The organism is Sphingomonas sp., from assembly GCF_041661825.1.
In the GTDB taxonomy this organism is placed as follows: Bacteria; Pseudomonadota; Alphaproteobacteria; order Sphingomonadales; family Sphingomonadaceae; genus Sphingomonas.
Genome location: NZ_JBAZTU010000005.1, coordinates 285,077 through 339,481 on the forward strand (window position 1 = coordinate 285,077; position 54,405 = coordinate 339,481).

Genomic DNA, 54,405 nt, shown 5'->3' on the forward strand with positions numbered 1-54,405 from the left:
CGGCCGATCGGCTGGTGGCTGCTCTACTGGCCCTGCGCCTGGGGCGTGGCGCTGTCGGGCAACCGGCAGGGCGACTGGTGGCTGCTGCTCTGGCTCTTGGTCGGCGCGATCGCGATGCGCGGCGCCGGCTGCGTCTATAACGACATCGCCGATCGCGAGCTCGACGCGAGCGTCGAGCGCACGCGCAACCGTCCGCTCGCCAGCGGACAGGTGTCGGTGCGTGCCGCATGGATCTGGCTGCTGATCCTGGTCGCGATCGGCTTCGCGGTGTGGTGGCACGTCAACATCTACGCCAAGGGGCTGGCGCTGCTCACCCTGCCGATCGTCGCCATCTATCCTTTCATGAAACGGATCACCTGGTGGCCGCAGCTGTGGCTCGGACTGGTGTTCAGCTCGGGCGCGGTGGTCGGCTTCGCGGCGGCCGAGGCGGCGATGTTCGAGATGCGCTGGTGGAACCTCGTCGCGGCGATGGTGCTGCTCTATGCCGGCGCCATTGCCTGGGTGGTCGGCTACGACACCATTTATGCGATCCAGGACAAGGAGGATGACGCGCTGGTCGGCATCCGCTCCTCCGCGCGCCGGCTCGGCAGCCAGGTGCGCCCGGGCGTCGCGATCTTCTACCTGATCGCCCTGGGTTTCTGGTCGGCCGCCTTCTGGCAGGTGCGCCCCGATCCGCTCGCGCTCCTCGCGCTTCTCCCGGTTGCGCTCCATTTCGCCTGGCAGGTCGCGACGCTCGGCACGGACGACGGCGATAATGCGCTGGCCCGCTTCCGCTCGAACCGTTTCGCCGGCTTCCTGATGTTCGCGGCATGTTTTGTCGTCGGCGTGTCCTCAGCGCTTTGACCTTCGCGGCCGTCATCCCTAAGTCGCCGTGATGCTGACGATCGATCAGGCGCGGGACCGCGCCCAAGACATAGTTGCCCGGGCCAAGGCCGCCGGAGCCGACGCCGCCGACGCCGTGTTCGTCGACGATACCGCGCTCGACGTGTCGATCCGCCTCGGCGCGCTCGAGGATGTCGGCCGGTCCGAAAATGCCGAGCTTGGCCTGCGCGTGTTCGTCGGCCGCCGCTCGGCCAGCGTTTCCACCTCGGACCTGTCGTCCGCCGCGATCACCACGCTCGCCGAACGCGCCGTCGCCATGGCGCGCGAGGCGCCCGAGGACGCCTGGGCCGGGCTGGCACCGGAGAATCGCCTGCTCCACGGCGCCCCGCCGCATCTCGATCTCGACGATGGCGGCGTTGTCTCGCCCGAGGCGCTGAAGGAAGCCGCGCTCGCTGCCGAGGACGCCGCGCGTGCGGTTGCCGGCGTGTCGAACAGCGAAGGCGGTGGCGCCAGCTCCTCGCGCGCGGTCTGGGCGCTCGCCACCAGCCACGGCTTTGCCGGCGCCTATGCCGCGACCGGTTACGGCCTCTCCGCCAGCGTGCTCGCCGGATCGGGCGGCGACATGGTCCGCGACTATGCGCACCATTCCGCGCGGCACCGCTCCAGGCTGGAGGACGCCCTGTCGATCGGCACCCGCGCCGGCGAGCGTGCGGTCGCCCGGCTCAACCCGGGCCGTCTCGCCAGCGGCGCGATGCCGGTGGTGTTCGATCCGCGGGTCGGATCGAGCATGCTCGGCCATCTGATCGGGGCGATCTCCGGCCAGGCGATCTCGCGCAAGACCAGCTTCCTGCTCGACGCGCTCGGTACTCAGGTCTTTTCGAGCGGTGTCACCATCTGCGACGATCCGCATCGGCCGCAGGGCCTGCGCTCGCGGCCGTTCGACGGCGAGGGCCTGCCTGTCTCGCCGACCGAGTTCGTCTCACACGGCATGCTCGAAACCTGGCTGCTCGACAGCGCCTCGGCGCGCCAGCTCGGGCTCGAGCCGACCGGCCATGCCACGCGCGGCGCGGGCGGCAGTCCGGGCGTCACCACCAGCAACATGCATATGTGCGCCGGCGCGATGCCGCGCGAGACGCTGATCGCCGACATCAAGCACGGCGTGTTCGTGACCGAGCTGATCGGCATGGGCGTCAACGGCGTGACCGGCGATTACAGCCGCGGCGCGGCGGGTTTCCTGATCGAGGATGGCGAGATCACCACGCCGGTCGCCGAATTCACCATCGCGGGCAATCTGAAGGACATGTTCCTCAACCTCACGCCCGCCAACGACCTCGAATTCCGCTACGGCACCAATGTGCCGACCCTGCGCATCGACGGCATGACGGTGGCGAGTGGCTGATCGCCCCGGTACCGGGGACCTGGCCGACGCGATTGCCGCGATCGCTGCCGAGGCGGGCGCACTGGCGCTGGCCAAGTGGCGCACTGACTTCCGCCAATGGGAAAAGAGTCCCGGCAACCCGGTGTGCGAGGTCGATCTCGAGGTCGACGCGCTGCTCCATCAGCGTCTGTCGGCGCTGCTGCCCGATGCTGGCTGGCTGTCGGAGGAGACGGTCGACAATGCCGATCGCCTGTCGCAGTCGCGCCTGTGGGTGGTCGATCCGATCGACGGCACCCGCGACTATGTCCGCGGGCGGGAGGGCTGGGCGGTCTCGATCGCGCTCGTCGAGGACGGCCAGCCGCTGATCGGCGTGCTCGACGCGCCCGCGCGCGGCGAGGTCTGGCGCGCCGAGGCGGGCAGGGGCGCGACGCTCAATGGCTTGCCGATCCGCACCGGCGACCGGGCGGTCTTCTCCGGCGCGCGTGTGCCGACGGACACGCTGCCCAAGGTCGACAGCGATCTGGTCGCGGTGGCCAAGCCCAATTCGATCGCGCTCCGCATCGCCATGGTCGCGGCGGGCGAGGCCGATCTCGTGGCGACCTTGCGCTGGGGCTATGAATGGGACGTCGCGGCTGCGGTGCTGATCGCAGCCGAGGCTGGCGCGACCGTCAGCGACGCCTTCGGCAAGCCGCTCTTCTTCAACACGCCCAGTGCCCAGGCCTTCGGCGTGCTGGCGACGACGCCGGGCATCCATGCAGCGGCGGTCGAGCGCCTCGCCGATCGCGCCAGGACGCTGGCCACACGATAATCTTGAGTCGATCGAGTCAACCGCGCGCCGAAAGAGTGGGATCCCGCGACTAAACCCCTCCCGTCATGCCGGACTTGTTCCGGCATCTACCGTGCCGCACATCCATCGACCGTTGGTTTGCGGCGCCGTAGACCCCGGAACAAGTCCGGGGTGACGGTGTCGAAATTGGCCACGTCTCCCTGTTCTCAACCAGCGCTTCGGACCAGCTCGACGATGTCGACATCATGGCCCACCCAGCCGCGACTGGCGCCTGCCTCGGCGGCCAGCGCGCGCGTCTTCTTCGCCTCGGCCAGCGACTTGCTATGGCCCCAGAACACCTCTGTCCTGCCGTTGCCCAGGCGCGCGACGATCCGCCAATAATGGGTGAACTCGGTCGCGGTCGGCCCGATCGTCTTGACGTACCCGTCGGGCAGAGTCGCGGTCAGCAGATATTTCTTCTTCGCCACGTGCGCTCAGCCCGCCAGCAGCTCGAACGCCGCGCGCGCCATGGTCTGCCCGTTGACGATCAGCTCGACGTCATGCGTGCCCGGATGATGCCGCCGCGTGCTGAAATCCTTGATGGTCTGCCGGATGGCGAGGGCGACCGTTTCGCCCGGACCAAGGTCGAACGTGCGAAGCTTGAACACCTTGGCGGCACTCTTCCCGCCGGCCCGCGCGTAATGCAGGCGGTAATCGACCACCAGCCGCTGCGCTTCGGCAGCCGTCGATCTTACGTCCGCAGCGATGGTGATCGCGTCGCCGAGCCGCACTGTCCGCGGCACGACCGAAAAGCCCGACACCTCGACCGCCGCACCATGCCCGACGCCGATCAGCGCCAGCGCGCGGGGATCGCCCTGCTTGATCAGCGTCCGCAATGCATGGCGGATAATCCAGACGGTGCGGGCATCGTCCGTCGGCCAGGTCGCCAGCCGGTCGACCAGCCAGTCCGGCCGGTCCTTGGCGATGTCGTTCAGATGGTTGGCGACCGACTTGCGCACATAGGCGCTGGGATCGCGCTTCAATGCCTCCAGGATGGGCGTCGCGAGAGTCGGATCGACCTTCAGCGCCGGCACCCGCCCCGCCCAGGGCAGCCGCGGCCGGCTCCCTTCGCTGGCGAGCCGCCGGACATGCTCGTCTTCATGCCCGCTCCACGCCAGCATCATGGCAAGCGTCCACGCCGCATCCCGCGCCAGGAACGGCCGAATCGCGAATTCGGCGGTGCCGAAGCGGGTCAGGTCGGCCAACGCTTCCATCGAAAGGCCGACATCGCCGAGCCCGTGCCGCGCAACGAACTCGGTCACCGCGACTGCCTGAAAACCATGGGTGAGCCGTGGTGCCATGGCACGGACGATCGTCACCGCCTCCGCATAGTCGGCTGGCAGCGCGACCCGCAGCGCGTCGGCGATATGGCGCACCCGCTCCATGATCGACAGCGCGTCCAGCCCCGTCGATGCCGCATCGAGAAAAGCCGCGCGATCGAAGCGCGGCGACGCGGCTGCGCCGGCATCGGCAATCACGGTCAGCGCCTGCCGTCCAAGAATGTCCTTGAGCAGGGCAGGGCTGGCCATGTCGTCCGTCATTGTCGTGTTCGTCCCTGTCGTGTCGCAGCCGATCTAGCGGCTCGGCAGAGGTGGGCAACCTGCGATAGCGCCGATCGGCGCTATCCGACTCACGACAGGAAGTCGCGTATCTCGGAGGCGATGTCGGCGGCGTGAGTCTCCAGCGCGAAATGGCCGGTGTCGAGGAAGGTTACCCGCGCTTCCGGAATGTCGCGGCGGAACGCCTCGGCGCCCGGCGGCAGGAAGAACGGGTCGTTGCGCCCCCACACCGCCAGGAAGCGCGGCTGATGCGTGCGGAAATACTCCTGGAAAACCGGATAGAGCGCGACATTGGTCTTGTAGTCGCCGAACAGGTCGAGTTGGACTTTCTCGGCACCGGGCCGACCGAGATAATGATCGTCGAGCGTGTAGCCGTCGGGCGAGATCGTCGACGCATCCGATACGCCATGGGCATATTGGAAATAGGTCGTCTCCGGCGTCAGCATCGCCCGCAGCGCCTCGCGATTCTCGACCGAGGCGTCCTCCCAATAGGCGCGGATCGGGTTCCAGCCGTCGCTCAGCCCTTCGACATAGGCATTGCCGTTCTGGGAGATGATCGCGCTGATCCGCTCGGGATGGCGGATCGCCAGCCGGAAGCCGGTCGGCGCGCCATAGTCGAAGACATAGACCGCGAACCGGTCGAAGCCGACGGCCTCGGTGAAACGCTCAATCGTGTCGGCAATCGAATCGAAGCTGTTGACCTTCGGGTCGCCCGACTGGCCGAAGCCGGGCAGGTCGGGCGCGACGATGTGGAAGCGGTCGGCGAGCAGCGGGATGAGATCGCGGAACATATGGCTCGAACTGGGGAAGCCATGCAGCAGCAGGAGCTTGGGGGCGCCTGCCTGCCCGGCCTCGCGATAGAAGACGCTGATCCCATCGATATCGATGGTCCTGTAGGCAATCGCTGACATTGGCTTTCTCCTTGATGTAACTGCTTGAGTGATAGTGGAAGGGTTATGCGGTGCTGCCCGGCGCTTCAGGGCGAACGAAGAGAAGCAGCGCGGCGCAGATCAGCGCGAAGGCGAGCCAGGGCAGCATGAGTGCAACCGGAATCGCGGTCGCGAACATCGCGACGGTGGCGAGCGAGCGCCGACGCGCCCCACGCCGGGCGCCGGCGGGAAAGTCGCTTTCATCAGCCTGGCGGATCACGGCGCGCTCGAAGGCGAGATAGGCCAGGTCGACGATCGTGAAGTTCGCCGCATAGACCGCGACCGGCACGGGCGAGAGCCGGGAATCGGCGATCCACGCCGTGGCGAAGGGTAGCAGCGATACGGCGAACAGATGCGCGAAGTTCAGCCACAGCAGCTCCGGCCCGGCATGCCGGACGAAGCGCAGCAGATGATGATGGTTCATCCAGATGATGGCGATGAACAGATAGCTCAGCCCATAGCTGATCGCGGTCGGCCAGAGCGGCGCCAGGGCCGCAAGGCTGTGCCCCTCCGGCGGCCTCAGCTCGAGCACCATGATGGTGATCACCACGGCAATCACCGCATCCGAAAAAGCCCCCATCCGGTCCGGCGCGACATGCTTGCTGCGCATTTGATCCTCCAGCGATGATGAAACCTCTCAGAGCGTTGTTGAGTGGTTACGTCCATGCGATGTAACTTGTCAATCATGCTTTTGCTGGTTACATATGAGTCGTCACATCACTGACGGACCGCAACGCCATGCCTGCCAACACGAACGCCATCTTCATCGCCGACGCGCCGGGGATCGATTTCCTCAATTCGGTCGCCACGCCGGTCGACCGGCCGGTCGACTGGATCGGTGACGGGCAGGGGCTGGTGGATTGGCTGCGCCAGGCCGGTCTCGTGCCCGGGGAACAACTCGACTCGATCGCCGCCCGCGCCATGCCGGGCGAGCTTGATCGCGTCGCCGATCAGGCGCGGGATCTCCGCGAATGGTTTCGCGGCTTCCTGAAAAGCCACATGGGGCGGCCGCTCGATCCGGCCACCTTGAAGGAGCTCGCCCCGCTCAACCGGCTATTGGAGCGGGACGAGGCCTATAGCCGGATCGTGCTCGATGAGGGTGCCGGCCTGAGGCTCGAAATCGACCGGCGCTGGCGCTCGCCGGAATCCTTGTTGATTCCGATCGGCGAGATTTTGGCCCGCGTCGTGGTCGAGCAGGACTTCGCTCAGGTCAAAGCCTGTGAGGGGCATGGCTGCACCTTGCTGTTTTCCGACCATACGCGCCGGCACACGCGGCGGTGGTGCAGCATGAGCGTCTGCGGCAACCGCGCCAAGGTATCGGCGCATCGCAGCCGCCGGAAGGAAGCTGCTTCCTGAGCCGCTACTGCGCGCTCATCGCGGTCTTGGCAGCGCCGGAGGCGCCGGCGCAACCCGCCCCGTGTCGGGGCAGTCGATCTTGTTGTGCGTGGAGAACCGGAAAACGCGTCCGAAATAGACCTTGTCGCCGGTCAGGTGCAGGTCCACGCCATATCCAATCACGGTGCACCTGTTCGTTCCGACGGGCTGAGCCCGGCAAATCCATCCTATCCCGTCCGAGGACTGAAAGCGCACGCCCTTGGTATAGACGTCGGACACGACGCAATCGCGCACTTCATCGAGAAAGGCGTCGCGCGACAGGCGCCTGATCGGGCCGGGCGCGCCGCCGTCAAGCGTCAGGACCGTGTCGCGATCCTCGCTGATCGCCTTCAGCCGGGCCCAGTCCCTGGCCTTGAAGGCGTCGCCGATTTGCTCGGGCGTCAGTGGCTGCGGTTCTGCTGCGCTGCCCGTGGTTGCGATGCCGGCTGCCGCAAGGGCCACGATCCAGTGCCTCACCGAGGTCGCGTCCGGTCGAATGGCCAGCATCGTGCCGCCTAACTCCCGCTCAGATCGTCGTCGCGGTATTTGATTTCCAGGAACCGTCCCCGCGTCGCCAGCAGGTTGAGATCGCCCTCGGCCAGCTGCGCCGACATCTGGCCGATCTCCTGCTCGATCACCTTCAGCCCCTCGGCGAGCTGGGCATCGGGCGTCTTGCCGTTGCGCTCCACGCCGCGCAGCGGCTGGGGGACCTTGGCATAGTCGCGGATCAGCTCGGGCAATTGCTCGCCGACCAGCTTGCGGATCTCGGCTGCTGCGGGCTCGCGTTCGTCGAGCGCGGCAAGCTGCGGCGCGAGCGTCTCTAGCTGGACGCCGATGCCGTCGACCAGGGTCTGGGCCGGGGCGGGCAGGGCGGGGCGCTGCGTCTCCAGCCATTGCTCGGTCTTGCGCGGCAGCGCCTTCAGCGGCACCTCGACCAGCTTCTCGGCCACCACCGGCGCCTCGAGCGAGACGAAGGCGAGCAGGAAGGTTACCAGGATCAGCGCGGCGAAGACCAGCAACGCCCCGCCCATGCCGATCGGGAAGAACCAGCCGAATATGATCGTCGCGATGATGATCGCAAGGTCGGCGGTGACGATCAGCCCGGCCCGCTTGGCGAGGCCAGTGCCGCGCCGCCGGCGCTTGCGCTGCATCAGCGCCTGTTCGCGCCGCTCGTTGAGGAACTGGGTGGTCCTGGCGATCTGGCGATCGACGTCAGTCATTTATACGGCTTCCAGCTTGAAGGTTTCGCCCCCGCTGCCCGAATTCTGCGCTGCCCCTTCGGCCCGGGCGATATAGCCCTTCGACTTCTCGACTTCGTTGCCCAGCACAGTGACCGTGGTCTTCATCGAATCGAGCGCCTTCAGCTTGAAGGTGTCGATCGCGTCCATCGTGTCATAGATGTTCTGGAAGGCGCGCTGCAGCACTTCGATCGGGATGGTCGCGCTCGCCGCCTGCTCATGGATCGTCGCGGTCTGGCTCTTCAGCAGCTTGCCGGTCGAATCGATGATGTTGGCGGTCGTGGTGTTCAGCGCAGTGATCTGCTCGAGCACCAGCTTCTGGTTGGTCAGCGCCTGCGCCACCGTCACCGCGGTACGCAGCGCGGAAACCGTGGTGGTGGAGGCGCGGTCGACGCCCTTCACCAGCTCGACATTGTTCTTCTTGACGAGATCGAGCGCGAGATAGCCCTGCACCGTCACGGCCATCTGCGTCAGCAGGTCCTGGGTGCGCTGGCGGACATAGAAAAGCGCGCTCTCGCGGATCGCCTTGGCCTTGGCCGGATCGGTGTGATCCAGCTCATTGGCCTTTTCTTCCAGCCGCTCGTCCATCGTGCGCGACAGGATGATCATCTGCTCGAGCCGGCCCATTGCCGCCCAGAGATTGGTGCGCTCGACGTCGATCGCTGCATTGTCCATCAGCAGCTCGTCCTTGCCGCTGCCCAGGCTCTTCAGGATCGAGGCGATGTGCGTCTGAGACGACTTATAGCCGTCGAAATAATTGCGCATCGAATTGCCGAACGGGATGATTCCGAACAGCTTCTTCGGCGCGAGCAGATTGCCCTGCTTGCCCGGATCGAGATCCTCGATCGTGCGGCGCAGCTCGGCCAGGTCGGCGCCGACGCCCGATTCCTGGTTCATCGCCTTGACCGGCCGGTCGAGGAATCGGTTCGATTGCCCGGCCGCCTCGCGGATTTCCTTCTGGCCCATCGCGCTGATCGCATCGACGCGCTTGCCGAATTCCGGGGAGTTCACGTCCTGCGCGACCAGGTCGTCGATAAAGGTCTCGACGCGCGTCTGAAGCTGGGTGCGCTTGGCATCGTCGACCGGCACCAGGCCCACGGCCTTTTCCGGCGCGACCACGGGTACGGGGTCGGGCGGGGTCAGCACCAGGTCGGTGGTCGCGGTGTCAGTCTCGGTCGCCATCACTCTCTCCACGCAGTCGCCGCCCTAGATGACGGCGATTCGAACGCGCTTCAAGTGTATCATTCAACTATAACACTTGTCACGTGTCGCTAGGGTAGCGGAAAATTGTTGCGCAATCGATGGCGCTTGCGTCAGATGGCCAACGTTGGACAAGGGAGGGGATTAGATGCGCCACGCAATTGGCCGCATGGTGCTCGCGCTGTTCGCGCTGCTGGCGCTCGCCACGGCGGCGGTCGCGCAGGAAACGGTCGATCCGAATCGCGTGCCGCCGTCGCACGATCCGGCGCGCACTGCCAACGGCCTGGCGCGGACCCCGCCCATGGGCTGGAACAGCTGGAACAAATTCGGCTGCAACATCAGCGAGAAGACGGTCCGCGCGGTCGTCGATGCGATGGTGTCGGGCGGCATGCGCGATGCCGGCTACCAGTATGTCGTGATCGACGATTGCTGGCACGGCGTGCGCGACAAGGACGGGTTCATCACCGCCGATCCGGTCAAATTTCCCTCGGGCATCAGGGCGCTCGCCGATTATGTCCATGCCAAGGGGCTGAAGTTCGGCATCTATTCCGACGCCGGCATGAAAACCTGTGGCGGCCGGCCGGGCAGCCAGGGCCATGAATATCAGGACGCGCTCACCTATGCACGCTGGGGCGTCGACTATCTGAAATACGACTGGTGCTCGACCGGCACGCGCAATGCGGAAGAAGCCTATGCGCTGATGGCCGACGCACTGAAGGCGAGTGGCCGCGATATCGTGCTCAGCATCTGCGAATGGGGCCAGAACGATCCGTGGCGATGGGGCACGAAGATCGGCAATCTCTGGCGCACCACCGGCGATATCGGGGACCGCTTCTCCGGTGACGACAAGGAGCATTGGTGGACGCACAATCTGCTCGACATCATCGACCGGAACGAGCCGCTCTGGCCCTTTGCCGGGCCGGGCCATTGGAACGATCCCGACATGCTGGAGATCGGCAATGGCGGGATGACCGACACCGAATATCGCAGCCATTTCAGCCTCTGGGCAATGATGGCCGCGCCACTGATGGCCGGCAACGACATCGCCTCGATGAGCCCCGCGACCAGCGTGATCCTGCTCAACAAGGACGTGATCGCGATCGACCAGGACCCGCTCGGCATTCAGGGCAAGCGGGTGCGCGACGATGGCGATCTGGAAGTCTGGGCAAGGCCTCTGGCGGATGGCGGCCGCGCGGTGATCCTGTTCAACCGCGGGGCAACAGCAGCGACGATCAAGGCGGACTGGCGCGAACTCGGCTATCCGCCGGGACTGAAGGCGGAGGTGCGCGACCTATGGGCGCACAAATCGCTGGGGCGCATGGCGGTTAGCTTCTCGGCAACGGTCGAGCCTCACGGCATGGTGATGGTGCGGTTGCTGCCGTGAATCTTGTCACCTGAGGTCGCGTGATATATATCATTGGTATATGACATGCTGGGTGGGCGTGGCTCGATCGGCTCGAGCCACTTGATCAGGACGCGGTCGCGGCCGCACTGGAGCAGCCTCGGCCCGAAGAGGCGGACTCGCTAGACGATGACGTCAGCTTCGACTGATGGGCTATTCGCTGGACAGCAATATCGTCATCGCCCTGATGGCGGGTAATTCGACCGTGCGATCGCGGATCATCGCGCAGGAGCCGGGCTCGATCTTCCTGTCGAGCATCGTCCTTCACGACCTGATGTTCGGCGCGTTCAACAGCCAGCGGGTCGAGACGAATCTGGTAAAGCTGGAACGGCTCGCCTTTCCACTTCTTCCTTTTGATGAGGCGGACGCCCGCGCTGCTGGCGAGGTGCGGGCGGCGCTGAAGCGATTGGGCTCGCCGATCGGCACGCTCGACGTCCTGATCGCAGGACAGGCACTTGCGCGCGATCTGATAATGGTGACGGCGAACTGCCGTGAATTCGAGCGCGTGAAGGGCCTATTGGTCGAGGATTGGACTGCCACCTGATCCGAGACATCAGGATCAGGTATGCGGCACCGTCACATACTGCATCGCGCCGAGATCATTGCCCTCGGTATCGAGAAACCGGATCAGCGCGCCGACCGTCGGGATAATCCCCTTGGCGTAAGTGATCGTCCCGCCATTGGCCTCGACCAGTGCCGCAACCGCATCCACGTCATCGACCGCGAAGGTCGGCTCCACCCCGTTCAGGCCAGTGCCGGTGCGCGGCGTATGGCGCGCATGCATCAGGCCCTGGATACCGGGCGACGCTTCGTCGCCGGTATGGATCAGATAGAAGCCCGGCGGGCCCCAGGGCTCGAACTCCCAGCCGAACACGGCTTCGTAGAAAGCGCGGGCACGGTCCACATCATCGACATGGATGGCGAAGGAGGCGAGGTTGGCTGGCATGCCCGCATCCTGCGCCGCTGGCGGGCGAGCCGCAATAGCGCTATTCTGCCAATGAATGTCGCAAAAACGTCGCACCGCCGCTGACGAACCCTATCTGGTGGTGCGCAGCAGCGCGTCCGATCTCGTGCCCGGCCAGACGATCCGCGAGCATGCGCATGACTGGCACCAGCTGATCCATGCGACCAGCGGCGTGCTGATGATCGCGACCGGCAGCGGTTCCTGGGTGGTCCCGCCGAGCTGGGGCGTGTGGGTGCCGGCCGGTATCCGTCACGCGATCCGCGCCTCCGGGCACTGCGCCTTCCGCACCGTTTATGTCGCGCCGGGCTGCGTGCCCGATCTGCCGATGGTTTGCACGGCAATCACCGTGTCGCCGCTGCTGCGCGAGCTGATCCTGCGCATCGTCGCGATCGGGATGGCCGACCGGCGTGACACGATCGAAGCCGCGCTGGCGATCCTGCTGCTCGACGAGATGCGCCGCTCGCCCGTTCCCCCCTTCAATCTGCCCGAACCGCGCTCCGACGCGACCCGCCGCGCGGCGGAATGGCTCTTCTCGGGCGGGGCAGAGGCGGGCATCCCGGAGATCGCGCGCGCTGTCGGCCTCAGCGTCCGCGCGCTGGAACGCCGCTTCGTCGCCGAGACGGGCATGAGCCTCGGTCGCTGGCGCCGCCAGGGCGCGTTGCTCGCCTCGCTCGAACGCCTCGGTGCGGGTGCCAGCGTCAAGCAGGCCGCGGCCGCCGCCGGCTATGCCACTCCCAGCGCCTTCGTCGCGGCTTTCCGCGCACAATTCGGTACGACGCCCGCACGCTATGTCGCGGCGGAGTAAGGCTAGCGCAGCGTGGTCGTGGTGTGGATCGCGGCCAGCATGCCGGGGATCCAATGGTCGCCGTCGCGCAGCCGGAAGGTGTTGGTATAGGCCCAGGCGCAGCTCTGCACGCCGACCGAGGCATAGGCCGCGGTGATCGTGCCGTAATAGTTGATCCGCTCGCTCACCGGCACGCCGGCCACGTCGTTCGCGCCATATTCGCCGACGAACGGCACCCGGCCGGTCCGGGCGATATAATCGCGCACCGTCTGCAGGTTGCGGTCGATCTCGGCGATGTCCGCCGCGCCGCCGAAGACGCGCCCGAGCGGTGGAGTCGGGGTCACCCAGGTCGCGCCCTGATGCGTGAAGGCGAACGGGTCGTAATAATGGAAGGTCGGCACGACATTCGGATCGGCCGGCATCGGCAAGGTCGCGAGGCTGCCGATGCCGCTCCATCCCTCGCCGCCGATGATCACTGGCCGGGTCGGGTTGGTCGCGCGGATCTCCGCCAGCGCAGGCGCGATGATCGCGGGCAGCTTGGCATTGGTCAGATTGGTGTTGGGCTCGTTGATCAGCTCGAACCAGACGGTCGCGGGCGCAGCGGCGAAGGTCGCGGCGATCTGTTTCCATAGCCCTGCGAAGCGGACCGCATTGGCATCGGGCGCGGCCATCAGCTCGTCGTAATTATGCATGTCGATGATCACGTTGAGCCCGGCGGCCGTCGCCAGGTCGACGACATGGCGGACCCGGGTCATGAACGCCGCATCGATCGTGAAGGGCGCGGCCATGGCGGCATGGCCCGAGAATCGCACCGGCAGGCGGATGCTGGTGAAGCCCGCCGCCTTGATGATGGTGAAATCGTCCTCCGCGATCGCCCGGCCCCAATCGCCCTCGTTCGGCGCCTCCAGATGATTGCCCATATTGACGCATTTGCCGAGCGGCAGCGCGATGCCGGCGGTCGGAATCGCTGCGGCGGCGGGCGTGTAGGAAGCGATCGGCGTCGGGGTCGGTGTGGGAGAAGGCGATGGGGCAGGCGCCGGCGTCGGCGCAGGGACCGGCGCAGCGGCCGCTGTCCCGCTCGCGCCGCCGCCGCACCCGGCCGTGCACAGCGCCAGCGCGCTGGCGATCATCAGGCCTCGTTTCATCGCAACCCCTCCCGACATCGCTCATGATCGGCGATGTTATTGTCGAACGTTGTCAATCTGCACGGCGACGGGGCCTCGCACAATACCAAATAGCCCCGCAGATGCAGATCTCAGCGCTTCGGGGTGCCCTTGTCGGCCATGCGGTCGCGCTGCCACACCGTAAAGCGCGCATTGCGGGTCGATCGCATCGCCCGCCGGATCGCCGCCTTGTCGAACCCGCGCGCATCGCCGATCCGGTCGAACAGCTCGCGCTCGGGCACCGCGCCGGCCGGCAGCACGAACAGGATGCGGTCCTCGGCGTCCGCCAGCAACCAGCAGGGATCGGTGGCGAAGGGGCCGGTATCCCAGGTCTCGACCATGATCTTGGCGACCTTGCCCAGCATCCGCCGCCCGGACAGGTCCTCGATCCGTCGCGGCCGCGCCGAGCCCCTCGCTCTTGCCCGCGCATTACGCAGATGACGGAACAGGTTGTGCAGAGTCATGTTGCCCCCTGCGCGCGATAATAAATGTCGCCAAATCGGACGAAAAGCGGGAATCTGCGGGGGTTTGTCTCGAATCTGCGCGGCCGGGACACGCCTTTGCGGCGATCTACGTGTTTCTTCGCATGACATCCGCCCTTTCCGCGGCGCAGCAATTGCGCTATCGGCGCCCGCAACCTTTTCCCTGCAAAATATCGAGTGACCTAATGAGCCTCCGCAACGTGGCGATCATCGCCCATGTCGATCACGGCAAAACCACCCTGGTCGACCAGCTCTTCCGCCAGTCCGGCACTTTCCGCGACAACCAGCGCGTCGAAGAGCGCGCCATGGATTCGAACGACCTCGAAAAAGAACGCGGAATTACGATTCTCGCCAAGTGCACCTCGATCGAGTGGGACGACCATCACGGCCACAAGACCCGCATCAACATCGTCGACACCCCCGGCCACGCCGATTTCGGCGGCGAGGTGGAGCGCATCCTGTCGATGGTCGACGGCGTGGTCCTGCTGGTCGACGCGGCCGAAGGCGCGATGCCGCAGACCAAGTTCGTCACCGGCAAGGCGCTGGCACTCGGCCTCCGCCCGATCGTCGTCGTCAACAAGATCGACCGTTCCGACGCTCGCGCGCAGGAAGTGCTCGACGAGGTGTTCGACCTGTTCGTCTCGCTCGACGCCAATGACGACCAGCTCGATTTCCCGGTGATCTTCGCCTCGGGCCGCAACGGCTATGCCGGCGACAATCCCGATGTGCGCGAAGGCACGCTGACGCCGCTGTTCGAGACGATCGTCAGGCATGTCCCCGAGCCCTCGGCGGACCCGGACGGCCCGTTCAAGTTCCTCGTCACCCTGCTCGACCGCGACAATTTCCTCGGCCGCATCCTGACCGGCCTGGTCTTCTCCGGCTCGGTCAAGACCAACATGCCGATCCATGCGCTCGATCCCGAGGGCAAGGTGGTCGAAACCGGCCGCGCGTCGAAGATCATGGCGTTCCGCGGGCTCGAGCGCGTGCCGGTCGACGAAGCCAATGCCGGCGACATCATCTCGATCGCGGGCCTGACCGTCGCGACCGTCGCCAACACCATCGCCGATCCGTCGGTCAGCGAGCCGCTCCACGCCCAGCCGATCGATCCGCCGACCCTGTCGATGCGTTTCGCGGTGAACGATTCGCCGATGGCGGGCCGCGAGGGCAGCAAGGTGACGTCGCGCATGATCCGCGACCGCCTGTTCCGCGAAGCCGAATCGAACGTCGCGATCAAGGTGACCGAGGCCGCCGACCGCGACAGCTACGAAGTTGCCGGCCGCGGCGAGCTCCAGCTCGGCGTGCTGATCGAGACGATGCGCCGCGAGGGCTTCGAGCTCGGCATCAGCCGTCCGCGCGTGCTGTTCGGCGAGGATGAGAATGGCGGCAAGACCGAGCCGTACGAAGTCGTCATCATCGATGTGGATGAGGAATATTCCGGCACCGTCGTCGAGAAGATGAACATCCGCAAGGCCGAGATGACCGACATGCGCCCGTCGGGCGGCGGCAAGATCCGCATCACCTTCTCCGCGCCATCGCGCGGCATGATCGGCTATCACGGCGAGTTCCTGTCGGACACGCGCGGCACCGGCATCATGAACCGGCTGTTCGAGAAATACGGCCCGCACAAGGGCAAGATCGAAGGCCGCAAGAACGGCGTGCTGATCTCGAACGGCGCGGGCGAGGCGAATGCCTATGCGCTCGGTCCGCTCGAGGAGCGCGGCATCCTGATGGTCGCCCCGCAGGAAGCGCTCTACGAAGGCATGATCGTCGGCGAGAACGCCAAGACGGACGACCTCGAGGTCAACCCGATGAAGGCGAAGCAGCTGACCAACTTCCGCGCGTCGGGCGGCAAGGACGACGCGATCCGCCTGACCCCGCCCTGGCGCCTGACGCTCGAGCAGGCGATCGCCTATATCGACGACGACGAACTGGTCGAAGTCACGCCCAAGTCGATCCGCCTGCGCAAGCGCTACCTCGATCCGAACGAGCGCAAAAAGGCCTCGCGCGCCAAGCAGGCAGCGTAAGCTTTACCCCTTCGCCATTCCCGTCAGCACAGCCCATTCGGCGTCGCTGACGGGGCTGACCGACAGCCGAGACTGGCGCAGCATTTCCATGCCCGCCAGCTTCGGCTCGGCCTTCATCGCCGCCAGCGTGACGGGCCTGGCCAGCGCTTCGACCGGCTTGACCGCGACCGATACCCAGCGCGGCTCGTCGCCGTCCTGTTGCGCGGTGCGGGTGATCTCCATCACCCCGACCGCGGCCTTTTCCTTGCCCGAATGATAGAAGAACCCGCGATCGCCCACCGCCATCGCCTTGAGGTGAAGCGCCGCGGCGGGGTTGCGCACGCCGGTCCATTCGGTCGCGCCCTCGCGGATCAGGTCATCCCAGCTATAGCTTTCGGGTTCTGATTTCAGCAGCCAGTACGCCATCATCGCCTCCTCTGAGTGAACCCGACTTTACTTTGCCGGATAGGCGTTTCAACTTCTCCCGCGGGAGAGGGGAGACACCGCCATGGACTATATGCTGCTGCCGCTGCGCCGCTATGCCGATTTCCGCGGCCGCTCGCAGCGCAAGGAATATTGGCTGTTCATCCTGTTCCAGTGGCTGCTCCTCGTGCCGATCGGCGCGATCTTCGTCGTGCTGGGCGGTGACGCGCAAAAGCTCCTCGACGAACCCTTCACCCTCCAGGGCGTCGCAGGCGATCCGGTGCAGATCGTCGGCCTGCTGGTGTTCGCCGCCCTGCTGATCCCGTTCCTCGCCGTCCAGGTGCGGCGCCTGCACGATCAGGGCAGGACCGGATGGTGGATCCTGATCGGCCTGGTGCCGTTCGGCCAGTTCCCGCTGTTCGCCCTGATGTGCTTCGACGGCACGCCCGGCGCCAACCGCTATGGCGCCGATCCAAAGCGCCGCGATACCGTCCACCGTCAGGACTGGCGCGACGCGCCGGCAGATGCGGCGCGCGTGGTGCAACGCCCGAAGCTCGGCGATTAACCACGCTGAACGCTCGTTAAACAGCGCATTCCGCACAAGTTCAGACCGACTCGGCCATAGCGGTGCAACAAGCTGGACGGCTTCCGCGTTATACCCTCGATGCGGATTCGGGCTTGCTGAGTAGAGGAGGTTGAAATGAACACTCTTGTGAAGAAGGCCGGCCTCGGTGTGGCGCTCGCCGCCACGGCGCTGACCACGGCGCTCCCCGCCGACGCGCAGCGCTATCGCCGCTACCGGCATGATGACGGCACCGGCACCGCGATCGTCGCCGGTATCGCCGGCCTCGCGATCGGCGCAGCCATCGCGTCGAGCAGCCGCGATCGGGACCGTTATTACCGCCAGCGCGGCTATGATCCCTATTATGACGACGGCTATTACCGGAGCCACGGCTATTATCCGAACGACGGCTATTACGCCTATCGCTACCGGCCGAACTATAATCGCTGCTGGGTCGAGCGCCGCTACGACCGCTATTACGGCCGCAGCGTCCGGGTCCGCGTCTGCAACTGACCGCGGCCAGCCACTGAACGAGACGGCGCGGGTCCTTCCCGCGCCGTTTTCATATCCATGCTCTGGCATCGCGCGCGATTTTGCGTCATGAGCCCGCCCCATGACCGACACACCGCCAGACCGCCTGTCCTCCAACCCGCGCAGCCAGTTCTTCGACGAAGAGAAGCTGTCCCGCGGGATCGGCATCCGCTTCAAGGGCGTGGAACGCCGCGACGTGGAGGAATATTCGATCTCCGAAGGCTGGATCCGCGTCGCCCTCGGCAAGAAGGTCGATCGTCACGGCCAGCCGCTGACCCTGAAGCTCAGCGGCCCGGTCGAGGCCTGGTTCGAGAACCCGCCGGCCGGCGAGGCTGAGCACGGGGACGAACCGGCGGCGTAACCTCCGCCTGGTTCCAGTCGAACGCTGCCTGCGCCGCCGCGGTGAGCGCCGCCATCGCGGTGCGATAGGGGTTCGGCCCATGGCTGATGCGCGAGACGCCGGCGCCCGCGACCTCGCGCGAGCCGGGTGCGCCCGGAAATGCCATGAAATTGATCGGCAGCGCCACCTCGCGGCAGATCCTGCCCAACAGGGTCAGGTCGACCAGACCGGGCACGAAGAAGCCGCTGGCGCCCGCCGCCGCATAGGCACGACCGCGCTCGATCGCCGCATCCACCTTCGCCATATCATGCGTCTCGGGGCCGTTCTGCAGGAAGATATCGGTGCGGGCGTTGATGAAGAAGGGCACCCCCGTGGCGCTCCGCATCGCCGCGATCCGCGCGGCCTGGACCTCGATCGGGTGCAGGCCTTCGCCGCCCACCACCTGATCCTCGAAATTGCACCCGATCGCCCCGGTCGCGGCCAGCCGCTTCGAATTGGCGGCGATGTCCTTGGGCTCGACGGCATAGCCGCCCTCGAAATCGATCGATACCGGCAGGTCCACCGCGCCCGCGATCCGCGTCGCGCCGGCCAGCGCGACCTCCAGCGGCAGCCCTTCGCCATCGCCATAAGCCTGTGCCGCGGCGACCGACCAGCTCCCGGTCGCGATCGCCTTGGCGCCTGCGCTCGCCACTGCCCGCGCGCTGCCGGCGTCCCAGGCATTGTAGAGGATCACCGGATTGCCGGCCACGTGCAACGCCGCGAAAGCCCTGAATTTTCCCTGCATCACCAGCCTCGACCCGATATTGTTTTGCCCTATCTGCGACCGAGCAGCCGCCCGGTCAATCGGCTAAGGCGGCTCGGCACCACGAGCGGACGGATGCGATCATAATGATCGAACACCGCCGCATCGCGCGCGCCCCAGACCTCCAGCCTGCCCCGCTTGTTCGCGGTCGCGTGGTTGAAGCGCAGGCGCGTATGCGGGAAGCCGCACCAGGCGAGCATCTCCCGCACCACGGTCTCGCCCGTCGGATACCAGGCAAGGCCATCGACGCCGGACATCAGCGCGGCCCGGCTTTCCGGATTGAGGATCAACCCGTCCTGCCGCGACGGGAAGGTCGCGGTGTTGATGATGATCAGCTCTTTCGTCAGGTCCGCCGCGATCTTCAGCCCCGCGACCGGATCGGGCAGGTGGTACAGGATGCCGCTGAACAGGGTCACGTCATAGGGCTTCAGGCCCAGGCCCGGCACCTCGGCCAGCCCACACACGCCCGCATCGATGTCATCGCTGGGCACATGCTCGGCCAGGAAATGCGCCTGGCGGATCCAGTGCTCGCGCACGTCGAAGCCGAAGCAGCGCCCGGCCCCCAGTTTCCGCGCCGCGAACAGATAGCCGCCCGCATTGCAGGCGCAGTCGAGAAAGGATCGGCCCTTCAATCCTTCGGGGAACAGATCGGCGACGGTCCGTTCGAAATTGGCAAAGGGATCGATGACGCTCGGCGTGCCGAACGCGGGGTCGGGCTCGGGGCGCCAGGCCGGGTCTCCGGTGCGGATACCCGGCGCAATCTCGATATCATGGTGCCATGGCCCAAGGCGCCGGATTTCGGCCCCAAGCTCGTCGTTCGTCATGCTCAGCCCCCGGGTTGCAGCGCACCCGAGGCGCGACGTCCGGGTTTAATGCACGAAGCGGGCAACCACGTCACGATAGGAACGCGACACCTTCACCTGCGCGCCCGATCCCAGCACCAGGAAGCATTCGCCATTGGTGTGCGGCTTCACCTCTTTCACCAGGTCGAGATTGACGATGGTCGAACGGTGCACGCGCTGGAAACGGCGCGGGTCGAGCCTTTTCTCCAGGTCCTTCATCGTCTCGCGCAGGATCAGCGTGTTGTCGCCGGTATAGATGCACATGTAATCGCCCGCGGCATCGATCCGCTCGATCGTGTCGACATCGACGCGGAAGATCTGCCCGCGGTCCTTGATGTTGATCAGCTTCTCGAACCGGTTGGCCGACACCTGGTCGCCGCCATCGACGAGATTCTCGACTGAATCCGGCGCCACCTCGGCCAGCACTTCCTTCAGCCGGTCGACTTCCTCGATGCCGCGCTTCTCGGCGAGGCGCAGCCGAACCCGGTCGAGCGTATCGGCCAGCCGCGATTCCTCGACCGGCTTCATCAGATAATCGATCGCCTGCGCTTCGAACGCCTTCAACGCATGGTCGGAATACGCGGTGACGAACACGAACAGCGGGGGTTCGACCTCCATCAGGCCCTGCACGACCGAGAAGCCGTCGAAACCGGGCATCTGGATGTCGAGAAAGACGAGATCGGGTTTGTGCGTCTTGATGGCGCGGATCGCTTCGCGCCCGTTCTGGCATTTGTCGATGATCTCGACGTCTTCGTGCGCGGCAAGGCGAAGCTCGAGCCCCTGGATTGCCAGCGGTTCGTCGTCCACCAATATCGTACGAATGGTCATGCTACCTCTCTAACCGGTTCCTCGAGCTGGAACGGAATCTCAATCTCGACCCCGAAGCCGCCCCCGGGGATGGAGCGCGTCTCGAAGCGGTGGTCGGGCCCATAAGCCTGAACGAGCCGCTCCCTTATATTGGCGAGCCCAACCCCGGTTGAAAGGCTTGGACGTGCTTTCATTTCATTCAAGCCCGGTCCGGTGTCGGATACGGCGATCTGCACCCGATCCCCGGCGAGTCGCGCCGTGACCGCGATTTCGGCGCCTTCTTCCTTGGGCGTGACGGCATATTTGATCGCATTCTCGACCAGGGGTTGCAGCAGCAAAGAGGGTAAACGCGCCTTGGCGACCCTCGGATCCACCTCGAAATTCGGGCGCAGCCGGTCCTCGAACCGCATCTTCTCGATCTCGAGATAGAGTTTCAGCGTCTCGACCTCCTGCGCGATCGTCACATGCGCGGTCGGTTCGTTGGCCAGGGTATAGCGCAGGAAGGACGACAGCCGGCTCAGCATCGCGTTCGCCCGCTCGGTCTGCTTGAGCAGCACCAGGGTCGAGATCGAGTTGAGCGTGTTGAACAGGAAATGCGGGTTGAGCTGATAACGCAGCATCGCCAGCTGCGCCGAGCTCGCCTGGTTGCCCAGCGCCTCTAGCTGGTCGATCTGCTCCTCGACGATCAGGTAGAAATTGATCCCGAAATAGAGCGCGGACCAGCCCGCCAGCACGGTGAAGTTGAGGAAGATCGTGCCCAGCACCAGGCTGAAATTCAGCCCCGGGTTCGCCATCTTGATGAACGAGAAGGAGAAGGCGTCGAGCACCGCGTAGAGCAGGGTCGCCGCCGCCAAAGTGAGGATCGTCAGGATCACCGCCGCGATGCGCGGCTGGCCCCGGTAATAATGATAGAGCGTCGAGAGCAACAGCGTGATGCAATAGCCGACGATCGATTCGACCACGACGAGCAGGGTCGCGGTCAGGTCGAGCCCGTTGGAGATGCTGGAGACGCTGCGCAGGATCAGATAGCCGGTCCAGCCCGCTGCCTGGAGCCGCCAGAAGGCACGGCTCTTGTCCTCGAAGAACGGCCGCGAGAAGATCGCGGGCTTGGTGAACAATGGCATGGGCGGGGGTCTTAACCCGACTGGGACCGATGCGCAAAGTGCGGTAGGGTGCGATCAGGGCAGTTGGATAGGGATATCGCGACGCACTCTTCTCCCTCTCCCCTTGTGGGAGAGGGAAGGGGCCCGCTGCCGAAGGCAGTGGGAAGGGTGAGGGGGACACTCGCAAGTGTCCCGACCCTCACTCCCCCTCATCCGGCCCTTCGGGCCACCTTCTCCCACAGGGGGAGAAGGGAGGGAGGTGCGAACGGGATGCGAAGATCCTTCAGCTTCGAAGGAGAGAGAAACATGACCGAGCATCAGGACCGCGCGCAATTCACCGCGATGACCGAGGGCACCCAGCAGGACTGGAACATCATCGGCGGCCATTTCCGCGATTTCGCCAAAGACCTGCCGTCCCGTGTGCTCACTCACCTCAAGCTGCTCGAGGGCGATTTCGGTGGTTTCCCGGTCGACCGGCTCGAACATTCGCTCCAGACCGCGACCCGCGCCCACCGCGACGGCCGGGACGAGGCCTATGTCGTGATGGCGCTGCTCCACGACATTGGCGACACGCTCGGCACCTTCAATCACCCGGAGATCGGGGCGGCGATGCTGCGGCCTTTCGTGTCGGAGGAAGTACACTGGATCGCCAATACCCACGGCGTGTTCCAGGGCTATTATTTCTTCCACTATCTCGGGATGGATCGGGACCTGCGCGAGAATTACCGCGGCCATGCCCATTTCGAGGCCTGCGCCGAATTCTGCGAGAAATACGATCAGTCGGCGTTCGACCCGGCGTACGAGAGCGCACCGCTGAGCTTTTTCGAGCCGATGGTAGGCCGCGTGTTCTCGCGGCCGATCAACTCGGTCTATGCCAAGGCCGCTGCCGAGGCGAAAGCCGCCTGAGCTGAGACAATCCCGGACGGGTCTCGCGTCGCAAGGATCAGATAAGGCCCGTTTCGACGGGTCTTTCCCGGCGGCCTGTCTTTGCCAAATCGGCCCATAAACGACAACTGCCGCCCTCTTGCGAGGACGGCAGCCATCCGATTGTCGATACGTGTCTTAGATTTCGAAGTGAACCGTACCCAGCACCGTCCGCGGGTAACCGACCGAGAAGTTCGGGCCGCCGCCAACGTTGATCTGGGTCGAGATGTTTCCGTAATAGAACTCGTTGAACAGGTTCTTGACGTTCATCTGGAAGTACGCCTTGTCCAGACCGAACTGACGCAGGTTGAACCGGGCGTCCAGGTCCACCAGCGTATAGGCCGGCACGACCACGTCGTTCACGTCGGTCGCGAAGCGCTTGTCGACCCACTTGGCTTCCGCGCCGAAATCGACCGGGCCGACCTTGAACTGGGCGCGACCGCCGACCTGCCACTCGGGCGTCTCGGCAACCATCTTGCCCTTGGTCAGAGCAACCGTCGTCGTGGTCAGCGCGATGTTGTCCTGCAGCTCGGCGTGAATATAGGAAGCCATGCCGGTGAGCGAGACCCAGTCGGTCGCCTTGACGGTGACGCTGGCATCGACACCATAGCTCTTCACCTTGCCGACGTTGCGGTCGATCGAGATGCCCTGCTCCTGATCGAACGAGGTCACGATGCGGTTCTGGTAGGCGATGTACCAGGCCGTCGCCTGCGCCTGCACCTTGTTGTTCGTCATGCGAATGCCGAGGTCGAAGGCGTCGGTCTTCTCGGGCTTCACCCCGATGAACGGCGAGCGATACAGATTGTCCGTGCGCGGTGCCGAGAAGCCCTTGGCATAGCTGGCGAAGATATTGAAATCGCCGCCGAACTTGTAGACCAGGCCGGCGCTCGGCAGAACCGCGCTATAGCTGTATTTGGTCTTGAACGGCGCGTAGAGCGGGACAGGGTTAGTCGGCGTCAGCGGAACCTGAGCGTTCGGGGCGATAATGACAAAGGCCGCATTCGGCGTTCCCGCTGCCGGAATGATCTCGCTGGTGCAGTAAGCAAAACCGCTGCCGCGGGCTTCGGTGTAGCAACGCTGGTCGAGGTCGCGCTTGAAGAACGGCGCACGCACGCCGATCTGCACGGTCAGCGCCTCGTCCATGAACTTGCCGACATACTCGCCCGAGATCTGGTTGAGCAGGGCGATTGACAGGCGATTGCGCTGCTGGATCGCGTAGCCGTCGGCCGTCAGAACGGGACGGGCATCCTTGCGGCCGCCGAACGGGCTCTCGGGGTTGCCCCACGGATCGAGGAAGCCCCACTCGCCGGTCTGGCGATGGTTGCCGCGATCATAGGTATAGGCGACGCGAACGCGATTCTGGTCGTCGATATTGTAGATCAGCGAGCTGGTCGCGGTGATGCGATTGGTGTTGGTGTTGTTCGGCGTGTAGAAACGCACCGTGTCCGCGATGTCACCGTCACCATTATAGTCGACGCCGAGTGCCGTAGTGCTGCCGCCCCGCGCGCGTGCCGAGCTCTCGGCAAGCGTCGTGCTGCCGCCGCCGTTGGCCAGCGTGTACTGATAGGAGGCGTCAGCCGTCAGCAGCAGCTTGTCCGTCAGGGTAAAGCGCGAATTGAACCGCACGTTGCCGGTGTTGGACGGGTTGATGCGAACGCCATAATAGTTCGAGCATGCGGCAGCCGCACCGGCGGAATCGCTCTGGGCGCCGGGACCAGGCACCGGACGAGCGCAGGTCGCGTCGTTCTCGAACGCCATTACGGTGTCTTGCTGCGCCTTGCTCAGGTCGCCGATGTTGATCGGATTGGCGGCAGTGGCGGTGGCGTTTGCCGGGATTTGGGTTGCGCCGAGCAGGTTACGCAGATCGGTGATCGACGGGTTGCGATAGAAGGCGTTGCGGTTCTTGTTGAAGTGACCCGAAATGCGGAAGAAGTCGCCGTTCGAACCGATCGGCTGATACAGGCCGACATTGTACTGCTGCTTCTCGATGCGGCCGGGGCCCTTGAACTTGTCGTTGCGCGCCATGCTGGCCGCCACGAACACCTTCGTGCCGAACGAGGTCAGGGTGCCGGGCTGAACCATGCCGAAGATGCGCATGTAATCATAATCGCCCATCGAACCCGCCAGGGTCGCGCTGAAATCGTCGCTGGGGACGATCGTGCGATAGTTGATCGTGCCGCCGGCCGCGCTGGCGGTCGGGCTGTCGATGTCGGTCGTGCCGAGGTTGACGTTGACCTCGTCGATCAGCTCCGGGTCGAGCTGCTGGTTCGAATAGATCGCATAGTTGCCGGTATCGTTCAGCGGAAAGCCGTCGAAGGTCAGCGAGATGCGGTTGCCGTCGAAGCCGCGGATACGGATGTTGCCGCCCGAGGAGCCGAAGGCGTCGCTCTGGGTGAAGTTCACGCCCGGAATGATGTTCAGCGAATCGAGGACCGTGTTGCCCGGCGACTCCCGCATCAGGATCTCGTTGGTCAGCACGGCGCGCGCCTTGGGTGCGTCGGGGACAACGATCCCGCCGACACCGTTGGCGGTCTGCGCGGTGACGACGATGTCGCCCTCGGTATCGCCGAATTCAGTCGAACCGGTCGACTGCGCAAATGCGGCGCCCGGTATCATCAGCGCAGCAAAAGCTACGCTAAGAAGCAAATTCTTTCGCATGGTATTCCCCTATTGGTCGCGAGTCGCGAGAAGCGGTGCTGGTCACCGTTGCTGGCCCCATGCGACTCGATTATTTCGGATAAATGACATGGGAGAATCTTCAAGTGGGGGCGCAACATTCCGCGATGCTGCGTTGCAAAAAAGCATCACTTTGCCGCAGCGACAATCTCCGCCCATGCTGCTTCGTCGATCACCCTAACCCCATGTTCCGCGGCCTTTTTCAGCTTCGATCCGGCCCCCGGCCCGGCAATCACCAGATCGGTCTTGGCTGATACGGACCCTGACACCCGGGCGCCCAAAGCCTCGGCCTGGGCCTTGGCTTCGTCCCGGCTGAGGGTCTCGAGCGATCCGGTGAAGACCAATGTCATGCCGCTGACCTCGGACGCGCGAATATTGGAGACATAGGCCGCGGGGCTGACCTCGCTCAGCAGATCGGCCCAGGCTTCGCGATTATGCTCCTCGGCGAAGAAGTCGACCAGCGCCTCGGCCACGACCGGGCCGATCCCCTCGACCGAGATGAGCTCGGCGCATGCTTCCTCCTCCGTTGCCGCGCGGGTCGCGACATCGGCGACGGTCTCGACCGTGCCGAACGCCTTGACCAGGTCGCGCGCGGTGACGCTGCCGACATGGCGGATGCCGAGTCCGAACAGGAAACGTGCCGGGTCCGGGCTGCGCTTCGCCTCGATCGCCGCCAGCAGATTGTCGACGGATGTTTCCGCCCAGCGCTCGCGTCCGATCAGTTCGTCGCGCTTGCCCTTGAGGCGGAAGATGTCGGCGGGCGAATGGAGCAGGCCGTCATGGAAGAAGGATTCGATGCTGGTCGCGCCCAGGCCCTCGATATCCAGCGCGCCCCGGCTGGCGAAATGCCGCAGCCGCTCGACGCGCTGCGCCGGGCAGATCAGCCCCCCGGTGCAGCGCACATCGACCTCGCCCTCCTCGCGTACTGCGTCGGACTGGCATTCGGGGCAGACCGTCGGGAAGGGCCAGGCACCGCGGCTCTCGTCGCGCGACAGGTTCTCGACGATCTGCGGGATCACGTCGCCGGCGCGCTGCAGGACCACACGGTCGCCCGGCCAGACGTTCAGCCGCGCGATCTCATGCTCGTTGTGCAGCGTCGCATTGGTGACGACCACGCCGCCCACCGTGACGGGCGTCAGCCGTGCCACGGGCGTCAGCTTGCCGGTGCGGCCGACCTGGATGTCGATCCGCTCGAGCGTCGTCTGCGCGCGCTCGGCGGGGAATTTGTGCGCCAGCGCCCAGCGCGGCGCCTTGGCGACCGCACCCAGCCGTGCCTGCCAGTCGAGCCGGTCGATCTTGTAGACCACGCCGTCGATATCGAACGGCAGGTCGGCGCGCGCCGCCTCGATCGCCCGGTAGTGCGCCAGTGCCTCGGTGATGCCCTCGACCCGCACGAACATGTCGCTGACCGGCAGGCCCCAGGCCGCGATCGTGCGGATCACGTCATATTGCGTGTCGCCCGGCACCGCTGACACCTCACCCCAGCCATGGGCGAGGAAGCGCAGGGGGCGGCTCGCGGTGACGGTCGCATCCTTCTGGCGCAGCGATCCCGCTGCGGCGTTGCGCGGATTGGCGAACTGGCGCGCCTTGCTGGCATCGCCCGCCGCTTCGGCCTCGGCAAGCAGCCGGGCGTTGAGCGCGGAGAAGTCCGCCTTGGCCATATAGACCTCGCCGCGAATCTCGAAAATGTCGGGCGCCTCTCCATGCAGCCGCTCCGGGACGTCGCCAATGGTGCGCACATTGGCGGTCACATCCTCGCCAACCTGCCCATCGCCGCGGGTCAGCGCCTGCACCAGCCTGCCGCGCTCATAGCGTAGCGAACAGGACAGGCCGTCGATCTTGGGTTCCGCGGTGAGCGCGACCGGCGTGTCTTCGCTCAGGCTGAGGAAGCGTCGCGCGCGCGCGACGAATTCCGTCGCGTCCTCATCGGCAAAGCCATTGTCCAGGCTCATCATTGGCCTGGCATGCGCCACCTTGGCGAGGTGGCTGGCGGGCGCCGCGCCGACCTGCGCGTTGGGCGAATCGGTTCGGATCAGGCTCGGGAACGCCGCCTCGACCGCATTGTTGCGCCGGATCAGCGCGTCGTAATCGGCGTCCGAAATCTCCGGCGCGTCGTCGGTATGATAGAGCTTGTTGTGATGGGCGATCTCGCTGGCGAGCCGTTCCAGCTCGGCGGCGGCTTCCTCGTCGCTCTCGGGGAGCGGGGCGGACAGGGTCGTGCTCATGGGCAAGCGCTAGAGCGTTTTCGAGCTGGCTGGAACAGCCAGCGGCTCGGAAAACGCGACAACCAAAAAATCTCGAGCGATTCGACCTTGGTCGAACGCGCTCGGGCGGAGGCGGCATGTCGATTCAACGATCCGCATCGGCGTGGCAGCAACGCGCGGCCGAATCGCCGACCGCGTTCCGGCCCGCTGTTTCTCATTGTCGGTTATGTTGGAAGATTTTCCGCGGTCATTTCGCGCGAAAACCGCGTTTTTTCGGCATGAGCAGCGGAAAGTTTTCCGCTGTTATGCGTAACAGGGAAAACCAGCCCCAAGATATTGAAAAGGCGCACTGATTCCGGCCCCGAAATCCAACTTAACAGGGGAAGAAAAAAGAAACGCCAATAACAGCGGAAAATCCGAGTCGCTGTTGGAAGGGACGACTAGTCGTCCTCCATCATCTCCGCGACCATCTTGGCTTCTTCGTTGACGGAGCGGCGCTCGGCCGTCTTCTCGGCGCGGCTGGCCATCTCGTCCCAGGCTTTGGCTGCACGCAGCCAGCGGGAACGGACATTGTCCAGGGTTGCAGCATTCGCATCGGCTTCCGCCTGACGGGCACGATCGCGATAGAACAGGGCGGTGGTATTCGTACGACTTCTCCGCGGGTCGGGGGGAGCGGAAGGGGCGCCGACCGAAGCCGGCGCCCACCCGTCATTTACGCGCTGGCGAGGTTGACCGCGGACATCTTGCCGCGACGGTCCTGCTCGAGCTCGTACGACACGCGCTGCTCCTTATCGAGCGTGCGCATGCCGGCTGCTTCAACGGCGCTGATGTGCACAAAAGCGTCGTTCCCGCCGCCTTCCGGCGCGATGAAGCCATAGCCCTTGTCGGCGTTGAAGAATTTTACGGTGCCGATCGGCATAAGTATTTCCTTGGGTAGCCCGGTGGTGGCATCGCCTTGCACCGGTTTGGGGCCGAGAAGAGAGAGCGGAGCACCGTCCGGCCCCGGCCGGCGCATCCGAGGACGAGCGCGCTACTCCGTGAACACGGAAGCGGTGCGAATGAAGGTTGGAGAGAGAACCAGGAGAGCGATCCAACGGCTTGGCAAGCGGGAGCGCGAAGGTCTCTCAGTCACGCGATGCTTGTGGGCGGAATCGCGAGATGACAGCGCTATAGCACAGCTTTGCGGAAAAGTCGCATCGTAATGAAGCGGCCATGTTCCGGCCCCTTTGTCATGATGTTCTTCGGCCTCTCGGCTGGAAAGGGTGGCCAATGATCGCGGCGTTATTGGCGATGCTCCAGGCCGCTGCCGGCCCTGTTGCAGACCCGCCCGCTCCGCGCCGCAACCCGACGCGCTGCCCCGAACGGACCGAGGAGGACGGCGATATCGTCGTCTGCGGCCGCCCCGAACCGCAGGAACAGTTCCGCCTCCGCCCGCTCACGCATCGATATGATCCCGTCGGCGGCCCGGGCACTGGCTTCCGCGTCGGAGCCGGGCAGGGCAATATCTATGCGCAAGGGACTCAGAGCCCCGACGGCAAGCCCGACAAGCGTATCATGGTGACGCTGAAATTCCCGTTCTGAGTGAGGGCTATTTCGGCTTGGGCTCGCTGGCGGGGTCAGTGATGCCGATCTTCTTCAATCGTTCGAGCATATCGTCGCCGTGCCGTCCCATGCGATAGGCGGCCATCCAGTAGAGCTTGGCGCTTTTCGTATCGTTCCGCTCGAAGGACAGGTCGCCGAGCACCGTGAGCGCGAGCTCGTTGGGCTTGATCTCGAAGGATTTCTTGGCGTCGGCGAATGACTCGTTGAGCTTGCGCTGGTTGAAACGCGCCCAGGCCCGCCCGCCCAGTGCCATCCAGGTTTCCTTGATGGCCAGCGACTTGTCGAACTCGCGCTCGCCTGCCCAGCTATGGGCGCCCCGCACATAGGCGAAGCCCAGATTGGCATGCCAATCGGCGTTGCCCGGGTCGAGCGCGGCCGCCATCTGATAATCTTCCGTCGCCTGGGTCTCGTCCTCCACGATCAGCCAGGCCACCGCTCTTGTGGTGAGCAGCGCCGCCTTGGCCTTGGCTGAAGGGGCGGCGACATAGGCGGCGGTGCAGGTCGCGATCAGGCCCTTGCGATTGAAGCCGCCGTCATTCTGCGCTGCCAGGCAGACGGTGCTGGCGTTCGGCTCGGCACCGTCGGTCATGCTGGCAAGTCGTCCGAGAGTCTTCTCGGCAACGGCCTTCATATCCTTGTCGCCTGCCGCGTCGGCTATGGTTCGGGCGCGTGCGATGTCGGCGCGCGCCTCGTCGAACCGCCCCAGCCACAGCAGCTCTTCCGCGCGGGCATTGTGGGCCGCGCCGTCGTCGGGGGTGAGCGCCAGGACACGGTCGCGGTCAGCGACCGCGCCGGCGGGGTCGCCCAGCTTCACCCGCGACATCGCCCGCTCGTTGAACAGATGCGCCGTCGCGACGCCCAGCTTCGCCGATTTGTCCAGGTCGGCCAGCCCCTCGGCGTAATTGCCCAGCTCATTGTTCGTGTAGGCGCGTTCCTGCAGGATCTTGGTATTGTCCGGGTCAGCGGCCACCGCGGCGTCGAGATCGGCCAGCGCGGCGATCGAGTCGCTCTTCTCGTTGTGAATATAGCCGCGCTCGAAGAGCAACTGCCCTTTAGCGGCGCCGCTCGAGGCAGCGATCGCGCGGTCGCACGCCTTGGCCGGATCGCTATCGGCGACCGTTACCTCGGCAGGGCTGCACGGGCTGTCGGCCGGTTGGTCCTGCGCCGAAAGGAGCAGGACGAGCGCGAGCCCGATCGTCATGCCGCCTCCAGCAATCGTTCGGCTTGAGCGCGCGCCTCGTCGGTGATCGTCGCGCCGGACAGCATCCGGGCGATCTCCTCGCGCCGGGCGCTGTCGTCGAGGTGCACCACGCCGGTGCGCGTGACGAAGCCGTCATGGCTCTTCGCGATCAGCAGGTGATGGCGCCCGCGCGCCGCGACCTGCGGGCTGTGCGTCACCACTAGCAGCTGGGTGTTGGCCGCGAGCCGGGCGAGCCGCTCGCCGATCGCGCTCGCCACTGCGCCGCCGACGCCGCGGTCGATCTCGTCGAAGATCATCGTCGCCGCGCTACCCTGCTCGGCCAGAGCCACCTTGAGGGCGAGGATGAAGCGCGACAGCTCGCCGCCGCTGGCGATCTTGGCCAGCGCCCCGAACGGCGCGCCGGGGTTGGTCGAGATCTCGAACTCGACCCGGTCCTTGCCCGAGGCACTCCAGAGGTCGTTGCCGAGCGGCGCGACCACGGTGCGAAAGCGCGCGGCATCGAGCTTCAGCGGCGCCAGCTCGCCCTTGACCGCGGCATCGAGGCGCCCGGCCGCCTCGGCGCGGGCGGCGGTGATGGCATCAGCCTCGGCCTCATAGGCGCGCGCCGCGTCAGCGACCGTGCGTTCCAATGCGGCGATCCCCGCACCCCCGCTTTCGATCCGCTCCAGCTTGCCAGCCAGATCCGCAGCGAGCGCGGCGAGGTCGTCGGGCTGCACCCGGTGCTTGCGGGCCAGCGCGCGCAGTTCGAACAGCCGGGTCTCGTCCGCCTCGAGCTGGGCCGGGTCGAAGGCCAGCGCTTCCGCGGCTTCGTCGACCTTCTCCTGCGCCAGCCCGCCCTCGACCAGCGCGCGGTCGATCGCCGCGAGTGCCTCGCCGAGCGCGTCATGGTCCTCGGACACGCGCTCCAGCACCCGCGCCGCCTGGCGCAGCCGGGCGAGCCCGCCCTCCGATCCTTCGAGCAGGTCGGCGATCGCCTGCAGGTCGCCCGCGATTTTCTCGCCGCGCTGCATGCCGGCGCGGCGAGTCGCGAGGATCTCCTCTTCGCCCGGCTCCGGGCCGAACCTGGTCAGTTCGCCGACGGCATGTTCCAGCCACTCCTGGTCGCGTGCGACGGTGTCGAGCTCGGCCCGTGCCACCGCCAGCGCATCCTCTGCCTCGCGCCAGGCGCGGTGCGCGCGGGCGGCGGGGCCGGTATCGATCCGGCCGAACGCATCGAGCAGCGCTCGGTGCCCGCGCGGGTTGAGCAGGCCGCGATCGTCATGCTGGCCATGGATCTCGACCAGATGCACCGCGAGTTCACGGAGCAAACCGGCGGAGGCGGGCTGGTCGTTGACGAACGCCCGGCTGCCGCCGTCGGACTTGACGATGCGGCGGATGATCAGTGGTTCGCCCGGGTCGATGTCGAGCCCGTTCTGCGCCAGCAGCGACGCGATCGGCCCGTCAGCATGCGGCGTGTCGAAACTCGCACTGACCACTGCCTGGTTCGCGCCCTGCCGCACCAGGCCGCTCTCGCCACGCGCGCCAAGCGCCAGCCCCAGCGCATCGAGCAGGATCGACTTGCCCGCACCGGTCTCGCCGGTCAGCACGCCCAGGCCATCGCCGAAATCGAGGTCCAACGCCTCGATCAGCACCACGTCGCGGATGGAGAGGGATGTCAGCATTGCGGCATAAGCGCCGCGTCAGGCGCCCGTCTTGGCCGGCTCGGCGGCGGAGGCTGCCTTCACCGGGTGCTCCTGCATCAGCTTGTAGGCGCGCTGATACCAGTCAGTGCCGGGATAGTTGGCACCGAGCACGGCCGCCGCCTTCTGCGCCTCCTCGGGCACGCCAAGCGCGAGATAGGTCTCGGTCAGCCGCATCAGCGCCTCGGGCACGTGAGTCGTCGTCTGATAATCGTCGACCACGCGGCGGAAGCGCATCGTCGCCGACAGCCACTGGCCGCGGGTCTCGTAGAAGCGGCCGATCTCCATCTCCTTGCCGGCGAGATGGTCGCGCACGAGATCGATCTTCAGTCGCGCATCGGCGGCATAGCGGCTGTTGGGATAGCGCCGGGTCAGCTCGCCGAGCGAATCGAGCGCCTGCTGCGTGATCTTCTGGTCGCGGGTCACGTCGCTGATCTGCTCGTAATAGCCGAGCGCGATCAGGTAATAGGCATAAGGCGCATCGCGGTTGCCCGGATGGACCGAGATGAAGCGCTGCGCCGACTGGATCGAGCTCGTGTAATCGCGGTCGAGATAATAGGCGAAGGCGCTCATCAGCTGCGCGCGGCGGGCCCAGATCGAATAGGGATGCTGGCGCTCCACTTCGTCGAACAGCGCCGCCGCCAGCTTGTACTGCTTGCGGTCGAGCCGGTTCTTGCCGGTCGTATAGAGCGTGCCCACATCGCGGGCGACATAGGGAATGTCGCTTTTGGTGCGGCCGCCGGCACAGCCGGAAACGGTGAACGCCGAGGCGGCAACAAGCGCAAGCGCGATCGAGCGGGACAGGGGGATACGCATCGTAGCGATCCTTAGCCCAAGCCCTCCCGCCCGAACAATGTTTTTCGCGCGTCCCCTCGCGGCGGGATCGGATGGCGGGTGAGGCGCGTTGGCGCTATCACACGCCATTCCCAGGGGACTCACATGACAGCAACCTTGCTTGCCACCAAGCGCGTCGAGAAACCATGGGGGCGGCACAGCCTGTGGCCGGGCTTTCCCGATCCCGCGCCGGGCGGCGATCCGGTCGGCGAAGTGTGGTTCCAGACGCCGCATGCGGCTGAGCCCGAGCTGCTGATCAAATACCTCTTCACCAGCCAGAAGCTGTCGGTCCAGGTCCATCCCGACGACGCAGCGGCGCAGGCGGCGGGCTATCCCCGCGGCAAGGACGAGGCCTGGGTGATTCTCGCCGCCGAGCCCGACGCGACGATCGCGTTGGGCACCAAGGCGCCGATGTCGAAGGACGCGCTTCGCGCCGCCTCGCTCGACGGGTCGATCGAACACCTGCTCGACTGGAAGCCGGTCAAGGCGGGTGACTTCTTCTACTCCGAGGCCGGCACGGTCCACGCCATCGGTGCGGGGATCACGCTGATCGAGGTGCAGCAGAATGTCGATCTGACCTACCGCCTCTACGATTATGGCAGCGACCGCGAGCTGCATCTGGATGCGGGGGTCGCTGTCTCCGATCCGGTTCCGTTTGTGCCATTGCCGACTCCGGCCCCGGCATCGGACGACCGAACGATCCTGGCCGAGGGCCCGAAATTCGTCCTCGAACGCTGGCCTGCCGGTCACCGCGTGGTGACTCTGCCCGAAGGCACGATGGGCTGGTTCGTGCCGATCGCCGGCGAGGGCGTGGCTGACGGCGTGGCGTGGAAGGCGGGCGAATGCCTGACCTTCGAGGGCCGCTGCGAGGTCCAGGCATCGATCGGCAGCGACCTGCTGTTCGCTTATCCAGGGGATAAACGCCTCTGATCATGGCGGGGGCGTGGGAGGATTAACCTTCCCGCGCTACACTCGCCGCCGCCATGCTCCGCGTCCTCACGCTCTCCACCCTGTTCCCCGATGCGACGCGCCCCAATTTCGGGGTGTTCGTCGAGCGGCAGACGCTGGGTCTCGCGGCGCTGCCCGATGTCGACCTGCGGCTGGTCGCGCCGGTCGGCCTGCCGCCCTGGCCGCTACGCGCGCTGTCGCACCATGCGCCGCTGGCGTCCCTGCCCGAGCGCGAGACCTGGAAGGGCCTCGACACCCGCCGCCCGCGCTTCACCACTATTCCGGGCACAGGCGGGCGGCATCATTGCCGCGCGCTGATCCCGCGCCTGGTGACGCTCCTCACCGAGATCCGTCGCGACTTCGCCTTCGATGTGATCGATGCCGAGTTCTTCTTCCCCGACGGTCCTGCCGCCGTGGCGCTTGGCCGTCATTTCGGGGTGCCCGTCTCGATCAAGGCGCGCGGCGCCGATATCCATCATTGGGGGCATGCGCCGGCCACCGCGAACCAGGTGATCGCGGCCGGCCAGGGCGCCGACGGCCTGCTCGCGGTATCCGAGGCGATGAAGGCCGACATGGTCGCGATCGGCATCGCTGCCGATCGCATCCGCGTCCACCACACTGGAGTCGATCTCGACCGCTTCGCTCCGCGCGATCGTGTCGTGGCCAAAGCGGTCTATGACGTCACCGGCCCGTTGGTCGTGTCGCTCGGCGCGCTGATCCCGCGCAAGGGGCATGACATCGCGATCGATGCGGTCGCGGCGCTGCCGGGCGTCGCCTTGCTGATTGCAGGGGAAGGGCCGGAACGAAGCGCGTTGCAGGGGAAGATAGACGCGCTCGGCCTCGGCGACCGGGTGACGCTGCTTGGCGGTGTCCCACATGCCGATCTGCCAGCACTGCTCGCTGCCGCCGATGTGATGGCGCTCGCCTCAGCGTCGGAGGGGCTCGCCAATGCGTGGGTCGAGGCGCTCGCCTGCGGCACGCCGATCGTCATCACGTCGGCGGGCGGGGCCGGCGAAGTCGTCACCGACCCCGCTTATGGCCGAATCGTCGCTCGCGACTCGAGCGCCTTCGCGCAGGCGATCGATGCGGTGCTCGCCGATCCGCCCGAACAAGCGACCGTCCGCCGCGGCGCCGAGCGCTTCACCTGGGAAGTGAACGGCGCCGCGCTGTGCGAGCACCTCGCCGCATTGGTCGATCAGCGCCGCTTGGGCTTGTAGGGCGTGCCCCGCCACGCCGCTGCCTGACGGTCGGCGAGGTCGACCAGATTGCCCATCTCCACCGGCATATCGATCAGGTGCAGGCCCCAATCCTTCAGGATCACGCCGCCGATCGAGACATCCCCGACGATCGTGTCGGTGCGCGGATCGGCCGGGTTGGCGTTCACGGTGACGGCCAGATAGTCGAACCCATCCTTCGACACGCATTCGGCAGAGATCAGGTCGGGCACCTTCACGAAGGCCGTGGTAACCGGCAGGTTGTCGCTGGTCCACGCGCCCATCGGCGCGCTGCCGGTCCCGGCGCCCTTGGTGCCGAGGATCGCGTCCGTCACCACCTTGCCGCCGCCGAGCGCCGCCGGGTTGGTGCAGGCGGCGACCATGCCGGCGTCGGGCACCTTGCCGAAACGGCTGTTCGCCGGTGGCGGCGAATCGGCGCGGAAGGTCGTGTAGCTGATCACGCAGTTGAACTGGTCGTCCTTGCGGCACAAAGGCAGCCGCTTGAAGTCGCCGCCGACATCCTTGCCCGGCGGCACCGCGACATTGGCGCCGATCAGCATCGCCGAGATGATGTTGCGCCGGACGGCCTGGGGCTCGATCGACTTGGCGATCAGCGTCTTCAGCACGAGCGAGCCCTGGCTATGCCCGATCAGCACGACGCCGCGACCCTTGTTGTCGCGCGCCAGATAGTCGTTCCACGCCGCCGTCACATCGTTGACCGGCATGTCGCGGTCCATCGTCACCGGCTGGCCGGTGATGAAGGCGCGCAGCGCGGTCAGCGTGACCTGGCGATAGAGCGGCGCGAACACCCGGCATTCCGAGGCGAAGCGCGCCGCCTGCGATGCAGCGACCGCCAGTTCTTCGGGGCCCGGCGTCATGTCGCTGTTGGGCGTCGCGTCGTTGGAGACGGTCGGGTAGACATAGAAACAGTCGAACTGCGGCGAGGGCGCCGGTTTGAACTTCTCGATCTTCCGCTTGCCGTTGGCCTGGATGACGGTGACGTCCTGGTTGACCGCGCACGCATCGACGCGACCGGGGCGGCAGAGCCATGCCGAGTCCTGAGCGTAGTCCGGCGCCGGTGCGGGGCTGGGCGCCGGGCTTGCCGGCGGCACGGTTTGGGCGGCGGCGGGAACGGTGAATAGCGGTACGGCGAGCAACCCGATTCCGGCAAGCAGCTTCATGCGATCTCTCCCCCAGCTTTTGAGACCGGGGTATGATAACCGCGCACCCGGCGGGGGTCAAAGCGGGTAGAGCGCACCCGCGATCCAGCGGCCTTCGCCGCGCAGCACTGCCCAGGCGCGCGCCGCAGCGCGGCTGTCCATGGCCTCGATGCCGAGCCCGCGCGCTTCGATCGCGCGCACGAAGGATAGCGGCGGGCGCACCAGTGCCGGGCCGGTGCCGAGCAGCAGGAACTCGGGGAATGGATCGAGCGCGAGCAGCGGCGCGATATCGTCGGCGCTCAGCTCCTCCAGCGGCGGCGGGGTCCAGCCGTCGGCTCGCACGGGCGAGATCAGCAGCGCGCGATAGACGCCGTCGTCGACCTTGAACCCGCCGCTCGAAAAGGCCGAGATGATCGGCCCGTCGGTCTGCTGGCCCTTATCCATGCGCATGGTGGGTTACCCCGAAACGCCTCAGGGCATGTCCTTGAAGGCAACCCGCTCGGCCTTCGACCCCGGCGTGTCGTCGGGCTTCGGCTCGGCGCGGAGGCCGAGCGAGATGAGCAGCGACGACGAGACGTAGATCGACGAATAGGTGCCGACGAAGATGCCGAGGATCATCGCCGCGGTGAAGCCGCGCAGCACATGGCCGCCGAAGATCAGCATCGCGAACAGCGCGAGCAGGATGGTGACGGAAGTCATCACCGTGCGCGGCAGCGTCTCGTTGACCGAGAGGTCGACGATGTGCGGCATGTCCATCTTGCGATAGCGGCGCATATTCTCGCGGATCCGGTCGTCGATCACGATCTTGTCGTTGATCGAATAGCCGATGATGGTGAGCACGGCCGCGACGATGTTCAGGTCGAATTCGAACTGAGTGAGCGCGAAGAAGCCCAGGGTCATCAGCACGTCGTGGATGATCGCGACCGCGGTCGAAACGCCGAACTGCCATTCGAACCGGAAGATCGCGAACAGGCTGATGCCGACCACGGCGAGGACGACCGCGAGGATGCCCTTCCAGATCAGCTCGCCCGACACCTTGCCGCTGACGGCATCCTGCTTCGAGAAGCGGGCGTCCGGGAACTCCTTGTTGATCGCGGTCTGCACCGCCGCGACGGTCTTGTCGGTCGCGTCCTTCTCGGTGCTCTTGGGCGGCGGCAGCTTGATCGAGATGGTCTTGCCGTCGGTGCCGACCGACTGAAGCCGCACTTCGCCGAGACCGAGCCGGTCGACGACCTGCCGCAGCTTGTCGGTCGAGGGCGGGGTCTCGAACTTCTCTTCGATCATCAGGCCGCCGACGAAATCGACGCCGAGGTTGAGGCCCCGCGCGAACACCAGGGCGACCGCCGCGATGGTCAGCAGCATGGTCAGCCCGAACGCCCATTTGCGCAGGGAGACGAAGGGAAGGTTGGTGTTGTCGGGGACGAGTTTCAGGAGACGCATAGCCGGTCGCCGATCAAATGTTGAGGTGGCTGGGGCGCGTACGGCGGACCCAGAGCACGACGAGCATGCGGGTGAAGGTGACGGCGGTGAACACCGAGGTGCAGATGCCGATCAGCAGCACGACCGCGAAACCCTTCACCGGGCCGGAGCCCAGCAGCAGCATGATGACGCCTGAAATGGCATGAGTCGCGTTCGCCTCGAAGATCGTCCGGCTCGCTTCCTTGTAGCCAAGCTCGATCGATTGAATCACCGATCGCCCGCGCCTCTGCTCTTCGCGGATTCGTTCGTTGATCAGCACGTTCGCGTCGACCGCGGTACCGATGGTCAGCACGAAGCCGGCGATGCCGGGCAGGGTCAGCGTGCCGTTCAGCACCGCCAGCACGCCCATGATGACCACCACGTTGATGACCACCGCGAAGTTCGCATAGATGCCGAAACGTCCATAGGTCACCAGCATGAAGGCGATGACCAGGATTACCGCGATCACCGACGCCTTGATGCCGGCCTGGATCGAATCCTTGCCGAGGTCGGGGCCGACGGTGCGTTCCTCGATCACCTTCAGGGCGACCGGCAGCTTGCCCGAACGCAGCGCGATGGCGAGCTCGTTCGCGCTCTCTACGGTGAAGCTGCCCGAGATCGACGCGGTGCCGCCAAGGATGGGCTCGCGAATGCCGGGGGCCGACAGCACCTTGTTGTCGAGGATGATCGCGAAGGGGTGGCCGACATTGGCCTGAGTCACGCGCGCGAACTTCTTGCCGCCCTGGCTGTCGAAGGTGATCACCACCTCCGGCTCATTGGTGGTCTGGTCGTTGCTCTGCTGCGCGTTGATCAGCTGGTCGCCGGAGATCATCACCGATCGCTTGACCGCGATGAACGGCACGCCCGACGGGTTGCCGGCATAAGGCAGCACCTGGCTGCCGACGGGCGCGATGCCCTGGGCCAGCTGGTTGGGATCGGTCACGGTTTCGTCGACCAGCTTGAATTCGAGCTTTGCGGTCGTACCGAGCAGCTTCTTCAACGCATCCGGATTCTGCAGGCCGGGCACCTGGACGACGATCCGGCTGCTGCCCTGGCGGACGATGGTCGGCTCCTTGGTGCCGAGCTCGTCGATGCGCTTGCGCACGACCTCGGTCGCGTCGCCCATGGCCTGGTTGATCGCCTGGTCGATGCCGGCCCGGGTCGGGGTCATGACGAAGCGGGTGCCGTCGACCACCTCGATGTTCCAGTCGCGCTGGCCGGTCAGGCCCGCACCCGTGGTCAGGGAATTGAGCTGCTCGCGCGCGGCGTCGACCTGAGTCACGTCGCGCAGCATGAAGTTGACCTTGCCGTCACGCGTCGAGATGTCGCCGATATCGATCTTCGGCGTGGCGCGCCGCATCCGGTTCGCGACCTCGTCGCGCATCTGCTCGACCCGCTGGTTGATCAGGGAGTCGGTATCGGCCTCGAGCAGCAGGTAGCTGCCGCCAGCGAGATCGAGGCCCAGATTGATCCGGGGATGCGGGAACGAGCCCCAGGCATTGGTCTGGTCTTCCGAGAAGAAGCTCGGGATCGCCAGCGCCATCAGCGCGGCGAGCAGCACCAGGATCGAGGTGACCTTCCAGCGCGGGAAATCTAGCATCGGATTAATCGTTCGCCGGCTTGGTGCCGAACGGAGTGACCTCCGCCAGCATCGCCTTGACCACGCGCACCTTGACGGTGGGCGCGATCTCGACCTCGACATGACGTTCCTCGACCTTGGTCACCTTGCCGACCACGCCGCCGGCCGTCACGACCGAATCACCCTTCTTCACTGCCTCCAGCGTGGCGCGGTGCGCCTTCGCCTTTTGCTGCTGCGGGCGCAGCACCAGGAAGTAGAAGACGGGGATGAGCAGCAGGTACGGGATGAGCACCAGGAAGGAACCGCCACTTGAGGCGGCGCCTGTGGCTGCATAGGCTGGGGTTGCGAACATGGCATCCTGAATGGCTTGGCCGAAATGGCTGGGGTTTCGAAAGAGACCTGGGTTATCGAAGAAACAGGGCCCACTCTATAAGCGCCGCGCGCTATCACTTGTCCGGTGACCACGCAACAATCGGTTGGTCGCGACGGCCGGCCCAAGCATAGACAAGCACAGATAGACAAGAACGGGGGGAGCGCCATGACCATCATCGTATTGGGACATATCCGGGTCGGAAGCGGCGAAGGCGCCAGGCTGCGCGACCTGCTGGTGGAGCATATGGCGACGACCAATGCCGAGACCGGCTGCGAGTATTACAACTTCGCCTATGATGCGGGCGACCCCGATCTGATCCGCATTTCCGAACGCTGGACCTCGGCCGAGGCGCTCGGGGCGCATGGCGTCGCCGATCACCAGAAGGCGTTCGGCAAGAGCCTGGCGGCGTTCGAGATCAAGGAGATCAGCGTGAAGGCCTGGGACGGCCAGTTCTGGAAGACGCTCATTGGCGAGTGAGCGGGGGGCGAGTGAGCGGGAAACGAACCGAATCGCGCCTGTCGGGCGTTCCAGTGACAGCCTAGAGACAGGACCATGTTGAAAACCGCGATCGCCCTTCTTCTCCTGCTCACGCCCGTCGCCGCAGGTTCCAGCCCGTCGCGCGACGGGCTGACCCAGACCGTGTTCACCGTGCGCGACAAGGCTTCGGTACTGGCGCAACTCGCCGGCGCGGAGGCGGACGCCAATGCGATCCTGGCCCGCATGCCCGGCGACAGCGACGCGCTGCTCACCCGGGCAATGGCGATCGGTTACCGCGCCAAGCTCACCAAGAGCCGGAGCGACGCCCTGGCCTGTCGCGCGCAGTTCGAGGCGCTGGTCGCCAGGAACCCGCGCGATCCCGAAGCGCAGGCGGCGCTTGGCGGCTGGCATATCGATGCGGTCGAGGCGCTGGGCGGGCTGGCCGCCCGCGCGGTGCTCGGCGCGCGCAAGGCGGCCGGGTACGAGGCGACCGACCGCGCCGTCGCGCTGGGCGGGGATCGCGCCCTGTTCACCGGGCTTGCCGCGTTGCTGCGGCTGTCGCTCGATCCCGAGGATGTGCGTGGCGCATCGCTGGCGGATGTGGCGAGCCGGGGAACGACGCCCACGACGCTCGACCGGATGATGCAGCGCCGGGCGGCGGAAATGGTCACCGTGCTCAAGGGCGGCGACCGGCGGCTGGTCAAGGCGATGGCCAAGCGCCTGTTGCCGCTCGGGCAGATCAAGGAATAGGGCGCTCGCGTCGCCCCGTTTCGTCCAGCGGCAAGGCCGGCGATCTCGCCCTGTTATTGCGCGATAACAGGGCGGGAACGGTGAGGATTTTTTCTCTCCCTGTTATTTCCAACTTTGTTGGAGATATTTTCTATTCGCCTCAATATGTTGCGACGCCTTCTCCCTGTTCCTGAATAACAGGGAGAGAGGCGCGCATAACAGGGAGCAATTCCTCCGAATAACAGGGAGGATCTTCGTCGGAACAGGGACCGGACATCTTCCAACAAGAGTCGCGGTCATGAGACACAGCAGACGGGATGCAGGGAGCACCCCGTCATCGGCACTGTGGCACGACCTTTGGGCGAGTTGAATCGAACGACGGCTGGCCGGGCCGATTTCGGCTCGTGGTTACCGCGTGGCTTCCGCGCTTGCATCCCGCGCTTCACCCGCATATGTGCCCCACCCTCGGTCGGGGCGTAGCGCAGCCTGGTAGCGCATCACACTGGGGGTGTGGGGGTCGCAGGTTCGAATCCTGTCGCCCCGACCAAGATTTTCAGCACTATATCAATGGGTTAAGTGGGCAGCGAAAGCTGCCCGTTTCCCTGCTCGCATGCTGTGTAGGCAGTGTAAGGCGGGCCATTGAATCGTCGCCCTCACAGCAATGCCCCGCAAACTAGCCTGCTGCGCCCACCAGGCTATTAGCCACGCTGGCTGAGTCTCTGTGGGCATAGCGGCTCCACACCCCGGTCTCTTCCCAGCGGCGCAGATCGGCAAGAACATTGTAAAACTCTTCGCTCAGCTTGCTCGCAATCATAACGGTGACAGGTGCAAGAACCCCTAAACTCGGCCTTCTCAAAGCGTGGCGCGATGCCTTACGCTACAACCTACCCCACCGCAGAAAAGAGGGTAGTTGCACCTGTCATCGTTGCGCCACCGTTATGCCATTGGATTTGCGAAACCCTGGCCATTCAGATAACCTGATTTCGCAGACTTTGGACCGCTGACTGCACGCGGGATTCAACAGCGAAGGCCAAGTATGGCGTGCGAGTTTTGCAAAAGGCTGCGCAGCTTATTCCGTATCGATTTTGGGCCAGACTGCGATACCGTCTTTGACTCCCTGTGGCACAAGTCAGGCGACTGGGAGGAGTCTCAGTCAAATCAGAGCGAGATTTGGGCTAGGGAATCGGACGATACTCTAGATCGGATCAGGGTCGCTTCACCACTCGTCGAGTCCGATCCGGGAGCCGCTATTCGGGTATTCCGGGAATTGGCTGAAGCAGGCTCTGTCTGCTCAATGGAGCTACTCGCGTGGCACCACCACACGGGCACCGGCGTCCCTCCCGATTTCGAGCAAGCCCAAGAATATTATCGTCGAGCGATATCCGGTGGCTCGTGGATGGCGACAATCGGATATGCACGGCTTCTGGCATTACATGGTCACTACGATCATTGTGAAAAACTGCTGGAAGACGGCGTAGGATCAGACTTCATCCCGGCCTATTTTTGGCTCGCCTGGTTTCGCCATGAGCGCTCCCCTGGCGGCAAGGCGCGCCGTGCAGTCAAGCCGTTGCTGGAGTACGCAGCGGACAAGGGGCATCCTGGGGCAAAGATCATTCTCGGCCGCTGGCTGACCATTGGGAAGTTCGGAATTCGCGAAATTCCGCGAGGCATCAGATTACTCAAGGGCAATTTTCTCGCCACCCTTAGCGAGTCCAGGGGGTAGTATGGCTATTACGGTGCCAGTTTACGGAATTGACCCCCGCTGGCGCGGCTAAGCTGGATCGCGTCGATCAAGCAGTCCTCTTCCTCACAAGCCATTGGGGCGGCCCGGCGCGATCCGCGCGAGCGCGGCCTGCATCTCCGCCACGCTGGTGACGATCGTGTCGCCAGCGAAGCGCAAGCTCTCGATCGATCGCCGCGCGGCCTCCGCGTCGCCATGGCCGCACGCGTCCTCGATCAGGATGGGGACGATGCCGAGATCGGCGGCGTGCCGGCAAGTGGGCTCGATGCCGATCTCCATCGCGATGCCGCAAATCGCGAGCGCCTGGAGCCCCGCGTCGCGCAGTGCCATGGCGAGTGGCGTGCCCTCGAAGGCGGACATGGTGAGCTTGTCGAAAACGAAGTCTTCCGGCTGCGGCGCGAGCGCGGGCACGATCTCGACGCCGGGGGTGCCGCGCAGGAACCAGGGCTCGACCACCGCGGGATCATCGGTGCGTTGCCACGCCATGGCCATGCGGACGGCGAACGCCCCCATCCACGCCTTGGGGAGCGACTGGTGACGGCACCAGGCAATCCGCATCCCCGCCGCCCGCGCGGCGGCGACCGTTTCGCCTACCCGGGCGATGACGGCGTCCGACTCCACCTGGTGGCAGATGCCGACCTGCATGTCATAGACCAGAAGCGCCGCTCGTGAGGGAGAGAGCCAGGATTCCAGATCGTTGGAGGCCATTGAGGGTCGTCCTATATAGCGCGAGGCGGTTTACCCATCGTCTGTAAATGGCGTCGGGCTCCTGTCGGCTATCGGAAACCGCGATGCGAGCGCAAACCCTATTATGGTGAACTTGGCGCAATCGAGAACCATCCCCGGTGTGACGGAGTCCGACTTCCTGTTCCGGGCGCCGATGTCAGGTCCGCCGTAGATCCCGGCGTAACGGGCGTAACGGTCATGACTTGCCCGAGAGCTGGCGGCGATAGCTGGAATCATGGCGGCGGAAGAGAGGCGCTTCGCGATGAGCATCGCGGTGCCGGACCTCGCAGGAAAGCCGGGAATCTCGGTGAAGGGTCGAGACCGCGCATCGTTGCTTCGTTCCCGCTATTTTTTGCCCGCCTCGTTGCCTGGCGCGATGGAAGCCAGGCGCATGCCCGGGTGCCAGCCGCTCTTGCGGAGGAACGCCTTCGGGTCCTGCATCAGAAAGATATCCCGGATCGCCTGCCGCTTGTCGCGGGCGTTCAGGTAATAGGCCTTGATGATCCGGTAGCCGACCCAATAGCCGAGATCGCCGGGGCGCTGATTGGTCCCGTTATACAGCCATGCCGAAAGGTCGGTCTTGCCCATGTCTGCGACGAACCGCGTCTCGATTTCCTTCTCGTGCCCCTTTGCCAGCTGGCCCGGCGCCTGATTGCCGACCTCGCCCGAGATGAGCTCCGCGGTGAACTCGCCGCCGCCTTCGATCAGAGACTGCGCGAGGACGGTGCGCGCCTCGCCCGGCCGTAGCGGCGCATCCTGCTGGATATGACCATATTCGTGCGCGATCACATGGACGAACCGATCCTCGATATCCGGATTGAGATACGTCGTCGCGCACAGGGCCTCGAGGCCGATCCGTACGCCGCCGGCATCGGTCATCCCGACCGGTTTCGTGCGCGACACCGCGATCGTGACCGGTGGGAACGAGCCCTGTGGATAGAGCTGTCGCAGGGTTGCGAGCGACACGGCCAGCCGGCGTTTCACGGCGGGCAACGCCGCCATGCAGCGGCGGGCGTCACTATAGGTTTCGGGATGCGCCGCCATCGCCTGGGCAATCGCCTCGCCCGTTACGCGGCGCAGGCGCGCGAGCTGGTGGAGGCCGTCCGAGCCCGGGTCGAGATACTCCCGTTGAATCTGGTCAGCGCTCGGATGCCCCTCCTTTGCGTCGTAGAGCTGGTAGAAGCGCACCACATCGCCGGTTTCGATGATGGGGTCAGTCGGAGGGCCGCCCTGTGCCACCGCCAATGAGGCAATGGCCGACAGCATCAATGCGATGCAGGTCACGGCACGACGCGCCTCGGAACGCAGCATGGCGCCGCAGACTGCCTTCGCCTCGTCGAACATCATGTGTTTCTCTCCAACACCGCTGACATGGGCCCAAATATTCACCGGCAGGTTTGGCGCGACGCCCTTCAGCCCTGCCGAAGCATCTCGTCGATCAGGCGTTGATCCTGATCGAGCACCCAGCATTCGGCCAGGAGCGAATCCCTGACGGCATAGATCAGCGTACGATCGACCTGGACGGGGCGCCCCCCGATCGAGAGCTCCTCGCGCACCAGGATCACGCCGCGCGTGGCGCCGACCGCTATGTCGCTGATCTCGACCAGCCGACGCTGCGACCTTCGGGAAAAATCGGCCAGGATTGCGAGAGCTGCGCGCTTGCCGCGGTGCACGCCGGCGAGAGGGCTGGTTCCGAAATAATGAAGCGTGAAGTCGTCATGGTAGCAGGCCGCGATCGCCTGCAGGTCGCCGGCGCGCCATGCCGCGGCGTAGCGGGTCAGGGTGGTCCGGATGTCGTCACTTGCCCTATCGTCCATCGCTGCGCCCCTGATGATTGTGCCTTACCTCACCGCATGAATGCACTCTCACGGCCGTTTTGAAAGTCACCGATTGCCGAGAGGTCGACTAAAGCCGGTCGACGGCCTTGCGGATCGCGCGGGGGATACGCGCCCATGCCGACAGCATGTTCATCCCGTAAAGCCAGCCGAAGGCGATGGCGGCGAATTTCAGTCCCTCGGCCACACCCTCTACCAGGCCGCCAGCGAAGAACATCGCAGCGCCGAACAGGCAGAAGACGAAGCCGTGCAAGCTGCGCAGATCATAGCGAAGAATGCGGCCGTCCGACCCTTGCTCGATCCAGAAGCGTCCCCGATCGTAAAGGACCATCGCCAGCCAGTTCGGGCCGAAAAAGTCGCTCCACATCGGCGAGTCGAAAACCAGATCATCTTCGCCCCGCCGGATCACTGGCTTTCGCTGCCGCTCCAGCAGATCCTCGATGCGATCCAGCACCGTCTCGTTCGCGCCCTTCCCGTCAATCAGAGTGGAGCCGGGCAGATGTCAGATGAAATCCCACATGAGCCGAGGTTAGGGCGTTTGGGCGCTGTCTGTCACCAAGTCGTAAGCGGTCATGACCGGCAGCCGCAATCAGGCCCCCCGCGGCAGTTCAACGTAAAACGCCGCCCCGCGCCGCCAGCGCGGTTCGAACGCTACGCCGCCGCCCATCAGCTCCGCCATCTTGCGCGACGAGGGCAGGCCGAGGCCGATGCCGCGCCGCCCGCTCGATTCCGCGGCGAGGCGGAAGTCCGCGAACAGGGTCGGGACCTCGCGATCGGGCACGCCGCGGCCATTGTCGATGACATGGATACGCACCCGGTCGCCGCAGCGGCGCGCGCCGACCAGGATGCGGGTGCCGCGCGAATGGCGCATCGCATTGTGGATCAGGTTGCGCAGCACGCGGGCGAGCAGATGCGGGTCGGCGACCGCGCTTTGCCGGGTGGCGATACAGGCGATGGTGAAGCCGCTGGCGGCGGCAAGCGGGGCGATCTCTTCGTTCAGGCGCGACAGCACGTCGCCGATCGCGATGGTGTCGAGCGTCGGCTGGATCATCCCGCTGTCGAGGCGGAGATGGTCGAGCAGCCGGTCGAGCAACGACGCCGCTTCCTCGAACGCGAGCTTCGCGTTGGCGACGGTGCCGTGCCGGTCCTCCGCCGCCGCGTCGCGCTTCGCGACATGGGTGAAGAACAGGGCAGCGGCCTGGAGCGGCTGGCGCAGGTCGTGCGTGGCGGCGGCGATGAAGCGCATCTTGGCGTCGCGCGCTTCGGTTGCGGCGTCGAGTGCTGCTGCCAGCTCGGTCGAGATCGCCTCCGCGCTGAGCCTCGCCCTGATCGCCGAACGGATCGCCACCTTGAGCGTCGCCGCCACCCCGACCATCAGCACGCCGAACGCGGCGAGGAACAGCGACAGCGGCACTGAATAGGGCCCGGGGTTGATCAGGAAGAAGATCGCCGCCGAGCCGAAGATCGTGACGACGCCGTAGAGGATTGTGCCCAGCGACTCGGCGGTCGAGATCACCTGGCCAGAGACGCAGGCAGCGTAGAAGATCACCATCAACAGCCGGAGCGGTTCCGACGCATAGGGCAGCAGCATCCACACGCTGGCGGCGACGGCGGTGTCGAACAGGATCGCGCAGAGCTTCCCGACCGGCGACCAGATCCGCATGATCTCCGCGTCGTCCGGTTTGCGCAGGAAGACGAGCACCGGGACGAGCACCATCACCACGACCACGATGATGACCATCACCGTCCAGGACCAGAGGCGCCACGCCGGCACGATTTCCGCGAACAGGCTGTGCACATAAGCCAGCGTGCCGGCGATCAGGATAGTGAAGGCGCCCGCCACGGCGAATTCGATGCGCGATTCCGCCGCGCGGATACGGGCATGGTCGGGCGAGGGCAGGCTGGCCATGGTGCGTTGTCCCGCAACCCGGATGCCCGCGCAATGGGCGCGAGGGGGCGCCAGATGGGTGAGCCGTTCGGCGCGCCATTTCCACCATCCGGATAGCCGCCTGGCCGACGCGGCGGGGCTTGCCGCGGTCCATGATCCGCCTCGTTCGAAATGGAGGAGGCGATCATGGTCCGTGCAGCCCGAACCGCAGCGGCGACCGCCGCGCTAGCGATCCTGATCCACCCGATCGCGGCGGAAACCCAGAACACGCGCACCATGACCGTGTCGGTGGTCGACCCGGCGGACCATCCAGTGCGCGATGCGCTGGTGTGCATCGGCACCGATGCCGACCGCAACGCTTTTGGTGCCGCGCGCACCGACGCACTGGGCAAGGCGCGCGTGCCCATTGCTGATGCGGGTCCGGAAGGAGCGCAGAGCGGGCTTGGCGCGCTCCCGGCGATGGCGGCGACCGTCACGGCCAATGTAGGAACGCGGGGCGGCACGGTGCGCGGCGCCATCGCGACCGGCGCGACCGTCCGGCTCCAGGCGAGCGGCGGGCCGGCCTGCCCGGCCGATACTGCCCCGACTCAGGTCGCGGGCACCATGGCGATCGATCCCAATGCGGTGCTTGCCGGTCTCGCGCGGCTGCCGAACCGGCCGATCGGCGAGCGGCTGGGGCCGCTCAATCGCCCCGAATATTGCTTCGGCGCGGCGGGGCAGCAATGCGTTGACCGGATCGGGCGGATCGGCACCTGCGTACTGGGCAGCTGCCTGATCAATGCGGGAAGCTGGCTGCATGACGAATGCTGCTGGCGCGACCGCAACGGCTATCTGTGCAGCGGCCAGTTCGAGCATGTGTTGACCCCGCCGCCGGGTGGCGGCAACCCCGGCATCAATTGCCAGGTCGAATTCTATGCGGCCTTCACCAGGCTGGATTCGATCTTCAGCTGGCGGCGCAATGTCGACTTCGCGGTGGCGAACAGCACTGGCCGGGTCGATCACGGTGCCTATTGCGCGCCTGCAGGCGCCTACATGATCGCGGGCGAGGAAGCGATGTGCTGCTCGCGCCGGGTGCGCCAGCCCAATGCGGTGGAGAGCGCCGCGATCGTTTCAGCCCGCGCGATCAACCCGCTGCTGCCCGCCACGCCGGCCCGCATCTGCGCGGCCTGACCCCCTCGCCCGGAGAACCCCATGCCTGCCATCTCCCTCCTGCTTGCGGTCGCCATGGCGTCGGTGCCGCCCGTCTGCACGACGGCCAGCCACGACCGGCTGATCGTTCAGCCCGGCCGCGACGTGTGCGGCGCGTCGCTCAACCAGCGCGGCGAGCCGCGTGCTTCGGGTTTCCTGCCGACGGCCTGCGCCGACGACAGGCTGCGCTACCGGATCGATGCGCGCGGCAATGCCGATCTGTGCGTCGCCCCGCGCCCGGGAGCCGGCGCATGAGCCGGCTGCTGACGCTCGCGGCGCTGGCCGGTGCGACCGCGCTTGGCGGGTGCGGCGGGGGCGGGAGCATGCCGGTGCAGAGTGCGGCGAGCCTCGCCGCGCCGGCCGACGACGCGACGCTCGAAAGCCGAGGTGCCGCCGCGCTCCAGGCCGGACACCCGCGCGAGGCGGTTGCCGCTTTTTCCGAGCTGACCGCCCGGCGCCCGCGCGATCCGTCGGCGCAGACCCTGCTCGCGCTGGCCTATCACCAGTCGGGCGAGACCGATCCCGAGGCCGTCGAGCTGGCGCTGGCGGGCTATGATCTCGCGCTGAAGGCCGAGCCGGGCAGCTTCTGGGCGGCGGCGCTTGCCGGGCGCGCGGCGTTCGACCGGGGGCGTTACGACGAAGCGACGCGGCGCTTTGCCCAGGCAGTGCTGGCACGGCCGTCCGATCCGGCGGCGTTGCTGGCGCTCGGCACGGCGGCCTATCGCAATGGCGATGTGACGCTCGCTGCCGCGAGCGCCGGGCGCGCCGCCGATCTTGCGACGACGCCCGAGGCAAAGCTGCCCGCGCTGCGCCTGGCCGCGCTGGCCGAGGCGGCGTCGGGCAATGCCGAACGCGGCCGGTCGCTGATCGCCGCGATCGACGCGATCGATCCGGCCGTCGCCGCTGCGCTGCAGCCGCGGGTCGCGCAACTTGCCCAGACCGCACCGGTCGATGCGCAGCCGGTTGCCGTGTCCTCCGAGCCGGTCGTCGCCGACACGCCGTCGCAGATCTCGGTCGATGTCGCGATCGTGCTTGCCCAGAACACCGCACGCGAGCGGATCGGGATGAACCTGCTCGACGGGCTGCGCCTGCAATATGGCTATAACCGTGCCGACACGCGCCGGGTGACACGGGGCGGATCGCCGAGCGATTCCTTCGAGCGCGTGATCACCGAGGCGATCGGGGTGCCGCAGCTCACCTACAACCTCAACCTGTTCAACCGGGGCGGCCAATTCTACCAGGTGGTGGCCCGGCCGACGCTGACTGCCTTTCGCGGCGAGGTCAGTGAGTTCTTTGTCGGGCGCACGCTCAAGGTCGCTGTCGGCGGGGTCAATCTCGGCCAGCTCGAGCAGATCGATATCGGTATCGAGCTGAAGGTGACCCCGGTCGAGATCACTGCCGACGGTACGCGCGTGCGCATCGAGACGGGGCGGTCGTTCCTCACTTCCGAACCGGCGGGCAGCTTCAGCGAGGCACTGACCACGTTCCGCCAGAAAGTCGCGGCGACGGCCGAGCTCAAGTTCGGCGAGACGCTGGTGCTGTCGGGTCTGTCGGAGAGCGTCGACGATCGCACATTTTCGAAGGTGCCGGTGCTGGGCGATATCCCGCTTGCCGGGTCCTTGTTCAACGAGCGGGCGATGACCTCGCGGCGCGATGCGGTGCTGATCCTGGTCACGCCGTCGCGGCCGACGGCGCTTCCGGGTCGGCCCTGGGCGCGCGCTGACAGCGTCGAGCGGCTGGCGCGGCTGTGGACCGAGATCGTCGACCCTTCGAGCAACGGCACCGATGCCGCGGCTCGGCTCGGGCGGATGCGGATGTTCACCCGCATGGCACCCGGCGACGCCCCGCTCGCCTGGCCGAGCCCCGGCAAGCTGAGCGGGCAATTGCTCGGCGAACTGCTTGCGCCGGGAGCACGTTGAGATGCGCGCGCTCACCCTCTCGCTTGTCGTTGCGATCGCGGTCGCACCGGCATTTGCCCAGCCGCAGATCGGAATGGGGCTCGGCTCCAACGAGCTGCCGCCACAGCTTCGCGCGAGCGGTTGCCCGGACGGCTATTGGCTCCAGACCCAGGCAGCGTCCAGCGCTGCATTGCCGGCCAACATGCTGTCCCAGCCGGGACGGCGACTGGTCGCGCGCTGCGTCGGGCTTGTCGTGGAATTGCCGCTGGCCTGTCCCGCCGGCCTGGATGTGGATCCGGTGCGGGGTCCGGACGGCTGCACCGCCAAGGGCGCCGCCGCCGCGATCCTCAAGCCGCGCGCACCGTCCTGCACTGCGCCGGCCAAGCTTAGCGTCGATGCCGGTCCGGACGGGCGCGACCTGTGCGTGAGCGAACGAATCGAACTGCCGGTGAAGCCGGTGACGCTGGGGCTCCCCTGGGGCTTCGGCCTGTGACGGTCGCAACAATCCCCCCGATCTTGGAGACGTGACATGCGTATCGACCGGAATGCCAACCTCGCCCGGATGCTGATCCCGGCGCTCGCCCTTGCCGGCTTCGCCTGGAGCGCGCCGGCGCATGCCGAATGGGAGACGGTGCACGGCGCGCCGATCGAGCCCGGCAAATCCTGCCCGAGCCCGCACGAACGCGACCCGAAATTGCGCAACAGCGACAATAGGCCGCTCGATATCCCGGCAGGGTTCAGCAACGAGATCGAGATCTATGGCCACGGCGTCGACCTGAGCCCCAGCGCGACCCTGGCCGGGCCGGGCACTGCGCACCGGGAACGCGGCGTCGGCGGCGGGGAGAATGGCGCGCGCGGGTGCGGCAATATCGGCTCGCTCGTCGTCAAGATAAAGGTGCCCTATGGCACACCGCCCGGCACGGCGACGCTCAACTTCGGCAGCGAAAGCATGCCCGTGCGGATCATCACCCCGAGCATCCTGCGCACCGAGTGGAGCCCACAGACGATGCAGGGCCGGTCGACCCTTGGAAATGGCCCGGCCCCTGCGCAGGGCGCTCCGGGGACACCCACTGGCCCCATCACCTCCACGCAAGGCCAGGGGTGCGGCCCCGGTGGCGGTCCGGGTTGCAACTCCAGCACCGGCGCAGTCTCGACTGGCGGCACCGGGAGCGGGTCTGGCTCGCTGGACGATCCGCCCCGGCTCGACGATGCGTTGGGCGGCTGCATCGACGATATCGGGGGCCGGGCGACGATCGCCGGCGCAATCCTGACGATCGACATGCCGCCGGGTCGCGGCGACGCGATCGAGATGCCGTGCCTGACCCGCCCGGTCTATTTCAACGTGGTGATGGGCGAGTATCGCGGTGACGTCGGGGGCTTCCGGGCCGGCATGATTCAGCCTTATCCCGATCGGGGCAAGGCCGTGATCCCGCCGCGCTATAGCGGCAACACCTCGGGCCTGACCGGGCCGACTGCGCTTGTCGATCCCAATCGCGATTTCCAGTCGATCCGCATGACCGCTGACCTGGCGCGGACCTTTGTCGGGGAGCGGCGCATTACCCTGGCCCCGGCGAGCGGGAGTGGCGGCGCCAGCGCCTTGACCCTGGTGATCCGCACCGACCCCGGAAACGGCATCCGCAATGTCGAGGGTGTGCCCTTTGGCGGGCCGCGCACCAGCGCGCGTTTCGAGGTCCGGTTTGACTTCGCGCAATCGACGCGGGCCGGCGGGGAGCAGGTCTTTTGGCGGCTGCGCCCGGTTGGCGGCAGCAATCCCGGTACCTGTTTCGTCGCGACGACCGGCGGCCTGACGGTGAGCGGGGCGATTGGCCGCTTCACCCTTGAAGCGACCGAGCGTGCCGGCTGCGCCGATGCGAGCTTCGCGCTCGATATCGGCCCGTCGCGCGCCGGTGCCGCCGTGTTCCAGGCGCCGTTCGCGCGGACGGTGACCTTCCCGCTGCCCGCGCTTTCGGCGCCGTCGCTGCCGCCCAGGGTCGACCTGCCGCGGCGACCCAACTGACATCCGGAAAAAGAGGAGACATGCCATGAAGCGCTTGAATCATATCACGCTGGCACTGGGCAGCGTCATCGCCCTGACCGCCGTCGCCGCGGCCGACACCCAGCCCATGACCAAGGTGACGGCAGGCGCGGCGGCGAAGCTGCCCGCGACCGCCAACCGCGCCGTTCCCGGCACGGCGATCAGGGTCGCAATGAGCAGTGGCCAGACGGGGATCTTCCGCTCCTCGACCCTCCGGCTGTCCGGACAGGCGGCGGTGGAAACGCTTGCGGTCGTGGAGAATGGCCGGGTGGTCGATCTCCATGCGCGCCAGAGCGGCACCTTCCTGACGCGCCGGCCAGGGAGCGGCATCCGCGCCTTGCCGGCTGCGACCTTCCGGACGCTGATCGGCTATGGCATCGATGCGCCGATCACTGATCCAGCACGGCGCGCGGCCTTCCTCGCAGCGGCACGACCGGCGACGGGCGGGACGTCGGGTCAGCACACGCCGCCGCCTTGTCCTGCCGATTTCGCCGCCGCGCCGCCGCATCGGCAGCAATTGCTGCTCAACAACCCCGCTTACGCCACCTGCAGCCTGAGCGCGCAGAAGGTACGGAGCCCGGTCCAGCTTGCGGCGCGAGGGTTTATCGAAGTGTTCGGCATTCCCGCTGCGGCCGCCTCCGACTGGTCGATGATCTTTTTCGAGGCCGGCACCGATCCCTTTTTCTCCAACTGGGGCTTCGAATATGTGCCTGACGAATATGTCGCAGTGAACATCGGCGGGGCGCGGGGCGTCTGGGCCAATACGGGCGGCTAGACGAACCCGTTCTCGCGAGCGCGGGCGGCCGCTTCAGTGCGGTTGCTCGCGCCGAGTGCCGCAAAGATATGCGCGAGATGAGTCTTCACCGTCGCGGGCGACAGCCCGAGCAGCCGCGCGATCTCCTTGTTCGACCGCCCGCGTGCCAGTTGGTCGAGCACGTCGCGATGCCGCTGGCTGAGCTTGCCATATGGTCCGATCGCTGACCATTCCGGGGTCGGTATTGGCACAGCGGCACGGCGCTCCCGTCCGCGCGCCAGATCGGCCACCCGGTCGGGAAGGTAGCGCCCGCCAGCGATCACCAGCCGCAGCGCTGCCTCGACCACGCCGGGCTCGACCGTTTTCGGCACATAGCCATGGATGCCGAGATCGAGCGCGGTGACGAGGTCGGCATCGTCATCCGAACCCGTCACCACCACGATGCGGGCGTCGCCGACCCGCGCCTTGAGCCCGCTCAGCCCCTCGGCCGGGCACATGCCGGGCATGTGCAGGTCGACCACGCACAGCTCGAGATCGTCGCGTCCTTCCGCAATGGCCCAAGCCTCGGCAAAGTCGGATGCGAGCAGCACCGGCGGGGCAGCGATGTCGGCCAGCACCAGCGCCAGCGCTGAGCGCACCAGGGGATGATCGTCACAGACCAGCGTCGCCATGGTCTAGCTCCTTCCGAGCTTCGAGCGGGACGCGGTACAAACGGCCGGATCGGCCCTGCAAAACGCTTTTCCTATATCATATATTTGATATAGGTCTGCGCCGACTCCACGCCCCGAACATGGCAAAAGCCGATGGGCGGCGGAGAGAAGAATAATCCGGCGGCGCGCGCCGGTCCTTTTGGAGGGAGATGACTGATGCGTGTTCTGACGACCACCGTGACCGCCGGGATGATGGGGGCCGCAGCGATGCTGGCGCATCAGGCCTTTGCCCAGACCGCACCCGTGCCACAGGCCGCGCCGCCCGCCGCGCGACCTGCGCCGCCGCCGCCGATCTTCGGGTGGGTGCCGAAGAAGACTCCGGTCCAGGCCTATGTCGCGCCGAACAAGGCGTGGTGGAAGCTCTCCGACGTGCTCGCCCTGCACAAGGGTCAGGCGACCTGGTCGCAGCCGATCGTGCGCAACAAGGACCTGGCGGCCGACTGGCATCAGCTCGCCCCCGGCGGCAAGACGCCCGAGGTCCTCTATGCCGATAACCGCGTCGCGATGATCGTGTGGGGTGGTCAGGTCCGCGTCAGCATCAAGGGCCAGGAGCCGTTCGTTGCTTCCAAGGGTTTCGAGATCAACGTGCCGCTGCGCCTGCCCTTCACGCTGGAGACGGTCGGATCGGAGCCCGCTCTGTGGTTCGAGATCCACGAGACCGGCGACATCCCGATCTATCCGGAGACGAGCACGCCCAACAAGCCCGCCGATATCAAGGGCGTCACCTATACCAGGACGATCCTGTCGGGCGGCGATGGCGTCTATGACGGCCCCAACAAGCCGTATCTCGATTATTACAAGGATGTCGTCGGCGCGAACGCCCGGGCCGGCGCATTCATCGCCAGCGATCACATGTTCGTGAACAACATCCGCGGCAAGGGCACGCCCACGCCGCCGCCAAGCAATCTCGGCCATTTCCACATCAACTACGCCGAGTTCTGGTTCGTGATGGAAGGCAAGATCGATTACCAGATAGAAGGCGTACCCTTCTTCACCGCGTCGCCCGGCGATGTCGTGACGGCGGAGATCGGCCGCTGG

General features: G+C 66.1%; 57 protein-coding genes and 1 tRNA gene (2 of these 58 only partly in view). 26 read left to right on the forward strand and 32 right to left on the reverse strand.

Translation table 11 applies throughout. The annotated features are described in order from the left end of the window. The 3 genes in view from ubiA to WC729_RS23580 are tightly spaced (at most 31 nt apart) and all read left to right on the forward strand, a layout consistent with a single transcriptional unit that may run on beyond the window. Positions 1 to 843 carry the 3' portion of a 4-hydroxybenzoate octaprenyltransferase gene (ubiA, locus tag WC729_RS23570; RefSeq protein ID WP_372856897.1) on the forward strand. The gene continues 102 nt to the left of window position 1, outside the view, so only the last 843 of its 945 coding nucleotides appear in the window; its start codon lies beyond the left edge, outside the window; the stop codon is at positions 841 to 843. A 31-nt stretch (positions 844 to 874) separates the two neighbouring features. Next, positions 875 to 2,221 carry a TldD/PmbA family protein gene (locus tag WC729_RS23575; protein ID WP_372856898.1) on the forward strand — a complete coding sequence of 449 codons (1,347 nt, stop codon included), beginning with the start codon at positions 875 to 877 and terminating at the stop codon, positions 2,219 to 2,221. Beyond that, complete coding sequence (locus WC729_RS23580) at positions 2,214 to 3,008, forward strand: 3'(2'),5'-bisphosphate nucleotidase CysQ (protein WP_372856899.1); 795 nt, start codon at positions 2,214 to 2,216, stop codon at positions 3,006 to 3,008. Before WC729_RS23575 ends, WC729_RS23580 begins: the two co-directional genes overlap by 8 nt. Positions 3,009 to 3,193: 185 nt before the next feature. Here WC729_RS23580 and WC729_RS23585 read toward each other — a convergent pair whose 3' ends face one another. The 4 genes from WC729_RS23585 to WC729_RS23600 form a co-directional block, all read right to left on the reverse strand. After that, on the reverse strand, positions 3,194 to 3,454 hold the full coding sequence (locus WC729_RS23585) for a hypothetical protein (protein WP_372856900.1): 261 nt from the start codon (positions 3,452 to 3,454) through the stop codon (positions 3,194 to 3,196). Between the two features lie 6 nt (positions 3,455 to 3,460). Then, positions 3,461 to 4,567, reverse strand: coding sequence for a DNA alkylation repair protein (locus WC729_RS23590; RefSeq protein ID WP_372856901.1), 1,107 nt, complete (start codon positions 4,565 to 4,567; stop codon positions 3,461 to 3,463). An 89-nt stretch (positions 4,568 to 4,656) separates the two neighbouring features. Continuing rightward, complete coding sequence (locus WC729_RS23595) at positions 4,657 to 5,496, reverse strand: alpha/beta fold hydrolase (RefSeq protein WP_372856902.1); 840 nt, start codon at positions 5,494 to 5,496, stop codon at positions 4,657 to 4,659. A gap of 43 nt (positions 5,497 to 5,539) precedes the next feature. Next, the gene (locus tag WC729_RS23600) at positions 5,540 to 6,124 is read right to left on the reverse strand and encodes a TMEM175 family protein (protein ID WP_372856903.1); all 585 of its coding nucleotides are present in this window, start codon (positions 6,122 to 6,124) and stop codon (positions 5,540 to 5,542) included. Positions 6,125 to 6,252: 128 nt separating this feature from the next. Here WC729_RS23600 and WC729_RS23605 point away from each other — a divergent pair, with 128 nt between their 5' ends. Beyond that, positions 6,253 to 6,870 (forward strand): ABATE domain-containing protein, encoded by a 618-nt coding sequence (locus WC729_RS23605; protein ID WP_372856904.1) that lies wholly within the window; start codon positions 6,253 to 6,255, stop codon positions 6,868 to 6,870. 15 nt (positions 6,871 to 6,885) lie between these two features. On the opposite strand, the gene WC729_RS23610 is transcribed toward WC729_RS23605, so the two are convergent. From WC729_RS23610 to WC729_RS23620, 3 genes are read right to left on the reverse strand one after another with little or no spacing between them, the layout of a single operon-like run. Next, positions 6,886 to 7,395: a hypothetical protein gene (locus WC729_RS23610; protein WP_372856905.1), complete on the reverse strand. Its 510-nt coding sequence runs from the start codon at positions 7,393 to 7,395 to the stop codon at positions 6,886 to 6,888. Between the two features lie 8 nt (positions 7,396 to 7,403). Further along, positions 7,404 to 8,108, reverse strand: coding sequence for a hypothetical protein (locus WC729_RS23615; RefSeq protein ID WP_372856906.1), 705 nt, complete (start codon positions 8,106 to 8,108; stop codon positions 7,404 to 7,406). Beyond that, the gene (locus WC729_RS23620) at positions 8,109 to 9,308 is read right to left on the reverse strand and encodes a toxic anion resistance protein (protein ID WP_372856907.1); all 1,200 of its coding nucleotides are present in this window, start codon (positions 9,306 to 9,308) and stop codon (positions 8,109 to 8,111) included. Between the two features lie 166 nt (positions 9,309 to 9,474). On the opposite strand from WC729_RS23620, the gene WC729_RS23625 reads away from it, so the two are divergent. Then, positions 9,475 to 10,710, forward strand: coding sequence for a glycoside hydrolase family 27 protein (locus tag WC729_RS23625; RefSeq protein WP_372856908.1), 1,236 nt, complete (start codon positions 9,475 to 9,477; stop codon positions 10,708 to 10,710). A gap of 166 nt (positions 10,711 to 10,876) precedes the next feature. After that, entirely contained in the window at positions 10,877 to 11,272 is a 396-nt protein-coding gene (locus WC729_RS23630; RefSeq protein WP_372856909.1) for a type II toxin-antitoxin system VapC family toxin, read from the forward strand. 15 nt (positions 11,273 to 11,287) lie between these two features. On the opposite strand, the gene WC729_RS23635 is transcribed toward WC729_RS23630, so the two are convergent. Further along, on the reverse strand, positions 11,288 to 11,674 hold the full coding sequence (locus WC729_RS23635) for a VOC family protein (RefSeq protein WP_372856910.1): 387 nt from the start codon (positions 11,672 to 11,674) through the stop codon (positions 11,288 to 11,290). Positions 11,675 to 11,729: 55 nt separating this feature from the next. Between WC729_RS23635 and WC729_RS23640 the strand changes: the two genes are divergently transcribed. Beyond that, positions 11,730 to 12,497, forward strand: a complete 768-nt coding sequence (locus WC729_RS23640; protein WP_372856911.1) for a helix-turn-helix domain-containing protein — start codon at positions 11,730 to 11,732, stop codon at positions 12,495 to 12,497. Between the two features lie 2 nt (positions 12,498 to 12,499). Here the strand turns inward: WC729_RS23640 and WC729_RS23645 are convergent, their stop codons facing one another. Further along, the gene (locus WC729_RS23645) at positions 12,500 to 13,621 is read right to left on the reverse strand and encodes a glycoside hydrolase family 5 protein (RefSeq protein WP_372856912.1); all 1,122 of its coding nucleotides are present in this window, start codon (positions 13,619 to 13,621) and stop codon (positions 12,500 to 12,502) included. A gap of 110 nt (positions 13,622 to 13,731) precedes the next feature. Further along, positions 13,732 to 14,103, reverse strand: coding sequence for a hypothetical protein (locus WC729_RS23650; RefSeq protein ID WP_372856913.1), 372 nt, complete (start codon positions 14,101 to 14,103; stop codon positions 13,732 to 13,734). Between the two features lie 203 nt (positions 14,104 to 14,306). On the opposite strand from WC729_RS23650, the gene typA reads away from it, so the two are divergent. Then, positions 14,307 to 16,145, forward strand: a complete 1,839-nt coding sequence (typA, locus tag WC729_RS23655; RefSeq protein WP_372856914.1) for a translational GTPase TypA — start codon at positions 14,307 to 14,309, stop codon at positions 16,143 to 16,145. A gap of 3 nt (positions 16,146 to 16,148) precedes the next feature. On the opposite strand, the gene WC729_RS23660 is transcribed toward typA, so the two are convergent. Continuing rightward, positions 16,149 to 16,550, reverse strand: a complete 402-nt coding sequence (locus WC729_RS23660) for an EVE domain-containing protein (RefSeq protein WP_372856915.1) — start codon at positions 16,548 to 16,550, stop codon at positions 16,149 to 16,151. A gap of 82 nt (positions 16,551 to 16,632) precedes the next feature. Here WC729_RS23660 and WC729_RS23665 point away from each other — a divergent pair, with 82 nt between their 5' ends. The 3 genes from WC729_RS23665 to WC729_RS23675 all read left to right on the forward strand — a co-directional run bounded on the left by WC729_RS23665 (position 16,633) and on the right by WC729_RS23675 (position 18,001). Further along, positions 16,633 to 17,112: a DUF805 domain-containing protein gene (locus WC729_RS23665; RefSeq protein WP_372856916.1), complete on the forward strand. Its 480-nt coding sequence runs from the start codon at positions 16,633 to 16,635 to the stop codon at positions 17,110 to 17,112. A 135-nt stretch (positions 17,113 to 17,247) separates the two neighbouring features. Then, the gene (locus WC729_RS23670; protein ID WP_372856917.1) at positions 17,248 to 17,622 is read left to right on the forward strand and encodes a hypothetical protein; all 375 of its coding nucleotides are present in this window, start codon (positions 17,248 to 17,250) and stop codon (positions 17,620 to 17,622) included. A gap of 100 nt (positions 17,623 to 17,722) precedes the next feature. Beyond that, positions 17,723 to 18,001 carry a DUF3297 family protein gene (locus WC729_RS23675; protein WP_372856918.1) on the forward strand — a complete coding sequence of 93 codons (279 nt, stop codon included), beginning with the start codon at positions 17,723 to 17,725 and terminating at the stop codon, positions 17,999 to 18,001. Here the strand turns inward: WC729_RS23675 and WC729_RS23680 are convergent. From WC729_RS23680 to WC729_RS23695, 4 genes are read right to left on the reverse strand one after another with little or no spacing between them, the layout of a single operon-like run. Next, entirely contained in the window at positions 17,925 to 18,764 is an 840-nt protein-coding gene (locus WC729_RS23680) for an isocitrate lyase/phosphoenolpyruvate mutase family protein (RefSeq protein WP_372857183.1), read from the reverse strand. The two genes, WC729_RS23675 and WC729_RS23680, sit on opposite strands and share 77 nt — an antisense overlap. A 29-nt stretch (positions 18,765 to 18,793) precedes the next feature. Beyond that, the gene (locus WC729_RS23685; RefSeq protein ID WP_372856919.1) at positions 18,794 to 19,606 is read right to left on the reverse strand and encodes a class I SAM-dependent methyltransferase; all 813 of its coding nucleotides are present in this window, start codon (positions 19,604 to 19,606) and stop codon (positions 18,794 to 18,796) included. 45 nt (positions 19,607 to 19,651) lie between these two features. Continuing rightward, positions 19,652 to 20,452 (reverse strand): LytR/AlgR family response regulator transcription factor, encoded by an 801-nt coding sequence (locus WC729_RS23690; RefSeq protein WP_372856920.1) that lies wholly within the window; start codon positions 20,450 to 20,452, stop codon positions 19,652 to 19,654. Further along, complete coding sequence (locus tag WC729_RS23695) at positions 20,449 to 21,555, reverse strand: sensor histidine kinase (RefSeq protein WP_372856921.1); 1,107 nt, start codon at positions 21,553 to 21,555, stop codon at positions 20,449 to 20,451. Before WC729_RS23695 ends, WC729_RS23690 begins: the two co-directional genes overlap by 4 nt. Before the next feature lie 285 nt (positions 21,556 to 21,840). Here WC729_RS23695 and WC729_RS23700 point away from each other — a divergent pair, with 285 nt between their 5' ends. Continuing rightward, positions 21,841 to 22,440: an HD domain-containing protein gene (locus WC729_RS23700; RefSeq protein ID WP_372856922.1), complete on the forward strand. Its 600-nt coding sequence runs from the start codon at positions 21,841 to 21,843 to the stop codon at positions 22,438 to 22,440. A gap of 156 nt (positions 22,441 to 22,596) precedes the next feature. On the opposite strand, the gene WC729_RS23705 is transcribed toward WC729_RS23700, so the two are convergent. The 3 genes from WC729_RS23705 to WC729_RS23715 all read right to left on the reverse strand — a co-directional run bounded on the left by WC729_RS23705 (position 22,597) and on the right by WC729_RS23715 (position 28,257). Next, on the reverse strand, positions 22,597 to 25,074 hold the full coding sequence (locus WC729_RS23705) for a TonB-dependent receptor (RefSeq protein WP_372856923.1): 2,478 nt from the start codon (positions 25,072 to 25,074) through the stop codon (positions 22,597 to 22,599). A 188-nt stretch (positions 25,075 to 25,262) separates the two neighbouring features. Continuing rightward, positions 25,263 to 27,359, reverse strand: coding sequence for an NAD-dependent DNA ligase LigA (gene ligA, locus WC729_RS23710; protein ID WP_372856924.1), 2,097 nt, complete (start codon positions 27,357 to 27,359; stop codon positions 25,263 to 25,265). 691 nt (positions 27,360 to 28,050) lie between these two features. Continuing rightward, positions 28,051 to 28,257: a cold-shock protein gene (locus tag WC729_RS23715; protein ID WP_034159288.1), complete on the reverse strand. Its 207-nt coding sequence runs from the start codon at positions 28,255 to 28,257 to the stop codon at positions 28,051 to 28,053. 350 nt (positions 28,258 to 28,607) lie between these two features. Between WC729_RS23715 and WC729_RS23720 the strand changes: the two genes are divergently transcribed. Then, positions 28,608 to 28,919, forward strand: a complete 312-nt coding sequence (locus tag WC729_RS23720; RefSeq protein WP_372856925.1) for a hypothetical protein — start codon at positions 28,608 to 28,610, stop codon at positions 28,917 to 28,919. A gap of 7 nt (positions 28,920 to 28,926) precedes the next feature. Here WC729_RS23720 and WC729_RS23725 read toward each other — a convergent pair whose 3' ends face one another. The 3 genes from WC729_RS23725 to WC729_RS23735 are packed head-to-tail and all read right to left on the reverse strand — an operon-like array spanning position 28,927 to position 32,636. Continuing rightward, entirely contained in the window at positions 28,927 to 30,141 is a 1,215-nt protein-coding gene (locus WC729_RS23725) for a hypothetical protein (RefSeq protein ID WP_372856926.1), read from the reverse strand. Then, positions 30,138 to 31,802, reverse strand: a complete 1,665-nt coding sequence (gene recN, locus WC729_RS23730; RefSeq protein ID WP_372856927.1) for a DNA repair protein RecN — start codon at positions 31,800 to 31,802, stop codon at positions 30,138 to 30,140. The genes WC729_RS23725 and recN overlap by 4 nt, the downstream gene beginning before the upstream one ends. 18 nt (positions 31,803 to 31,820) lie before the next feature. Then, entirely contained in the window at positions 31,821 to 32,636 is an 816-nt protein-coding gene (locus WC729_RS23735) for an outer membrane protein assembly factor BamD (protein WP_372856928.1), read from the reverse strand. 123 nt (positions 32,637 to 32,759) lie between these two features. Between WC729_RS23735 and WC729_RS23740 the strand changes: the two genes are divergently transcribed. Together WC729_RS23740 and WC729_RS23745 are read left to right on the forward strand one after the other, a co-directional pair. Continuing rightward, positions 32,760 to 33,584, forward strand: coding sequence for a class I mannose-6-phosphate isomerase (locus tag WC729_RS23740; protein ID WP_372856929.1), 825 nt, complete (start codon positions 32,760 to 32,762; stop codon positions 33,582 to 33,584). Between the two features lie 53 nt (positions 33,585 to 33,637). Further along, positions 33,638 to 34,819, forward strand: a complete 1,182-nt coding sequence (locus WC729_RS23745) for a glycosyltransferase (RefSeq protein WP_372856930.1) — start codon at positions 33,638 to 33,640, stop codon at positions 34,817 to 34,819. On the opposite strand, the gene WC729_RS23750 is transcribed toward WC729_RS23745, so the two are convergent. The 5 genes from WC729_RS23750 to yajC are packed head-to-tail and all read right to left on the reverse strand — an operon-like array spanning position 34,798 to position 39,365. Further along, on the reverse strand, positions 34,798 to 35,997 hold the full coding sequence (locus WC729_RS23750; RefSeq protein WP_372856931.1) for a DUF3089 domain-containing protein: 1,200 nt from the start codon (positions 35,995 to 35,997) through the stop codon (positions 34,798 to 34,800). The two genes, WC729_RS23745 and WC729_RS23750, sit on opposite strands and share 22 nt — an antisense overlap. 57 nt (positions 35,998 to 36,054) lie before the next feature. Then, positions 36,055 to 36,426 carry an MTH938/NDUFAF3 family protein gene (locus WC729_RS23755; RefSeq protein ID WP_372856932.1) on the reverse strand — a complete coding sequence of 124 codons (372 nt, stop codon included), beginning with the start codon at positions 36,424 to 36,426 and terminating at the stop codon, positions 36,055 to 36,057. A gap of 21 nt (positions 36,427 to 36,447) precedes the next feature. Then, entirely contained in the window at positions 36,448 to 37,416 is a 969-nt protein-coding gene (secF, locus tag WC729_RS23760; protein WP_372856933.1) for a protein translocase subunit SecF, read from the reverse strand. Between the two features lie 13 nt (positions 37,417 to 37,429). After that, positions 37,430 to 39,034, reverse strand: coding sequence for a protein translocase subunit SecD (gene secD / locus WC729_RS23765; RefSeq protein ID WP_372856934.1), 1,605 nt, complete (start codon positions 39,032 to 39,034; stop codon positions 37,430 to 37,432). A 4-nt stretch (positions 39,035 to 39,038) separates the two neighbouring features. After that, positions 39,039 to 39,365 (reverse strand): preprotein translocase subunit YajC, encoded by a 327-nt coding sequence (gene yajC / locus WC729_RS23770; RefSeq protein ID WP_372856935.1) that lies wholly within the window; start codon positions 39,363 to 39,365, stop codon positions 39,039 to 39,041. A gap of 186 nt (positions 39,366 to 39,551) precedes the next feature. Here yajC and WC729_RS23775 point away from each other — a divergent pair, with 186 nt between their 5' ends. The 4 genes from WC729_RS23775 (at position 39,552) to WC729_RS23790 (ending at position 42,315) form a co-directional block, all read left to right on the forward strand. After that, a complete protein-coding gene (locus WC729_RS23775; RefSeq protein WP_372856936.1) occupies positions 39,552 to 39,863 on the forward strand; it encodes a putative quinol monooxygenase in 312 nt (103 codons plus the stop codon). A gap of 75 nt (positions 39,864 to 39,938) precedes the next feature. Then, positions 39,939 to 40,613: a hypothetical protein gene (locus tag WC729_RS23780; RefSeq protein ID WP_372856937.1), complete on the forward strand. Its 675-nt coding sequence runs from the start codon at positions 39,939 to 39,941 to the stop codon at positions 40,611 to 40,613. Positions 40,614 to 41,062: 449 nt separating this feature from the next. After that, a tRNA-Pro gene (locus WC729_RS23785) sits at positions 41,063 to 41,139 on the forward strand. Positions 41,140 to 41,886: 747 nt separating this feature from the next. Next, positions 41,887 to 42,315 (forward strand): hypothetical protein, encoded by a 429-nt coding sequence (locus tag WC729_RS23790; protein WP_372856938.1) that lies wholly within the window; start codon positions 41,887 to 41,889, stop codon positions 42,313 to 42,315. Positions 42,316 to 42,399: 84 nt separating this feature from the next. On the opposite strand, the gene WC729_RS23795 is transcribed toward WC729_RS23790, so the two are convergent. From WC729_RS23795 to WC729_RS23815, 5 genes are all read right to left on the reverse strand, one after another. Beyond that, positions 42,400 to 43,041, reverse strand: coding sequence for a cysteine hydrolase (locus tag WC729_RS23795; protein WP_372856939.1), 642 nt, complete (start codon positions 43,039 to 43,041; stop codon positions 42,400 to 42,402). 363 nt (positions 43,042 to 43,404) lie between these two features. Next, on the reverse strand, positions 43,405 to 44,406 hold the full coding sequence (locus WC729_RS23800; RefSeq protein ID WP_372856940.1) for a DUF2268 domain-containing putative Zn-dependent protease: 1,002 nt from the start codon (positions 44,404 to 44,406) through the stop codon (positions 43,405 to 43,407). A 65-nt stretch (positions 44,407 to 44,471) separates the two neighbouring features. After that, positions 44,472 to 44,876, reverse strand: coding sequence for a nuclear transport factor 2 family protein (locus WC729_RS23805; protein ID WP_372856941.1), 405 nt, complete (start codon positions 44,874 to 44,876; stop codon positions 44,472 to 44,474). An 88-nt stretch (positions 44,877 to 44,964) separates the two neighbouring features. Continuing rightward, complete coding sequence (locus tag WC729_RS23810; RefSeq protein WP_372856942.1) at positions 44,965 to 45,348, reverse strand: hypothetical protein; 384 nt, start codon at positions 45,346 to 45,348, stop codon at positions 44,965 to 44,967. A gap of 135 nt (positions 45,349 to 45,483) precedes the next feature. Next, positions 45,484 to 46,803: a sensor histidine kinase gene (locus tag WC729_RS23815; RefSeq protein WP_372856943.1), complete on the reverse strand. Its 1,320-nt coding sequence runs from the start codon at positions 46,801 to 46,803 to the stop codon at positions 45,484 to 45,486. 165 nt (positions 46,804 to 46,968) lie between these two features. On the opposite strand from WC729_RS23815, the gene WC729_RS23820 reads away from it, so the two are divergent. Genes WC729_RS23820 through WC729_RS23845 form a run of 6 tightly spaced genes read left to right on the forward strand, consistent with a single transcriptional unit; the run spans position 46,969 to position 52,678 of the window. Further along, on the forward strand, positions 46,969 to 47,952 hold the full coding sequence (locus WC729_RS23820; protein WP_372856944.1) for a hypothetical protein: 984 nt from the start codon (positions 46,969 to 46,971) through the stop codon (positions 47,950 to 47,952). Between the two features lie 21 nt (positions 47,953 to 47,973). After that, positions 47,974 to 48,225: a hypothetical protein gene (locus WC729_RS23825; protein ID WP_372856945.1), complete on the forward strand. Its 252-nt coding sequence runs from the start codon at positions 47,974 to 47,976 to the stop codon at positions 48,223 to 48,225. Beyond that, positions 48,222 to 49,889 carry a tetratricopeptide repeat protein gene (locus WC729_RS23830; protein WP_372856946.1) on the forward strand — a complete coding sequence of 556 codons (1,668 nt, stop codon included), beginning with the start codon at positions 48,222 to 48,224 and terminating at the stop codon, positions 49,887 to 49,889. Before WC729_RS23825 ends, WC729_RS23830 begins: the two co-directional genes overlap by 4 nt. A 1-nt stretch (position 49,890) precedes the next feature. Continuing rightward, the gene (locus tag WC729_RS23835; protein WP_372856947.1) at positions 49,891 to 50,361 is read left to right on the forward strand and encodes a hypothetical protein; all 471 of its coding nucleotides are present in this window, start codon (positions 49,891 to 49,893) and stop codon (positions 50,359 to 50,361) included. Positions 50,362 to 50,397: 36 nt separating this feature from the next. Next, positions 50,398 to 51,885: a hypothetical protein gene (locus tag WC729_RS23840; RefSeq protein ID WP_372856948.1), complete on the forward strand. Its 1,488-nt coding sequence runs from the start codon at positions 50,398 to 50,400 to the stop codon at positions 51,883 to 51,885. A gap of 25 nt (positions 51,886 to 51,910) precedes the next feature. After that, positions 51,911 to 52,678, forward strand: coding sequence for a hypothetical protein (locus WC729_RS23845; protein ID WP_372856949.1), 768 nt, complete (start codon positions 51,911 to 51,913; stop codon positions 52,676 to 52,678). Here the strand turns inward: WC729_RS23845 and WC729_RS23850 are convergent. After that, positions 52,675 to 53,328 (reverse strand): LuxR C-terminal-related transcriptional regulator, encoded by a 654-nt coding sequence (locus tag WC729_RS23850; RefSeq protein ID WP_372856950.1) that lies wholly within the window; start codon positions 53,326 to 53,328, stop codon positions 52,675 to 52,677. The two genes, WC729_RS23845 and WC729_RS23850, sit on opposite strands and share 4 nt — an antisense overlap. Before the next feature lie 195 nt (positions 53,329 to 53,523). Between WC729_RS23850 and WC729_RS23855 the strand changes: the two genes are divergently transcribed. After that, on the forward strand, positions 53,524 to 54,405 hold the 5' portion of the coding sequence (locus WC729_RS23855) for a hypothetical protein (protein WP_372856951.1). It continues 111 nt past the right edge of the window; only the first 882 of its 993 coding nucleotides appear in the window; the start codon lies at positions 53,524 to 53,526; the stop codon falls past the right edge of the window.

Excerpts from the sequence above, each read along its gene's own strand:
- WC729_RS23575 (WP_372856898.1), top strand. The coding sequence starts at position 875 with ATGCTGACGATCGATCAGGCGCGGGACCGCGCCCAAGACATAGTTGCC.
- WC729_RS23590 (WP_372856901.1), bottom strand. The coding sequence starts at position 4,567 with ATGACGGACGACATGGCCAGCCCTGCCCTGCTCAAGGACATTCTTGGA.
- WC729_RS23595 (WP_372856902.1), bottom strand. The coding sequence starts at position 5,496 with ATGTCAGCGATTGCCTACAGGACCATCGATATCGATGGGATCAGCGTC.
- WC729_RS23600 (WP_372856903.1), bottom strand. The coding sequence starts at position 6,124 with ATGCGCAGCAAGCATGTCGCGCCGGACCGGATGGGGGCTTTTTCGGAT.
- WC729_RS23605 (WP_372856904.1), top strand. The coding sequence starts at position 6,253 with ATGCCTGCCAACACGAACGCCATCTTCATCGCCGACGCGCCGGGGATC.
- WC729_RS23610 (WP_372856905.1), bottom strand. The coding sequence starts at position 7,395 with ATGCTGGCCATTCGACCGGACGCGACCTCGGTGAGGCACTGGATCGTG.
- WC729_RS23615 (WP_372856906.1), bottom strand. The coding sequence starts at position 8,108 with ATGACTGACGTCGATCGCCAGATCGCCAGGACCACCCAGTTCCTCAAC.
- WC729_RS23620 (WP_372856907.1), bottom strand. The coding sequence starts at position 9,308 with ATGGCGACCGAGACTGACACCGCGACCACCGACCTGGTGCTGACCCCG.
- WC729_RS23625 (WP_372856908.1), top strand. The coding sequence starts at position 9,475 with ATGCGCCACGCAATTGGCCGCATGGTGCTCGCGCTGTTCGCGCTGCTG.
- WC729_RS23630 (WP_372856909.1), top strand. The coding sequence starts at position 10,877 with ATGGGCTATTCGCTGGACAGCAATATCGTCATCGCCCTGATGGCGGGT.
- WC729_RS23635 (WP_372856910.1), bottom strand. The coding sequence starts at position 11,674 with ATGCCAGCCAACCTCGCCTCCTTCGCCATCCATGTCGATGATGTGGAC.
- WC729_RS23640 (WP_372856911.1), top strand. The coding sequence starts at position 11,730 with ATGTCGCAAAAACGTCGCACCGCCGCTGACGAACCCTATCTGGTGGTG.
- WC729_RS23645 (WP_372856912.1), bottom strand. The coding sequence starts at position 13,621 with ATGAAACGAGGCCTGATGATCGCCAGCGCGCTGGCGCTGTGCACGGCC.
- WC729_RS23650 (WP_372856913.1), bottom strand. The coding sequence starts at position 14,103 with ATGACTCTGCACAACCTGTTCCGTCATCTGCGTAATGCGCGGGCAAGA.
- typA (WP_372856914.1), top strand. The coding sequence starts at position 14,307 with ATGAGCCTCCGCAACGTGGCGATCATCGCCCATGTCGATCACGGCAAA.
- WC729_RS23660 (WP_372856915.1), bottom strand. The coding sequence starts at position 16,550 with ATGGCGTACTGGCTGCTGAAATCAGAACCCGAAAGCTATAGCTGGGAT.
- WC729_RS23665 (WP_372856916.1), top strand. The coding sequence starts at position 16,633 with ATGGACTATATGCTGCTGCCGCTGCGCCGCTATGCCGATTTCCGCGGC.
- WC729_RS23670 (WP_372856917.1), top strand. The coding sequence starts at position 17,248 with ATGAACACTCTTGTGAAGAAGGCCGGCCTCGGTGTGGCGCTCGCCGCC.
- WC729_RS23675 (WP_372856918.1), top strand. The coding sequence starts at position 17,723 with ATGACCGACACACCGCCAGACCGCCTGTCCTCCAACCCGCGCAGCCAG.
- WC729_RS23680 (WP_372857183.1), bottom strand. The coding sequence starts at position 18,764 with ATGCAGGGAAAATTCAGGGCTTTCGCGGCGTTGCACGTGGCCGGCAAT.
- WC729_RS23685 (WP_372856919.1), bottom strand. The coding sequence starts at position 19,606 with ATGACGAACGACGAGCTTGGGGCCGAAATCCGGCGCCTTGGGCCATGG.
- WC729_RS23690 (WP_372856920.1), bottom strand. The coding sequence starts at position 20,452 with ATGACCATTCGTACGATATTGGTGGACGACGAACCGCTGGCAATCCAG.
- WC729_RS23695 (WP_372856921.1), bottom strand. The coding sequence starts at position 21,555 with ATGCCATTGTTCACCAAGCCCGCGATCTTCTCGCGGCCGTTCTTCGAG.
- WC729_RS23700 (WP_372856922.1), top strand. The coding sequence starts at position 21,841 with ATGACCGAGCATCAGGACCGCGCGCAATTCACCGCGATGACCGAGGGC.
- WC729_RS23705 (WP_372856923.1), bottom strand. The coding sequence starts at position 25,074 with ATGATACCGGGCGCCGCATTTGCGCAGTCGACCGGTTCGACTGAATTC.
- ligA (WP_372856924.1), bottom strand. The coding sequence starts at position 27,359 with ATGAGCACGACCCTGTCCGCCCCGCTCCCCGAGAGCGACGAGGAAGCC.
- WC729_RS23715 (WP_034159288.1), bottom strand. The coding sequence starts at position 28,257 with ATGCCGATCGGCACCGTAAAATTCTTCAACGCCGACAAGGGCTATGGC.
- WC729_RS23720 (WP_372856925.1), top strand. The coding sequence starts at position 28,608 with ATGATCGCGGCGTTATTGGCGATGCTCCAGGCCGCTGCCGGCCCTGTT.
- WC729_RS23725 (WP_372856926.1), bottom strand. The coding sequence starts at position 30,141 with ATGACGATCGGGCTCGCGCTCGTCCTGCTCCTTTCGGCGCAGGACCAA.
- recN (WP_372856927.1), bottom strand. The coding sequence starts at position 31,802 with ATGCTGACATCCCTCTCCATCCGCGACGTGGTGCTGATCGAGGCGTTG.
- WC729_RS23735 (WP_372856928.1), bottom strand. The coding sequence starts at position 32,636 with ATGCGTATCCCCCTGTCCCGCTCGATCGCGCTTGCGCTTGTTGCCGCC.
- WC729_RS23740 (WP_372856929.1), top strand. The coding sequence starts at position 32,760 with ATGACAGCAACCTTGCTTGCCACCAAGCGCGTCGAGAAACCATGGGGG.
- WC729_RS23745 (WP_372856930.1), top strand. The coding sequence starts at position 33,638 with ATGCTCCGCGTCCTCACGCTCTCCACCCTGTTCCCCGATGCGACGCGC.
- WC729_RS23750 (WP_372856931.1), bottom strand. The coding sequence starts at position 35,997 with ATGAAGCTGCTTGCCGGAATCGGGTTGCTCGCCGTACCGCTATTCACC.
- WC729_RS23755 (WP_372856932.1), bottom strand. The coding sequence starts at position 36,426 with ATGCGCATGGATAAGGGCCAGCAGACCGACGGGCCGATCATCTCGGCC.
- secF (WP_372856933.1), bottom strand. The coding sequence starts at position 37,416 with ATGCGTCTCCTGAAACTCGTCCCCGACAACACCAACCTTCCCTTCGTC.
- secD (WP_372856934.1), bottom strand. The coding sequence starts at position 39,034 with ATGCTAGATTTCCCGCGCTGGAAGGTCACCTCGATCCTGGTGCTGCTC.
- yajC (WP_372856935.1), bottom strand. The coding sequence starts at position 39,365 with ATGTTCGCAACCCCAGCCTATGCAGCCACAGGCGCCGCCTCAAGTGGC.
- WC729_RS23775 (WP_372856936.1), top strand. The coding sequence starts at position 39,552 with ATGACCATCATCGTATTGGGACATATCCGGGTCGGAAGCGGCGAAGGC.
- WC729_RS23780 (WP_372856937.1), top strand. The coding sequence starts at position 39,939 with ATGTTGAAAACCGCGATCGCCCTTCTTCTCCTGCTCACGCCCGTCGCC.
- WC729_RS23790 (WP_372856938.1), top strand. The coding sequence starts at position 41,887 with ATGGAGCTACTCGCGTGGCACCACCACACGGGCACCGGCGTCCCTCCC.
- WC729_RS23795 (WP_372856939.1), bottom strand. The coding sequence starts at position 43,041 with ATGGCCTCCAACGATCTGGAATCCTGGCTCTCTCCCTCACGAGCGGCG.
- WC729_RS23800 (WP_372856940.1), bottom strand. The coding sequence starts at position 44,406 with ATGATGTTCGACGAGGCGAAGGCAGTCTGCGGCGCCATGCTGCGTTCC.
- WC729_RS23805 (WP_372856941.1), bottom strand. The coding sequence starts at position 44,876 with ATGGACGATAGGGCAAGTGACGACATCCGGACCACCCTGACCCGCTAC.
- WC729_RS23815 (WP_372856943.1), bottom strand. The coding sequence starts at position 46,803 with ATGGCCAGCCTGCCCTCGCCCGACCATGCCCGTATCCGCGCGGCGGAA.
- WC729_RS23820 (WP_372856944.1), top strand. The coding sequence starts at position 46,969 with ATGGTCCGTGCAGCCCGAACCGCAGCGGCGACCGCCGCGCTAGCGATC.
- WC729_RS23825 (WP_372856945.1), top strand. The coding sequence starts at position 47,974 with ATGCCTGCCATCTCCCTCCTGCTTGCGGTCGCCATGGCGTCGGTGCCG.
- WC729_RS23830 (WP_372856946.1), top strand. The coding sequence starts at position 48,222 with ATGAGCCGGCTGCTGACGCTCGCGGCGCTGGCCGGTGCGACCGCGCTT.
- WC729_RS23835 (WP_372856947.1), top strand. The coding sequence starts at position 49,891 with ATGCGCGCGCTCACCCTCTCGCTTGTCGTTGCGATCGCGGTCGCACCG.
- WC729_RS23840 (WP_372856948.1), top strand. The coding sequence starts at position 50,398 with ATGCGTATCGACCGGAATGCCAACCTCGCCCGGATGCTGATCCCGGCG.
- WC729_RS23845 (WP_372856949.1), top strand. The coding sequence starts at position 51,911 with ATGAAGCGCTTGAATCATATCACGCTGGCACTGGGCAGCGTCATCGCC.
- WC729_RS23850 (WP_372856950.1), bottom strand. The coding sequence starts at position 53,328 with ATGGCGACGCTGGTCTGTGACGATCATCCCCTGGTGCGCTCAGCGCTG.